34 protein-coding genes and 3 pseudogenes are annotated in these 41608 nt (G+C 41.8%); 23 read left to right on the top strand and 14 right to left on the bottom strand.

The genetic code is table 11. The features are described from left to right. Positions 1-3175 (bottom strand): tetratricopeptide repeat protein (locus CDC33_RS24460; RefSeq protein ID WP_146195888.1); only part of this gene is annotated, 3175 nt, incomplete at its 3' end. Positions 3176-3223: 48 nt separating this feature from the next. After that, entirely contained in the window at positions 3224-4525 is a 1302-nt protein-coding gene (locus CDC33_RS24455) for a P-loop NTPase fold protein (RefSeq protein WP_109011120.1), read from the bottom strand. 66 nt (positions 4526-4591) lie between these two features. On the opposite strand from CDC33_RS24455, the gene CDC33_RS40635 reads away from it, so the two are divergent. Beyond that, complete coding sequence (locus CDC33_RS40635; protein ID WP_244919339.1) at positions 4592-4708, top strand: hypothetical protein; 117 nt, start codon at positions 4592-4594, stop codon at positions 4706-4708. A gap of 51 nt (positions 4709-4759) precedes the next feature. Here CDC33_RS40635 and CDC33_RS24445 read toward each other — a convergent pair whose 3' ends face one another. After that, positions 4760-5569 carry a DUF3598 family protein gene (locus tag CDC33_RS24445; protein WP_109011119.1) on the bottom strand — a complete coding sequence of 270 codons (810 nt, stop codon included), beginning with the start codon at positions 5567-5569 and terminating at the stop codon, positions 4760-4762. 57 nt (positions 5570-5626) lie between these two features. Continuing rightward, on the bottom strand, positions 5627-6529 hold the full coding sequence (locus CDC33_RS24440) for a cell division protein FtsX (protein ID WP_109011118.1): 903 nt from the start codon (positions 6527-6529) through the stop codon (positions 5627-5629). Positions 6530-6910: 381 nt separating this feature from the next. On the opposite strand from CDC33_RS24440, the gene CDC33_RS24435 reads away from it, so the two are divergent. The 3 genes from CDC33_RS24435 (at position 6911) to CDC33_RS24420 (ending at position 8459) form a co-directional block, all read left to right on the top strand. After that, a complete protein-coding gene (locus CDC33_RS24435) occupies positions 6911-7198 on the top strand; it encodes a Mo-dependent nitrogenase C-terminal domain-containing protein (RefSeq protein WP_109011117.1) in 288 nt (95 codons plus the stop codon). A gap of 483 nt (positions 7199-7681) precedes the next feature. After that, positions 7682-8245: a peptide deformylase gene (def, locus tag CDC33_RS24425; RefSeq protein WP_109011115.1), complete on the top strand. Its 564-nt coding sequence runs from the start codon at positions 7682-7684 to the stop codon at positions 8243-8245. Positions 8246-8255: 10 nt separating this feature from the next. Further along, positions 8256-8459 carry a hypothetical protein gene (locus CDC33_RS24420; protein ID WP_109011114.1) on the top strand — a complete coding sequence of 68 codons (204 nt, stop codon included), beginning with the start codon at positions 8256-8258 and terminating at the stop codon, positions 8457-8459. A 63-nt stretch (positions 8460-8522) separates the two neighbouring features. Here CDC33_RS24420 and CDC33_RS24415 read toward each other — a convergent pair whose 3' ends face one another. Next, the gene (locus tag CDC33_RS24415; protein WP_109011113.1) at positions 8523-11966 is read right to left on the bottom strand and encodes a WD40 domain-containing protein; all 3444 of its coding nucleotides are present in this window, start codon (positions 11964-11966) and stop codon (positions 8523-8525) included. A 585-nt stretch (positions 11967-12551) separates the two neighbouring features. Between CDC33_RS24415 and CDC33_RS24410 the strand changes: the two genes are divergently transcribed. The 4 genes and pseudogenes from CDC33_RS24410 to CDC33_RS24395 form a co-directional block, all read left to right on the top strand. Then, a complete protein-coding gene (locus tag CDC33_RS24410; RefSeq protein WP_109011112.1) occupies positions 12552-12791 on the top strand; it encodes a hypothetical protein in 240 nt (79 codons plus the stop codon). 115 nt (positions 12792-12906) lie between these two features. After that, complete coding sequence (locus CDC33_RS24405; protein WP_109012693.1) at positions 12907-13131, top strand: hypothetical protein; 225 nt, start codon at positions 12907-12909, stop codon at positions 13129-13131. A gap of 337 nt (positions 13132-13468) precedes the next feature. Continuing rightward, complete coding sequence (locus CDC33_RS24400) at positions 13469-14299, top strand: PD-(D/E)XK nuclease family protein (RefSeq protein ID WP_109011111.1); 831 nt, start codon at positions 13469-13471, stop codon at positions 14297-14299. A gap of 347 nt (positions 14300-14646) precedes the next feature. Continuing rightward, positions 14647-14988, top strand: a pseudogene (locus CDC33_RS24395) (GNAT family N-acetyltransferase); the annotation flags it as partial. A gap of 82 nt (positions 14989-15070) precedes the next feature. Here CDC33_RS24395 and tnpA read toward each other — a convergent pair. Next, positions 15071-15496 carry an IS200/IS605 family transposase gene (gene tnpA, locus CDC33_RS24390; protein WP_109011110.1) on the bottom strand — a complete coding sequence of 142 codons (426 nt, stop codon included), beginning with the start codon at positions 15494-15496 and terminating at the stop codon, positions 15071-15073. 75 nt (positions 15497-15571) lie between these two features. On the opposite strand from tnpA, the gene CDC33_RS24385 reads away from it, so the two are divergent. The 5 genes and pseudogenes from CDC33_RS24385 to CDC33_RS24360 form a co-directional block, all read left to right on the top strand. Then, positions 15572-15754 (top strand): hypothetical protein, encoded by a 183-nt coding sequence (locus tag CDC33_RS24385; protein WP_109009857.1) that lies wholly within the window; start codon positions 15572-15574, stop codon positions 15752-15754. A 279-nt stretch (positions 15755-16033) separates the two neighbouring features. Next, the gene (locus CDC33_RS39905) at positions 16034-16633 is read left to right on the top strand and encodes an IS200/IS605 family accessory protein TnpB-related protein (RefSeq protein ID WP_244919338.1); all 600 of its coding nucleotides are present in this window, start codon (positions 16034-16036) and stop codon (positions 16631-16633) included. A 316-nt stretch (positions 16634-16949) separates the two neighbouring features. Further along, positions 16950-17234, top strand: a pseudogene (locus tag CDC33_RS24370) (GNAT family N-acetyltransferase); the annotation flags it as partial. A gap of 138 nt (positions 17235-17372) precedes the next feature. Continuing rightward, entirely contained in the window at positions 17373-19793 is a 2421-nt protein-coding gene (locus tag CDC33_RS24365; RefSeq protein ID WP_109011109.1) for a single-stranded-DNA-specific exonuclease RecJ, read from the top strand. 93 nt (positions 19794-19886) lie between these two features. Then, a pseudogene (locus tag CDC33_RS24360) lies at positions 19887-20333 on the top strand (DUF4351 domain-containing protein); the annotation flags it as partial. 139 nt (positions 20334-20472) lie between these two features. On the opposite strand, the gene CDC33_RS24355 reads toward CDC33_RS24360, so the two are convergent. Both CDC33_RS24355 and CDC33_RS24350 read right to left on the bottom strand, forming a co-directional pair. Then, positions 20473-21111 carry a pentapeptide repeat-containing protein gene (locus tag CDC33_RS24355; RefSeq protein ID WP_109011108.1) on the bottom strand — a complete coding sequence of 213 codons (639 nt, stop codon included), beginning with the start codon at positions 21109-21111 and terminating at the stop codon, positions 20473-20475. Between the two features lie 267 nt (positions 21112-21378). Further along, a complete protein-coding gene (locus CDC33_RS24350; protein ID WP_109011107.1) occupies positions 21379-22053 on the bottom strand; it encodes a cadmium resistance transporter in 675 nt (224 codons plus the stop codon). A 690-nt stretch (positions 22054-22743) separates the two neighbouring features. On the opposite strand from CDC33_RS24350, the gene CDC33_RS24345 reads away from it, so the two are divergent. From CDC33_RS24345 to CDC33_RS24335, 3 genes are all read left to right on the top strand, one after another. Next, a complete protein-coding gene (locus tag CDC33_RS24345) occupies positions 22744-23184 on the top strand; it encodes a Crp/Fnr family transcriptional regulator (RefSeq protein ID WP_109011106.1) in 441 nt (146 codons plus the stop codon). A 68-nt stretch (positions 23185-23252) separates the two neighbouring features. Beyond that, positions 23253-23771 carry a GNAT family N-acetyltransferase gene (locus CDC33_RS24340; RefSeq protein WP_109011105.1) on the top strand — a complete coding sequence of 173 codons (519 nt, stop codon included), beginning with the start codon at positions 23253-23255 and terminating at the stop codon, positions 23769-23771. Positions 23772-24021: 250 nt separating this feature from the next. After that, positions 24022-24933 carry an IS982 family transposase gene (locus tag CDC33_RS24335; protein ID WP_109011104.1) on the top strand — a complete coding sequence of 304 codons (912 nt, stop codon included), beginning with the start codon at positions 24022-24024 and terminating at the stop codon, positions 24931-24933. 28 nt (positions 24934-24961) lie between these two features. Here the strand turns inward: CDC33_RS24335 and CDC33_RS24330 are convergent, their stop codons facing one another. Then, positions 24962-26383 (bottom strand): cobyrinic acid a,c-diamide synthase CobB, encoded by a 1422-nt coding sequence (locus CDC33_RS24330; protein WP_109011103.1) that lies wholly within the window; start codon positions 26381-26383, stop codon positions 24962-24964. A gap of 141 nt (positions 26384-26524) precedes the next feature. Between CDC33_RS24330 and CDC33_RS24325 the strand changes: the two genes are divergently transcribed. Next, positions 26525-27157 (top strand): glutathione S-transferase family protein, encoded by a 633-nt coding sequence (locus CDC33_RS24325; RefSeq protein WP_109011102.1) that lies wholly within the window; start codon positions 26525-26527, stop codon positions 27155-27157. Between the two features lie 212 nt (positions 27158-27369). On the opposite strand, the gene opcA is transcribed toward CDC33_RS24325, so the two are convergent. From opcA to fbp, 4 genes are all read right to left on the bottom strand, one after another. Further along, positions 27370-28731: a glucose-6-phosphate dehydrogenase assembly protein OpcA gene (gene opcA / locus CDC33_RS24320; protein WP_109012692.1), complete on the bottom strand. Its 1362-nt coding sequence runs from the start codon at positions 28729-28731 to the stop codon at positions 27370-27372. A gap of 99 nt (positions 28732-28830) precedes the next feature. Beyond that, on the bottom strand, positions 28831-30360 hold the full coding sequence (gene zwf, locus CDC33_RS24315; RefSeq protein ID WP_109011101.1) for a glucose-6-phosphate dehydrogenase: 1530 nt from the start codon (positions 30358-30360) through the stop codon (positions 28831-28833). Positions 30361-30508: 148 nt separating this feature from the next. After that, positions 30509-31654, bottom strand: coding sequence for a transaldolase (tal, locus tag CDC33_RS24310; protein ID WP_109011100.1), 1146 nt, complete (start codon positions 31652-31654; stop codon positions 30509-30511). A 452-nt stretch (positions 31655-32106) separates the two neighbouring features. Then, positions 32107-33156 (bottom strand): class 1 fructose-bisphosphatase, encoded by a 1050-nt coding sequence (gene fbp / locus CDC33_RS24305; protein ID WP_109011099.1) that lies wholly within the window; start codon positions 33154-33156, stop codon positions 32107-32109. A gap of 240 nt (positions 33157-33396) precedes the next feature. Here fbp and CDC33_RS37940 point away from each other — a divergent pair, with 240 nt between their 5' ends. From CDC33_RS37940 to CDC33_RS24280, 4 genes are all read left to right on the top strand, one after another. Beyond that, positions 33397-33642, top strand: a complete 246-nt coding sequence (locus tag CDC33_RS37940; protein WP_146195859.1) for a hypothetical protein — start codon at positions 33397-33399, stop codon at positions 33640-33642. Positions 33643-34387: 745 nt separating this feature from the next. After that, complete coding sequence (locus tag CDC33_RS24290; RefSeq protein ID WP_109011097.1) at positions 34388-34822, top strand: hypothetical protein; 435 nt, start codon at positions 34388-34390, stop codon at positions 34820-34822. Between the two features lie 201 nt (positions 34823-35023). Next, positions 35024-37738, top strand: a complete 2715-nt coding sequence (locus tag CDC33_RS24285; RefSeq protein WP_109011096.1) for a two-partner secretion domain-containing protein — start codon at positions 35024-35026, stop codon at positions 37736-37738. 216 nt (positions 37739-37954) lie between these two features. After that, positions 37955-38485 (top strand): calcium-binding protein, encoded by a 531-nt coding sequence (locus tag CDC33_RS24280; RefSeq protein ID WP_219930064.1) that lies wholly within the window; start codon positions 37955-37957, stop codon positions 38483-38485. A 66-nt stretch (positions 38486-38551) separates the two neighbouring features. Here the strand turns inward: CDC33_RS24280 and CDC33_RS41385 are convergent, their stop codons facing one another. After that, a complete protein-coding gene (locus CDC33_RS41385; protein WP_280524433.1) occupies positions 38552-38674 on the bottom strand; it encodes a hypothetical protein in 123 nt (40 codons plus the stop codon). On the opposite strand from CDC33_RS41385, the gene CDC33_RS24275 reads away from it, so the two are divergent. Together CDC33_RS24275 and CDC33_RS24270 are read left to right on the top strand one after the other, a co-directional pair. After that, the gene (locus CDC33_RS24275) at positions 38673-39296 is read left to right on the top strand and encodes a calcium-binding protein (RefSeq protein ID WP_109011094.1); all 624 of its coding nucleotides are present in this window, start codon (positions 38673-38675) and stop codon (positions 39294-39296) included. The two genes, CDC33_RS41385 and CDC33_RS24275, sit on opposite strands and share 2 nt — an antisense overlap. 826 nt (positions 39297-40122) lie before the next feature. After that, on the top strand, positions 40123-41608 hold a 1486-nt coding region (locus CDC33_RS24270; RefSeq protein WP_181374121.1), incomplete at its 3' end, for a filamentous hemagglutinin N-terminal domain-containing protein.

Below are 41608 nucleotides of genomic sequence, written 5' to 3'. Positions count from 1 at the left end.
AAATCCCTAGCCAGTACCACTGATTAGCTACATTTTTATCTTTGCCTAATTCTTGATAAAGGTCGCGGCTTTGTTGATAATAATTGATGGATTGCTCATATTTACCCCATTCTTGATAAGTTCTACCTATGTGATATAAAGCTAATGATTCATTTTGAAGTTTATTAATTTCTTTGCTAATACTCAGCATTTGCTGAAAATAATTTAAAGCTTGCTCAAACTTGCCATGTAATCTATGACAAATACCTCGATTTTCCCAAAATCTTATAAACGCAGATGATCCAATATTATATTGGTCAAGCTTTTCAGAACATTCTTGATAATAAGAAAATGCTTGTTCAAATACTTTTTTTTCTTGATAACAGATAGCATAACACCAGGCAATATAAACACTTAAATTGCTATCTAATTTATCAGTTATCAATTCAAACATTTCTATTGCTTTATCATACTTATCTTTGCGAAGATAAGAGATAGCTATAAGAAAGTTTAATGCTGTTTGACAACTTTTATTATGAATATTTTCAAGAACAGGTGTCATTTCATCACCCAGTTCTTGAACCAAATCCCTCATCTCGCAAAACAATAAAGGCTCTAATTGGTTGGCAATTTCTGTTACGCAATCAACCAATCCTGTTGATTCGCCGCAAGCAACATAAAGAATAGCAGTTTTTGCTTTAATCCGAATTTCTTCAGACAACGTTAAGTCATTAGCTGCTTCTTTCAATAAATTTATGACTTCACCTTTTTGATAAAATATTTCAATTTTGCGTAGCAGCCTCAGTAGTTGCTTAGTAATATCATCCTCATAATCCCTATCTATGCCAAGATAGGTAATAACTAACTTTGAAATTGGTTTTTTGCGAATAACGATATTATTAATTTCAATTTCAGCAATTACCTGTCCTGCAAACAGCAAATCTCTAAGCTTAAATTCTAATTTATTTAAATTATTTCCTGATTCATCCTCCTTTGAATAAATAATAGTTGTATCATTATTAGATGCAGTAATTTTTATTTCCCCATGTTGCAGCACAGGTTGATATTTGTCTAAATTAATAAACAATTTCTCGGCTAACTTCTTAAATTGCGTTGAAAAATGACTCCCGTAATACCCCAAAGCCAGTAAAAGCGGTTCATTCCAACGCGGCTCGTTCAAATGTTTTTGAATTAGTTCCAGAATTTCACTTTGTTCTTTATCCGCAATATAACGCGCGGCAAAATACTCTTCAAAGGTCAGGTGCATAAAGCCATAAAAACCAGGTATTCGTTCCACAAATAAACCTGTTGTTTCCCGCACCTTCCGCAAAAACTCCCCTACGGCTTGACGCACGGAGTCTGATTCCGGTTCGGTATCGTTGAATTCCGCCAGCTTTTCTGCTAATTTTTCCTCCACTTCCCTTTGCGTTACCAAACCGGAAGGCTTCTCCTCGTGCATCCAGTACGCCAGGGGTGCTAAAAGTTCCACTACCTCAGTTTCTTTTAAAACTACCCTTGGTGCATCAGGCAACTTCTTACTTAGTTGCCAATCTTCTGTCAAAGTTTGCACCGCCAACTCATACAGCTTGACTCGTCGGTTAGGTAGCTGATCGCCATTGCGGTGAATTAATGCCAAGATAGTTAACAACAAGGGATTTGCTGTCAATCGCTCTACACCTGGATTACCTTGAATAGCCAGTAAAATGTCCTGTGCTTGTTCCGTACCTTTTTTTAGCCATTGCTCCTCGCTAGCATCTGGCTGCTGTGCTTTTTCAACTGTTCGACACCAGCGATACAAGAACCGCTCTACCTGTATGCTGTCCATATCTTCGATAGTAAACTCTGCAAACCGACTGCTGAGTTGCACATCACGGTAGCCAGCAATACGGCTGGTAATCACAAATTTGTTGCTAGGGAACTCATCAACAAATTTGTTAATACGTTCTACAATCTGTTTGCGGCTTTCTTGGTCAAATACCTCATCTAAGCCATCGAGTAGCATCAAGCACTTTCCTTGACGCATAGCATCCAACAGCAACCCCGCCACCTCGGTTTCTATTTCTCCCTCTGCTTGAAAATGAACTTCCCACTGGCGGTAAAACTGACGCAGATATTCAAGTAAAGTTAACTCAGGTTGTTGTTTTAATTTTTCTGCGTAATCAGCAATCCGAAAGAAAATAGGTAACACAGTTTTACCTAACTCTTTCTTCTGATTATCCTCAACTGCATCATTATCAACAATGACTGTTTCTAAATTATCTCTTTTTGCGATCGCAAAATGTAGTGCTAAATAACGCAGCAGGGTAGTTTTACCCGCACCAGGAGCGCCTAAAATGACACTATATAAGTTATCCCGCACAGCATCAGCTAAATCTACCTTTTGTGTAACCGTTTTAGTGCTGGAAACTGATGCTGATATTAGTTCTTTTGGTAGCGGTTCGTAATCGTAAGGTTCATCCCAATCATCACTACCAAAACCCATCTCTTTCAATCTACTACTACTTTGAACTTGCCGTACAGTCAGCATCTCAAGTTCGCGTTGACTGCGTTCAGAAGTATCTGTTACTTGTTGTCGCCATTGTGCTTGTAGAGAAACATAAATTTGGTCGAGAAAAATATCAACTTGGCGATTTACCTGCATCACGCCGCTCATTTTTAGATAAGAATTTTCCGCAATCAGCCACTCTAAATAGGGATAAAGTAAAGGATTTCGCGTTTCAAATTCCACTATTTTTTCTCGCCAATCCCAAAAATCTGGCGCACGATGACGAAACTCATCTAAAAAACCTGCATTATTTAGCCACAAAATCAGGATTAAATTTCTACCAAATAGCTCTTCTCTTCCTAAATTTAACTGCTTCATTTCTTTCACCAAGCGCGGTGTCGGTAATTGGTCAATTCCAAATGCCATTACCAACCTGCGTCCGGCTTCTAAATTGCGCTGCTGATGATCATCTAGGCTATACAGAAAATTATGGAAGGAATTTTGACTATAAAAAAACTTATCAAATGTAAATTTTTCATCGCTGGTTGCTAAAGATTCTTGTAGCTGTCTCACAACTGGATGCTGAGGACTACTCTCTGGTGCAATAGCAAAGATAATTGTCGTATTACTAGAAATTTCTAATACGCTGACTAATTTATTTAATTCTGCTTTGTCAGCTTCACTGAGAGAGTAGCTATCTTGGAAAAGCATACACAACACCAGCGTATAATTAGTAATCTATTGTGAAAATTCACATACTTAAATATGATTATTAGCAGTTTGCCAACGTTCTAAATCTTCTATTAAAATAGGATTAATATCAAACCAAGACTCTTGCATTGAGTTATAATAACCTAAAACTAATTTATTTTGTAAAAGTTCGTCACAAATAATAAATTCACCCTTACTTGGCAAGCTATGTGCCTTGGTTGTTAATTTTCCAGTCCGATGAATTAAATCAAGCTCAGGGTAGTGGTAATCATTTAAGTTATATTCCTTACGCACTTCTCGTACTGCCTCTTCTGCTGTTTTTAAAGTTATAAGAGTCAATTTATTCCGCAATCCAATTTCACAGGTAGTGCGTGCTAATCGGACTAAATCTCGCATCACTCCGCCACTTTTTTTGCAAATTAATTCCAGCGCATCAGGATTAAATAAACCTTTGTGGCTATCGCCTAAACTGATAATCCGTTTGTTAATGACATTAATTAGAATTTCACGACCTTTGTGATTAGGGTTATGAGTTGGACGTAAGTTATCATCACAATCAAAAACAGGAGGATTATTTAAATCCAAACATTTTTGAAAGGTTTCCATTGGCTGACGGAAACTGGGAGAGTATCGCAGCGAAATGGGAATAGAATAGATAATATGACAGTTTAATTCTATTAACAAAGAGCTAGAAAACATTTCCAAAGCTGTTATTTGGTCATGTCTATCTAAGCCATCAACAATAATTAATAATTTTTGCTTTTGTTCTTTTTCCGCAGCTTCGATAATATTATTGACTATGGTGATAATTTCACTCAGCAAAGGACGGACATTGAGAGTTTTTGTGACTTCTGTGGTTAAACCACGTTTGAGAATTATTCCTGCCTTTTCTATAAATTCTGGCATTCCCAAACTTTCGGTTTGACTTCCTTTTTCTAGATAAACCACGCTTTTTAAGCTCTCCAAGAGAGCTTGTAATAATTTATCCTTTTTAAAAAGCCAATTAGATTGAATAACTTGACGTGCAATTTGTAAGCCAATTAAAACTACAACTTCCGCATGACCTATATTATATCTGTCTAAAGATGTTTGTGTATCAATCCAAACTACTGCGTACTTATCAGCTAATTTTTGTTCTAATCGTCGCAGTTCAGTAGTTTTACCCCCACCTCGATGACCAGCTAGTAAAAATTTGGCTGGGTCATCTTCCATTTCTAGCAAGCTAATAAGCTTATCCACCGGACTGTTATCTCTCTGGACGTAAAAACTTTTCAAGCCTTCAGGTGTCGCTAAAGGTTCCTCTGGTTTAAATAACTGGTAAGCAGTTCGCCAAAAATTGTTATTGCTCATACTGTTTACAAATTAGGAAGGCTAAGTTTTCGATTTTGTAAGATTGTAGAGCAAAAAGGTTGGGTTTTGCGAAGAATTACTGACAGTCATCATATCTTTCAAAACTTTGAATTAGATAAAATTCTGTCAATTCCTATTCATCGCAATCAAGATTTTAAGGTTAGAACTAGCCCAGTTATCTAAAGAAGATTTACTCTAAATTACCGGAAATAAGCGATCGCACTCTCAAATCCCTTACACTTTTTCTTCAGTAACTAATGTCAAACTAGCCCATTCGCCTTTATCGTTATAGCTGCGAATCATCCTCTGGCGCAGGTTTGACTGAATTAACCAACCCGCTTCCAAGAATAATGGTTGACGTAATTGCACCTTTAAAGGAGAAGTTGCAGAAGCGCCATCAGGTAACAATAATACTTGTACTTGCTTTTGGGGATCTTGGTCAAAAAGAACGATGGAACCTTTGATAGTAGCAGTTGAGGTAATTGTACGTTCCCCAAAAGAGGTACTTTGAATTAATCGCCCAGTATCATCAAGTTGTATTTTCAAAGTTGTAGAGTAAATATCAGGCGATCGCAAATCTCGATATATTGTTACTGCTTGTCCTTGCCATTCTCCCAACAAGTCATTTATCTGCAAAGGTGGACGTTCTGTTGCTGGGGTTCCAGCCAGATGCTCTCGAATTAGAACTAGTCTAGTTAGATTACCAGTCTGAGCAAACAGTTGCACTAGGCGTAAGCGGCGATTTTCATGAACAAAAGCGAGTTCTGCACCGAATTCTGAAAATGGCCCTAGTTGAATTAAACCTTCAGAAAATGAACCATTTTCAAAAAACAGTAGACCCCCTCCCACTGAACTATATTCTTTGACTAAATCATCTCGCCCCGAACGGCACAAAGTTAAGCGCACTGTCTGGTTATTGTTTAAACCTTCTAGAGAAAGATGGCTAGGAGTATCGTTCAGAAGTGTACCTTCGGGAGAAAAGTTAGTAAATGAACCTTCCCATACACCGAGATTTTGCAGAAAACATTCCCATTGTGATTTCATAAGTTTTTGTCATTAGTCATTAGTCATTTGTCCTTTGCAATGTCCAATGATTAATGATTAACCTTTGGCAAAACGTCGGACAGCGAATAAGCTTCCCATTAATCCTACAGCTGCACCGAAACTTAAGAGAATTAGAGGTAATAGTAAAATTTGGGCTGGAGTGAGTTGCACCCCGTTGGTGATAGCTTGAATAAATTCAGGTTGATTGGCTAGCAACTTACCGAGAAACTGTTGAATCACAGAAATGAAACTCCAAGCGATCGCACCACCAACCAAACCGAAGGTAATCCCTTGTAAAATAAATGGGAGGTAAATCCAAGCTCTGGTTGCTCCCACTAGTTGCATAATTTCAATTTCCTGGCGTCGCGCCATGACAATCAGCCGAATTGTCGTAGTATTTACTGCGATCGCAGTTAAAGTCAGAATAATCGTAATTGTTAAAGTAATCCAGTTCAGACCTTGATGCAATTGGGCAATGCGTTTAACTGCTTCATCCACATACTGCACCGTATCAACTCCCGGCAATTTAGCCAATTGCGTTGCTAAAGTTGGTACAACTTGAGAATTACGCGCTTTTACCTTCATCTCATCAACTAAAGGATTGTCACCTAGCTGCTGCGTAGCTCCCTCAATATCAGAAATTCTCATTTCCTTAACTAACTTAGTCCAAGCCTGCTCTTTGGTAATACTTTGTATCGCCGCCACCTCTGGCATTGTTGCGATTAGTGCCTCAATGGTTTCGACTTGCGTATCCGGTTCGAGATAAACTGAAACTTCTAGTTGACTACCAAACTGATAGAGGAGTTTTTCAACTTGCCAAGAGGTTTGCAAACTCAAGCCGAATAAAAAGAGTAAAACCGTAACAGTACTTACAGCTGCCCAATTCATCCAACCTCCCCGCAGTAAACCGAGAAAAGTTTCTTTGAGCAGATAGTCAAGTTTCGTAAGAGATTTAAACACACATCACCTCAAAATTTGAATGAACTTAGCGTCAACACGCTAAGTTAAGCTTTTACGTATTTGTGTCAATAACATCACTATTTATAATCAATAGTGCAAAGTTTGCCAATACATCAGCTTTTATACATTTCTACCTCTTTGCTCCTGCTGTCTCGCCGATTTACCTTGCCCTTGTGCCATTCCCTATAGATAGACTCACTGTCGCTCCCACAGTTATTGATAACAATTGGCTACCTGTTTTCCTTTCTAAGCAATTTTACTGTTTTTATAACCGACTTTAAAAAAGGGAGAAAATAATTTGGTAATTTTACGATGTTTACTATCTGAGGGGAGGTGTAACTTTAAAGGAACAAACAAGATTGATTGAAGGAATTTTAAATTATGAACTTCTTAACTAAAGCCAATTTGGATAATAACTTATTAAGTCAGATCCGATATCAACTTGAGTCTATAGAAATACGTGATTATCATCTAGCCAAACTATTGTGCAAAGTAATTCCCTCAAATTGCCCTTTTGAAAGAACTGTTACAGTTTTCGGTCGGATTCTATTCCAAATTCCACCTTTGTGTAAAATTAACCCCCTCTATGAACAAATAGTTGGTCTTCGTTTTAAGTCTTTATTATATTTAGTCAATGAATGTGGTGAGGATGCAAGAAAATATTGCTAAACATGGGTTTTCATCAATAAAAAATAGATTGAAGAAGTTTTTTTACTAAGAAAAATTTTGTATAGGAATCCTAGTTGCAATCAACTTTTGGCTTCCTCACCCGCCTGGAACTAAAGTTCTTTGGCTTTCAGCTAAAGTCTACTAAAGTAGACTAAAGATTTTTGGCTATATTTTTTATTTAGTCATTTTCTCTAAAAGACACACTCGCGTTTGCTTAGAGCAAGTCAGACGCTACGCACAGTCGCTCTAAGCGTTGGCGCAGCCTCTCGTAGAGAAGCTTTGCCGTACCACTTAAGAGCGGAACGCTACGCGAACGTGGAAGCAAGCTACGCGCAGCGTCTCCAAGAGTTGGCTTTGCGCTACCCTATCGAGCGTCGGGAACCTCCGCAAAAAACTGGCTCCCCTACATGTATTTCAAAAATCAAATATGAGTCTTATAGAATTGAAGTAGTAGGAATTTTCACCATCTAGCCATAAAGACTCATGCCTTCTGAAATTGCTGTAGAGAAAAAAAAGTTAAAAAATCCACCTTTGGAGCTTCATTATTTAGGCGATCGCGTCCTACGTCAAGCTGCAAAGCGAGTTGCAAAAATAGATGACGAACTCCGCCAAGTAGTGCGCGAAATGTTGCAAACTATGTATAGCAAAGATGGCATTGGTTTGGCTGCACCCCAAGTGGGAATTCACAAACAACTAATTGTCATCGACCTGGAACCAGAGAATGCAGCTAATCAGCCCTTGGTGCTAATTAACCCCACCATTAAACAAGTAAGCCGCGACATCTCCGTAGCCCAAGAAGGATGCTTGAGTATCCCCAACGTATATCTAGACGTAAAGCGCCCCGAAGTCGTAGAAATTGCCTATAAAGACGAATACGGTCGTCCCCGGACATTAAAGGCTAACGACCTACTAGGACGCTGCATTCAGCACGAGATGGATCACCTTAACGGCGTGGTATTTGTAGACCGTGTGGAAAACTCCTTGACTTTAGCCCAGGAGCTATCTAAGAATGGCTTCTCGTATCAAGCGGTGAAACCAATAAAATAGGGGGCTAGTTGTGTATTTAACTCCAAAAAGCGGTTTATTTCTGGGTGGTTCTTGTGTAAGTGCGATCGCGGCTGTCGGTTCGATTTTTGAACTCAGTTACGGACGACCAGATTTTGGTTTCACAGCCACGGCGATTATCCTGGCATTGAGCATTCCACTCACAGGATTATTTTTTTTCGCCGCAGTGAAGGACGCAAGGGCTAACATGAAATAAGCATCAGGTACATAAAAAAGGTAAAAGGATGAAGTAAAAAGGCAAAATTCATTCTTTTACCTTTTATTTTTGCTCTCCATCTTCCACCGCGCCTAAAGCTTTTAGCGTCATTAACTGCGCTGCGGTTAACCCTGTAACTCCTGTGATATTCATTCCTTCGTAGGGTCTTGGCGATCGCAGTGTTTTTAGGCACTCACCCGTCAATACATCCCAAAGCCTAATCGTTTCATCTTGGCTACCACTAGCCAGAGTTTGACCATTAGGACTAAAAGCAACTGACCATACCCAATGAGTATGCCCTTGTAAGGTTTTAAGGCACTTTCCATCACGGACATCCCATAACTTCACCGTTTGGTCTTCACTGGCGCTAGCCAGAATTTGACCATCAGGACTAAAAGCAACTGACCGTACCCGATTGGTATATCCTTGCAAAGTTTGCAGGCATTTCCCATTACGAACATCCCATAATTTCACTGTTTGGTCTTCACTGGCGCTAGCTAAAGTGTGGCCGTCAGGACTGAAAGCAACTGACCATACCCAATTAGTATGCCCTTGCAAAATTTGAAGGCACTTCCCATTAGAGACATCCCATAACTTCACCGTTTGATCTTCACTGCCACTAGCTAAAGTTTGACCATCGGGACTAAAAGCAACTGACCATACTCGACTGGTATGCCCTAACAAAGTTTGGAGGCATTTCCCATTAGAGACATTCCATAATTTCACTATTTGGTCGTCACTGCCACTAGCTAAAGTTTGACCATCGGGACTGAAAGCAACTGACCATACTCGACTGGTGTGCCCTGACAAAGTTTGGAAGCACTTCCCATTACGAACATCCCATAACTTCACCGTTTTATCTTCACTGCCACTAGCCAGAGTTTGACCATCGGCACTAAAAGCAACTGACCGAACCCAATTGGTATGCCCTTGCAAAGTTTGGAGGCACTTCCCATTACGGATGTCCCATAATTTCACCGTTTGGTCGTCACTGCCACTGGCCAAGATGTGTCCCTCAAGGCTAAAAGCGACTGACCATACCCGATTAGTATTCCCCTGCAAAGTTTTGAGACACTTAGCGTTACGGACATCCCATTCCCATAACTTCACCGTTTGGTCGTCACTGCCGCTAGCCAGAGTTTGACCATCGGGACTAAAAGCAACTGACCATACTCGGCTGCTATGCCCTTGCAAAGTTTGCAGGCACTTCTGGTTACGGATATCCCATAACTTCACCGTTTGGTCGTCACTGCCGCTAGCCAGAGTTTGACCATCGGGACTAAAGGCAACCGATCGCACCCAATTAGTATGACCCTGTAAGGTTTGGAGGCATTTCCCATTACGAACATCCCATAATTTCACCGTTTGGTCGTCACTGCTGCTAGCCAGAGTTTGACCATCGGGACTAAAAGCAACTGACCATACCCAATTGGTATGCCCTTGCAAGGTTTGGAGGCACTTCCCATTACGAACATCCCATAATTTTACCGTTTGATCTTCACTGCCACTAGCCAAAGTTTGACCATCGGGACTGAAGGCAACTGACCGTACCCGATCGCTATGCTCTTGCAAGGTTTGGAGGCATTTTCCATCATGGATGTCCCATAATTTCACCGTTTGGTCGTCACTGCCACTAGCCATTTGACCATCGGGACTAAAAGCAACTGACCATACTGGGCTGATATGTCCTGTCAAGGTCAAAAGTGATTTACCATCTCCATCTACAACTTGCCATAAGTAAGTTTTACCATCAACACTTGCTATAGCCAGAAGTTTTCCATCAGGGCTAAATGCCACCGACGAAATACTACCCAAGGTTTCAGCAAAAACAGATTTAGCTAAGTCGGAGCCAGCAAAATTTACATGATGCAAATTTACATCTTGTAAGTAAGCTTGCCAAACAGTCAGATGAGAAAAGTCATAGTTGCTCAAATCAATTTGTAGTTGACAAAGTAGATTCAAAACGTTTCCAACTGCATATCCTGCTTCCGGCAGAAGTTTTTTTGGTAGTTTCAATAAAAATTCTTTTAGCTTGTACTCAATATTTGCAGGAATTCTAAAACTACTTTTCAACCTATCTAAAACTGGCTTAAGTATAAAGTTGATTTGAGTATTTCTAATATAATCTTTCGCAGTGGCTTCAATTAGAGCATGACTCATGAATAGTGCAGTTTCACCCGTTGTAATTTCTTGACTAACCTTTTCAATCAATACCTCAGTCATGTACTCCATAACTACAGGTTGAAGTGTGAATAGTGCAGTACTGTTCTCTATTAGCGATCGCCGTCTTAGCGATTCTAAAGCCTCCAGTAACCGCCTTTTTGGCATTGGTCGCACAATATCATTTAACAACTCCTCTAGGGAAACAAACTCACGCTTAATGGCCAGCCAGTACATAACTTCTTTCTCTAGCTCTGACAAACGCTCAAACTGCTGATCTAATAAATTACGGGTGTCACCAAAAATTATCTCACCTTCATTTAAAAAGGCAGCGATATCACCGCCAAATAACTCACGAATCGGCTCAGAAACTAGTTTTAATGCCAAGGGGTTGCCTGAATAATGCCTTACTAGCTTTGCCCATTCTTGATCTGATCCAAACAAGCCTTTATCTTTGAGAACTTCTCGTCCTTCTATTTTTCCCAAGCCAGGTAATGATAGCGTTCTGACTGGTGATGCTTCTCCTTCTAGAGGTGCAAATTCTTTTGGTTTTTCTCGAGAAGTTAACACTAAGCAACTAATATGAGGTTCTTCTCCCACCCGTCTGAGCAACTCGCCATAACCCTCATATCCTTCTCTATAATGCCCCACCGCTAAGGCGAAATCCTTGCCGCAAGCATCCCCTCCTTGCATAATCGTCTCGGCATTATCCAGTACCAAAAGACTTCGACGCTCTCTTAAATAATTAATTAGCAGTGTAACTCGACCGTCTACAGTTTTTGGTAAATCGGTTTCCTTCTTATCAGATACAAATAGAATCAGGTTCGCTAACATCTCTTGGATGGGTGGAGCATTGCGGAGACTTCGCCAAATAAAGTACTCAAAATTATCCTGAACCTCGTCTGATAGCTTCACAGACAAAGTGGTTTTGCCAATTCCTCCCATGCCTAATAGTGCTACTAATCGGCAGCTATCATCAACAATCCACTTCTTGAGCTTAGACAGTTCTGCTTCCCTTCCATAGAAGACATCACGAATACTAGGTGCTTCGCCCCAATCTTGGTGATTGTTGACAATGGGTTTCATCGTAACTGAAGATGCACGATACTCACTTTCAATAACTTGCTGTAACTTGGTGAGCTTCCCAGGGCCACTGCCACTAACTTGGAATTTCTTATAAACCTCGCTCAATCTTTTGCGTACTGCCTCGGCGCTGATACCCAATTCTTTGGCGATCGCATTTGGCGATTTGTCTTGAACGGCATATAACAACACCTCTAGCTCACTGCTAGACACACTCCGTTCTTGGGCTAAAGCCAAAAGAAAGTCTTCGGAAATCTCACTCATACTCACATCAAGACAAACTACACTCCAATACTACCTCACTAGGTGAGGAGTTAATGTGTCCAGAGTGACGCTTGAACTATTTTCTGGTGATAAAAATGCGTTGTTAAGTCAGTACTTCAATTTTCTCAGTTTTACTTGACAAGTAACTAAGTTACCTTTATAGTGAGTTTTACGCAGGTAACTCAAATAATTTAGTAAGTTTACGGTTGAATTACTCAAACTTAGTGAGGTAAAGGCAAAGGCAAAGGCTGGAATCTTAATCGATTTTGAAAAAGACAAGCATTCAAAGTCTGTAGGAATTGCATTTTAGGGGTTGATGCGCGTAGTGCGAGTTCAGCATCATCACGAGCATTAAGCACCTAACTTTAATTTCATTCAAAATTAGCTTTGCAATTCACTAAAAATTTACTTTCACCATTTGTAAATACCAAAGCCACTGTTATTGGTATTCAAACTTGATTCAGGTTTGGTAGGACTACTACGTGCGTTGACTAGCTCAAAGCAACGCAATTATTGACTCCTTTTTTAGGACAGTCGAGGTAGCCCTAACTGCTGCTTAGATTCAATCAAAACAGGACAAAAAGTATGAAAATCAATCACAAAAATGATGAAAATCTACTATTCAAGTGGTTTTGTCAGGGACTCAAGTATTTTCTGCTGACGCTGCTTGGTTTGGCGATCGCTCTTGTATTGTCTCACGTTTTTGGCGCTGCCTCAATAGCTGGGATGCTGTTATCCACAAGTTTATGGATACTCTTTGTGAGGATAGCAGTATCTCTGTTTTGTCTATTTGCGATCGCCATGATTGTCGAGTCTTGGAGTTGATTCCTCATCCAATCATCAGTACCAAGATTGCAATTTTAGGTTCGTAGTGAAGTTTAATCAACTTTCTTGGGTTAAGTGCAAATTAGCCCAAGACTTATCACTAGGAGATTATATCATGTCAAACAACAGTAACTCCTCTGGGGGAGAAGCACTTTCGCCGCTTTTAGTGATCTTAGTGGCAGGGTCAATCTCTTTGGCGATCGTTAACAAAGCTAATCACCCAGCATATTTTGACATAGTTAAAATAGCTATGGCCTACAGCTTTGGCTCAATCAAGTCCCAAGGAAAAACTAAATATTCCAATAACCAGGATGATGTAGATAAGGATGAGTTGAAATAGCAGACACGAGAACTATCTGTGAAGACAGTAAAAAATAACTGTTTTTTACAGATAGCCTGCCAAAGGTGAGTTGCAGATTAGAATTTGCTTGTGAACTACCTACACTGACTCAACGAGAGTCAGTATAGGCTTCCTGTCCAACAGAAAGCGCAGTAGTGGATTTCTTGCGTCCTCCCTTACTCCGACTTACATCTGGGTCACAGAACTGTCGTCAACTCACGCGCAATTCATGAGGCAGTGCGTTGGGCGGCTCTGCCGACTTAAAGCAACTGCCGTCTCAACACTTCCGCTTCGCGGTAAGTGTGAGGCTTCTTGCTGTTCAAGCTAAAATAGAAGAATGCTGTCAACTCCCATTCAACTACTGCGACTGTCTCAAGGACAACTTAACTTACTAGAAACTTGTCCGCGTAAATTCCAACACACTTACCTAGAACAACTCAATTCGCCCTCAAATCCAGAACAAGAAGAACGCCAAACTTTGGGTAGTCGCTTTCACTTGTTAATGCAGCAGCGAGAAATGGGTCTGCCAATTGATAGTTTCCTGCAAGCAGATGCTAAACTGCAAAGCTGGATGCTAGCTTTTGCTGATGCAGCCCCAGAAATTTTAACGCCTGCATCTGATAATCAAACTTTCCGTGAGAGTGAACACTACCGAACTCTGCAAGTTCAGGATTATTTGCTGACGGTTGTCTATGATTTATTAATTGCAGATAACCAACAAGCGCAAATTCTCGACTGGAAAACTTATCCTAAACCACCCAATAAACGCAAGTTAGAATCCAACTGGCAAACACGGCTTTATCTATATGTATTGGCAGAAACTAGCGACTATTTGCCAGAAAATATTTCGATGACTTACTGGTTTGTCCAATCTGAAGGAAAACCACAAAATATTAAATTTAATTACAATACTGTTCAACATACACAAATAGCAAAGAAACTTAATCAACTATTAAGCCAGTTAACTATTTGGCTGGAAAATTACCAAAATAACCAGCAGTTTCCTCAAGTTGTCGAGGGTAGCAAAACCTGTGATTATTGTCAGTTTGCTAAAAGGTGCGATGCCTACGGCGGTAAACCACGCACACAAGTTACTGAAGAACCAGTGAAAGATTCGTTAACACATTTTGATAGCATTCAAGAAGTCTCACTAAACCCTATACTTTAGAGCAATACGCTTGGGTTAAGGCTAAAAAATAAAACTGGTGTAGCGACTGTTTTAATAGTCAAGCGTAGGCGTAGCCCGCACCTGTGCTGTGTACTTGATCGCAGTGCGACAAAGTTTGAAGTACCTCAAAACAACTTTGGAGTACCTCAAAACAACTTTGAAGTACCTCAACACGACTTTGAAGTACCTCAACACGACTTTGGAGTACCTCAACACGACTTTGGAGTACCTCAACACGACTTTGAAGTACCTCAACACGACTTTGAAGTACCTCAACACGACTTGATAGATTAGAGGATGTTTGTAAAATCCAATAAGGGTATAAAGAAATTACAACTTCTAAATTTATGTCAAGCTTTGACGAAACTGAAGCGATTTATGTCCGCGAATTAGGAATTGATGACATTGCTCCCATTTACCACTTGGGAGAAGGGTTATTTACCAGCGATTTATATCCTTATTTATACCGCACCTGGGACGAATGGGAGGTGATTGGACTTTACAACACCGATCCCGAATACTGTCTTGTGGCCGAAACAGATGGAGAATTAGCAGGATTCATTTTGGGAACCATCATTACCAAAGCATCCTGGACTTACGGTTACATTTTATGGTTGGGAGTCAGTCCGAGGTTCCAGCGTCGGGGAGTAGCAGACTTAGTTGATAAAGTCGTTGCCCGGATGATTGAACAAAAATGTTGAGCGCAGTCCCTACCTAAACTTCGTTTTAGGTAGGGTTAGGGAAACCAGTATAAAATGCTCCCGCAACGATTCATTCTGGTTTCTCTTGGTTGTGCACATATTCTATAAGTTTATCCAGTGGTGCTTGTGCGCCAACACTAATTAACGCATAAGAACCAGACCAAAACTGAGGTTTTTCTGCCCAATAAAACTTTTTTAGATGTTGAGAAAATTCAGAGCGTAACTTCCGAGAAGTTACAGTTTTTATATTATTTACTAATTTAGATAAGTCAACACTGGGATGAGTCTCAATCAACAGATGCAGATGATCTGCTTCTCCACCAAACTCAATTAACTCACATTCCCATTTAAACAGTAATTCATTGATGATTGATTTCATCCTGGTGAGTATTTCCGCCGTTAAAGATTTGCGACGGAATTTAGTTACCAGAACTAAATGATAGATGAGTCTAAAAGCACTGTTAGAACGGGTTTTTAGCTTGATATCATTATCCATAACTAATTCAATAACTATATTGACAATTAAACAGGAGCTTGGTAGTATATCTTTGTCAAGGTCGAGACAAAGCCAATGAGTAAAGCAAGAACTAAAAAGAAACCCATACAGGAAGTTAGAACCGATGTTTGGGAGTTAGTAGCGGATAAAGAGCAAAAACGCCAAATGGTTTTAACAGTAGAGGTATATCAATACGGTTCGGATAAGCATTTTTCACTTTCCTTGTGGTCTGGGGAAAGGGTAAGGGGTAAAGGGTAAAGGATGTATTGAAAACCAATACCTTTTCCCTTTGCCCTTTAACCGAACCGTATTGGACTAACTGCAACGTGCAAAACTTATCCTGCTTTATATAAAGGTCAGCAGGTAAAGTATGGTTTAAATTATCAAACTGTTGATATGAAAGTGTGGAGTGGAACTGATTGGGTATGGCTTAACAATATTCAAGTCAAAAGGCATGGTTGATCTCGTCATCTAATTGATGGTAATCAGATACAATCACCTGCTCTAGTTGTTAGCAAAAACAAAAGTCAACTTTCTATGCCCGTTCAAATTAAGAAGGTTGATACAGAAGACTCTGATTTTGTATGCAGTGTTGATATGGGCATTAACAATGCTGCTACAGTCTCAATTGTTGGTAAAAACGGTACTGTAAAGGCAAGGAAGTTCATTAACCCTGCCAGAGACATAGACCGCAGAAATCAACGTAGAATGATGATTAGGAAGAAATCATCACAAACAGCTAATCTAACAAAACGAAAACTACCTACTGGTTTTTGCAAAGGACTTTACCGCAAGTCAGCCAACATCAATTTAGAAATATCTCGTAAGGTTATGAGAGACATTGTGGAGTTTGCGAAAACTCACAATGTTAAAGTAATTGTGTTTGAGAATTTATCTGGATGGAAAGCTAAGGCAGGTAGAAAGGGTTCTCTGCAAAAGCAAAAATTCCATCTTTGGTGTCACTGTAAAATAGTTGAGTTGACACAACAAAGATGGAATGAATTGGGAGGTAAAATAATTTTTATTAACCCTAAATACACCAGTGCTTACGCTTTTGATGGAAGTGGTAAGGTTAGAAGGAGTAAGATTAAAACAATTCGCAATTCGCAATTCGCAATTCGCAATTACGTTTTGTAACGGGGATTTAGACCCCGCCACAAAACTTGCGGCTTGTTAGAAGCCGGGGACTTCAACCCGCCGAAGTTTGTTAATTACTCTTTGGCTGTATTTAAAAATGATAAGCAGTACAACGCTGATCTCTCTGCTTCTTACAATATTGGTGCTAGATACTGGTACTCGTTAATTGTAGGAGATAAGCACTTTTCTAGAGTGTTCGTAGGCAAAAGTTCCAACGACACACTGAGAACGCCAGTAACTCTGGATACGCTGAGAAATCTTAGGGTTTCCTAGCGAAAGAATCCCCAACTATATTGCAAGCAATTAGTTGGGGTGCGTTCAAGATGGGGCACGGTTTATGCTGGTAGACACTGATCCTACCAATACTTCAGCATTAAAGTTTTTTAACCACAAAGGTTTTGGTAATATCCGCCAGCATATTTTCTTGTCGATGAATTTAAGCAAGCATGAATATTATGGCAGATTGATTGATTACGAACACCAAAAAGCTGAAAGAGCCGGTTACAAGCGATGTCTACGACGGGCTACGCCTACGCGTCCAGCAATTCGCGCCCGTAAACCTGATAGCGTCGCCAATGAAGTAGTTCTCAATCCCCTATAGGACTTACGCAAAAAGCGCTAAAAAGCTTAATTTCTCGAACCGCCAAGACGCCAAGAACGCCAAGAATCGTAGAGTTTGCGTAAGTCCTACCCTAGCAGGTGAATCTCAAACAACTGAGGATCAATCTCCGATTTAACTATGCCAGAACAACAACAGTGGATTATAGCAGCAACCGAACAACCCCCAGAGTGGTTTATCCAAGCGGTGAAACAGTATACACCCGCATCAAGTGGAATATATGCAGCACAATTGTTGTGGCAACGGGGAATTAAAGATCATCAACAATTAACAGCTTTTATCAACCACAAAGCTTATCAACCAGCGAGTCCCTTTGAGTTTGGGCAAGAAATGCACTTAGCGATCGCCCGGTTGCAACAAGCATATAACATCAAAGAAAAAATTGCCATTTGGGGAGACTTTGATGCTGATGGGATTACCGCTACATCTCTACTTTGGGATGGATTAGGGCAATTTTTTACACAAAATACTCAGTTAATTTACTATATTCCCAATCGCCTGAAAGAATCTCACGGACTCAATAATCAAGGGATTGATAACCTCGCAAAACAAGGTTGCAAATTAATTGTGACTTGCGACACAGGCAGCACAAACATTGAGGAAATTATCTATGCCAAACAACTAGGTATAGATGTAATCGTTACAGACCATCACACCTTACCTGCCGAACGTCCACCCGTCGCAGCAATTATTAATCCTCGTTATTTGCCCAGAGAACATCACCTGTTCAATCTTTCTGGGGTAGCGGTAGCTTATAAGTTAGTGGAAGGATTATATCAAAGTCTGCCTAATATTGCAAAACATCCGTTAGAGGATTTATTAGATTTAGTAGCAGTAGGATTAATTGCCGACTTAGTGCAGTTAAGTGGAGATTGTCGCTATTTAGCACAGATGGGAATTCAACGACTGCAAGCAGATTTTCAACAGCCAGCAGCAGCGCGTCGCCGTCCGGGGGTGGGGCGATTATTAGAATTGTGTCAGAAAAGTGGCGATCGCCCCACAGATATTTCCTTTGGTTTGGGGCCAAGAATTAACGCCGTCAGCCGCATCCAAGGCGATGCCAGTTTTTGCGTTGAATTATTAACTAGTCGAGATGCCAAGCGTTGTAACGAACTAGCCGAAGTTACAGAACTCGCAAACACCCGTCGCAAATCTTTGCAAAAAGATGTGCAAGCGCAAGTAGCACAAAAACTTACTCAATTAGACTTATCAACCACTAGCGTCATCGTCCTAGAAGATGCCCAATGGCCTGCGGGTGTCTTAGGCTTAGTCGCTGGACAAGTAGCACAAGAAACAGGTCGCCCGACTATTTTGTTAAGTACAGAGGGACTGGGAACTGGGGATTGGGAACTGGGGACTGGACAGGAATTTTCCCAATCCCCAATCCCTAATCCCCAATCTCTAGCCCGTGGTTCCGCCCGTTCCGTGAATTCAGTTGATTTATACCAACTGGTAAAAGACCAAGCACATTTGTTACATCGTTTTGGCGGACATCCCTTTGCAGCAGGTTTGAGTTTGTTGGTGGAGAATATTCCTTTATTTACAGCAGCGATTAATCAGCAGTTGCGGCAATCTTTAGGTAGTACAACCTTAACGCCTACCGTGCAAGCAGACTTGACGGTAACAGTCGCAGACTTGGGGAAAGAGTTATTTTTGGAGATGAAATTGCTAGAACCATGTGGAATGGGTAATCCTGTTCCGAAATTGCTAATTCAAAACTGCTGGTTTGAAAATTCTTGGCATCGCAATCAGCAGGATTGGCAAGGGAAAAAGGTACAGTACATTAAAACCGAGTTTGATATTCGGGATGATTCCAGCAGAAGTGCTTTTCCTGGTATATGGTGGGGGCACTACAAAGATGAATTGCCCATAGGAAGGTGTGATTGCATAGCAGAATTAGACTATAACACCTTCAAAAAACGTTATGAAATCAGATTAATTGCCGTGCGTCCCAGTGTTAATTCAGCACACAGGACTCAGAATGGACTAAACGCCCCGCGATCGCTAACACCACTCATCTTGGATTTGCGAAATCAAGAACACTCAGCACTTGGCACTCAGCACTCAGCACTGATTATCGAAGATTGTCCTACAAACTGGGATGATTTACGCGCGTGGTTGCGGCGATGTCTAACGATAAGTAGTTCACAACAATTAGCGATCGCTTGGTCTAAACCCAACCTCCAACCACCCAATCAAATTTGGCTGACTCTTGTAGGAATTGCCAAATATCTTAGTCGCACAAATCAACTAGTTACGCGCGTCCAACTTTTAGAGAAAATCGGCATTACCGACCAAACCTTACTTGTAGGCATCAAAGCTTTAAAATATTTAGGGTTTACAGTCAAACGACAAGACCGTTATTTGCAAATCACCTGGCATCCCAGCGATAATGCAGAAAACTTGGCTGAAGCAGCAGTGGAACGATTTTTAGATGCTATCAGAGAAGAACAGTTTCAGCGAGAGTATTTTGCTGAAGTTCCTTTATCTACTATTGTGGCGATCGCAAGTTCCGACAATTACATGGGTACAAACTTTTAAAAACCTGAGTTCGACTGCTATTTTCGGGCAAATCCCTTCTATATTGATGAAAATCGCCAGCCTCAGATCCCCGACTTCTCCAAGAAGTCGGGAGTAATGGCGCATTTGAAGACACAGCAAACAAATAAAAAGCTAGGAGAACGTAAAGCTTGGAAATTTAGCTTGATTCGCCGATTGTATGAATTAGGATTGCAAGAAAAAGATATTCGTAACCTTTACCGATTTATTGATTGGGTTATGATTTTACCAAAAGCCTTAGAAGCAGAATTTTGGCAAGAGTTTAAAGAATTTGAGCAGGAGCGGACTATGAGCTACATTACTACAGGCGAACGCATTGGTTACGAGCGGGGAAAACAGGAGCAAGGACAAACACTTGTGCTACGGCAACTACAAAAACGGGTAGGAGAGTTACCACAAGAGGTTCGGGGGCGCGTTGAAACTCTTTCCCTAGAGCAATTAGAAGCACTTGGCGAGGCTTTATTGGATTTTACAACCCTTGAGGATTTACTTAACTGGTTGGAAGCAAATCAAACAACCTAGAAAATTAGGGTTTAACAAGTAATCAAGCGGACACGATCTGACCCGTGGAACTCACATTTTAAAAAATAAAGCCTGTATTCATTACTGAATCAGGCAATTGAAATTTTTTATTAAATTTGCACGGAGAACTTCAGCTTAATCACTGAACAGTGAATCCTTCTGGTCTGATTGCATCTTCTAAATCAACCCCCATCAGGTTAACCCCTTGGATATTTGCATTTGTAAGATTTGTCTTTTCCAAGTCTGCGCCCTGTAGGTTAGCGGTTTGCAAATTTGCTCCCAACAGGTTAGCTTTCTCTAGGTCTGCATCAAATAGGTTTGCTCCCACAAGGTTTGCTCCTAAAAGGTTTACCTTACCTAAATCTGCTCCCTGAAAGTTTGCCCCTTGTAAATTTGTTTGCTGTAAGTTAGCCCTTTCTAAATCTGCATTTTGTAAGTTAGCACCCTCCAAGTTTGCCGCTTGCAGATTTGCGTCCTTTAGCATTGCTCCAGTCAGATTACATCCAACACATTCATTGGTTTGTAATAAACGTCTAACGTTTTCTGCAACAGACACTATTGGGGATGTAACTGGAGATATTACTGGAGCAGTAACAGACTCCGTTGGCGATGTAACCGGAGATATTACTGGAGCTAGCTCAGATTCTGTAGGTACAGATGGTGTTAGTGTTTGAGCTTTAACTGCTTGCTGGTCAAGGAGCGAAAATCCTATTACAAGTACCAGAAATACTGCTGTTACGATCCACTGAGTTAATTTTTTTGGATTTGGTTTATTCATTAGTTGCTTCCTTTGATGATTCGTAGTGGTGGGCTTACTTTTATAACAGCCATCAATAATGTGCTTTATTCTCACTTTAGATAACTTGATTGATAACATCAAATATTATTGTGATTCCAATTGATAAATTCAAGTGATTAAAAATATTTTTGGATGGGAAGCGATCGCTGATTTTTTTGGTTACATCATCGAGATAGCACCCATCAATAATTTCGAGTTTTCAGATCGGGTGCCGCAGCTACGCCCCTCGTAGACATCGCCTCATACCTAATTAGAAAGCATTGCCAGACTAGGTAAAAGCCGATATGTTTCACTTTTAATTAAGATAGAGAGTCCCAAGTAAATTAAGACAAAGGGGAAAATTTTGCGACCGAAGCGAGTTAAAACGGGAGCCATGAGAGGATTACGAGTCAGGTTGTAAGACAGTAAACACCACACCCCAACAGTAAAGTAGCAAACGCACAGAATTACACCTAAACTTGGAAGATTGGTACTGGCAAATAATGGTACATAAATCCCAATGTTGTTTCCTCCATTGGCAATGGTGACAGCAGAAACGCGGTAGGTTTGCGGATCGCGGATGGTTGCTAATAATGATTTCTTCTGGCGTCCAGATTTAACAGGAGAGGTTAAGTCAACTGACACAGCTTGCACTGTCTCTCCTTCCTCTTCTCGACTGATGAGATTACTGATACCAATGGCGATGGGAAGCAAACCTAGTAATCCAATCCAGGTGCTGGGAATAAGCAGACCGCCGAAGAAACCAGGGAGACTAGCGCATACTAAAGCAGTGAAACCCAGAAATTCACCAATAATAATATGCTTAGGACGAAAGCTGCGATTGACTTTTCCGAAGAAAGCTGTCAAATATAAATTGTCGTCAAAGGTGGTTGCAAAAGCGACAGAGATTCCAATAATTAATGTACTAATTAGCCAACTCATAATTGCTGCTCACGATAATTCAATGCTGTTTGTCCTAGTCCTTCTCTGTTCCTTGATGTCAGGGCAGTTCAGGAGATTTTATGACTGTTTTACCTAACGACCACCGATCGCTAGTTCCCCAGTTTTCAGAAGCTATCGCCTCTAATCAGATTGGTGATTTTTTCTCAGCAAGGTACCTTGGGAGCTCATGAAGTTAATATTATGGCTTTCACCCAAATAAGAGCAAATACTCTTGTTTTTTAAAACGATAAATAAAAGTGATTCATAACTTAACGATTATGTTTGCCTCGTTTCCTCGTTCCTGGAATGCATTCATTGAGACTCTGACTCAATGTTTGACCCGAAGCAGCAGCCCTAATCAGTCACAGAGCATGGGAACGAGAGAAAACTAATACTGAGTTTGAGGAGTTTCTCTGCGTAGTTTACCGCCGTAGGCATTCAATACTAGGACTTACGCAAAAATTGCTAAAAAGCTTAATTTCTCGAACCGCCAAGACGCCAAGAGCGCCGAGAATTCGTAGAGTGTGCGTAAGTCCTAAATACTTTTCGGATAAACCCAATAATCTCTCTTTTGGTCTGGGGAAAGTTTAAGATATTCTTGACCGCTAGCGTTCAACATCGGTTAATATGACTAATCGCGTGGCTTCAGTTTTAAAATTTACAGTAATGTTTGATATTTAACTTGTAATTATGCTAACCAGTGTTGACCGTTTATTATTTGTCCGGCGAGTCCCAATTTTTAAGGAATTGCGGGATGATTTTATTGTGCGGCTCACTTCAGTAATGAACGAATTGTCATTTCCAGCTAATTACACGATTTTTCGCCAGGGAGAAGAAGGGCGATCGCTCTATATTGTCGTTTCAGGCCGAGTTAAAGTTCACATTGGCAATAAACAGTTGGCAGAGGTGGAACAGGGAAAATACTTTGGTGAGATGGCAGTATTTGATACTCAACCTCGTTCTGCCAGTGCAACGACTTTAGAACCTTGTGAATTTTTAGAACTGACGCAAGAGCAGTTGTATGATGCGATCGAAGAAACCCCTGAAATTGCAGTGAATATCATTCGTGAGTTATCCCGTCTGATTCGTAAGTTGAATGACGATCTGAATGTAACCTCTTTACGCAGTTAATAATCAAGTCAATCTTGAACAGTCGAAAGTAAATCTAACGAAACTAATAGAAGAGAATCAGAAAAATCATGGCAGCAGACGCGGTAATCTTGCGCCTAGAAAAGGTTACGGAACAGCACGCCGATATCCTCTACTCCTGTATAAGCAACCCACATCTGTACGAATATCTTGAGGATCAAATTCCGACTTTCATGGAGGTTAAACAAAAATTCAAGTTTGCCGCGCTAGAAAAATCACCCGATAACGAGACTATGATCTGGCTGAAATGGGTTGCGATAACTCCCCAAAACCAACACGTTGGTGTTGTCGAGATAGGTATTTTTGATGATCAATATGCGGAAATCGGCTTTATGACATTTGTTGGTTTCCAGAACCGGGGATACGCTAACATCTACAATTCTCTAGCCATCGCCGAAACCCAACGACGCTTTAGCTTATCCACACTACACGCGTCGGTAAACCAGTACAATATTGCCTCCCGTAAAGTGGTCGAGAGGCTTGGGTTCCAATTGCACAAAATCAATCGAAACGCAGAGTTTGTTAAAGACAAACCTTCTGATGAATTCATTTACCGCTTGACCTTCTGAGGTTTTTTTTGAAGCGTAGGTTTCCATAATAAAAACATTCTCTGATACTTTTAAATTCATTCAACTGGGTTTTGCGCTTGCTTAAATCCACGTGAGTTCGACGGATAGAAAAGCCCAAAAAGCTTGCTAGATATGAATTTGCTTAACTGGACAGGCGAAGTGCGATCGCTAAGATTGATTGAGAATGAGCAAAAAAGGCACAAAAAAACGCCGAGACTAAAAATATCTAAGAAAAATGAGGGTCTCGGCTATGTCTACCATTGTATCTCACCTCGATATCGTACAAATCTTCTGTGACGTAGATGATTTTTGCAATCAGTGGGAGAACTTGTGGCAACAAGTGCCACAGTTACCATCCACAAAGGGAGAGCGCCGCAGCAAATCAAAAATGCATTTATCAGAGGTGATGACAATTGCGATCGCATTTCACGGTAGTGGTTATAAGACTTTCAAGGAGTTCTACACCTTGCACGTGCTACAAAGTTGGCGTGGAGCGTTTCCCAACTTGGTGAGCTACACCAGGTTTGTGGAACTAATGCCTTGGTGTTTAATGTTATTGTGTTGTTTTTTACATACACGCACGGGAGAGGTTACAGGGATTAGTTTTATTGATTCTACCCCGATAGACGTTTGTCACAATTGTCGCGCACACGCCCATAAAGTTTTTAAGGGGTTAGTGAAATGGGGTAAAAATTCTGTGGGCTGGCATTTTGGATTTAAACTTCATTTGATTATTAACGATTGTGGAGAATTACTGGCATTCAAGCTAACTCCAGCTAATGTAGATGACCGTAAGCCAGTACCTGATATGACCAAAGACTTAATTGGTAAACTGTTTGGAGACCGAGGATATATCTCACAAAAATTATTTGAGGAGTTATATCAGCGAGGTTTAGAGTTAGTTACGAAATCTAAAAAGAAGATGAAAAACCGTTTGGTAAAACTGATTGATAAAATTCTTTTACGCAAACGGGCGGTAATTGAGTCTGTCAATGACCATCTCAAAAATATGTGTCAAATAGAACACTCTCGACATCGTAGTGTCTTTAACTTTTTGGTCAATCTGATGGCTGGACTGGCTGCTTACACCTATTTGCCCAAAAAACCGTCGATTGATATTTACCCAAAAGATTTACCTGCACTACCTCCTGCCGTTTTTTAGCTCCGTCGAACTCACGTTAAATCCACGTTCATGAAGGTGCTACTTTCAGACATTCTTTAAGAAACTGCTGGGGAATTTCTTCACTTTCCCCCCAGTGCAGATGAATATAAGAAGCGTGAATATTTGCAGGTAAACCCCATCCCTCGCATCCCATATTTTCGTCACAATCGTAGCGAGAAGTTTCAAATAGGGGCTGAGTGGGAGGTAAGGTTAAATGGGAACGATGAAACTCATGTCCGTAAACAGTTGTATTTGCCTTCACTAACAGATTATCTTGCAAAGCTATTGCACGACGATAGCCTAAAGTTAAACGCCCACCCATTACAGCAGATGTGGGTAAAACTCCCGTCATTGACCAAGATTTTCCCTCAAAATCGATAATTTGCTCACATAAATACATTAATCCTCCGCATTCGGCAACTGTCGGCATTCCTTGAAGAATTGCTGTTTTCACTGCATCACGAACGCTAGTATTTTCTGCTAATTGCTGGGCAAAAACTTCTGGGAAACCTCCCCCAAAATACATTCCCTGCACATCTTTTGGTATTGCAGCATCTTCTAGGGGACTCCAAAAAACCAGTTCTGCACCAAGCTGTTGCAGCAAATCAAGATTGTCTTGGTAGTAGAAATTAAAAGCGCGATCGCGGGCTACTGCAATCCTGACTGAGAATGACGGGAGATCAAGGGGATAGAAGGGATAAGGGAGAGGCTTTGATTTTAACAGGGGTAATAAGTGTTGCCAATCGAAGCAGGTATCTCCTAAATCGGCGAGGCGATTAATTAAAGCGTTGAGTTCGGGAAGTTCTGCTGTGGGGACTAAACCCAAATGGCGATCGGGAATTGTGATGTTATCTTGACGGCGCAGTACGCCGAGAATCGGTAATTGTAGGGGTTCTAGAGAATCTTTGAGTAGAGAAAGATGGCGATCGCTCCCTACGCGATTTAATACTACCCCAGCTATTTTAATTCGAGGATCAAAAGACTGGTAGCCATGAGCGATCGCAGCTACAGAACCAGATAAACGGCTGCAATCAATTACCAACACCACAGGTAAATCTAAAAGCCGCGCGATATGTGCTGTACTTGCAAAATCAGTAATTTGTCCTTTGTCATTAGTCATTAGTCCTTGGTCACTTGCAAATGACAAAGGATTAATGACTAATGACGAAATTCCATCAAATAATCCCATCACCCCTTCGACTAGGGCATATTCACTCAGTTGGCTGTGACGGGCAAAACATTGTTGAACGTAGCCTTCAGAAGTCAACACTGGGTCTAAATTCCGACAAGGAAGACCAGTTACATGTTGATGAAACATCGGATCAATGTAGTCTGGGCCTACCTTGAAAGATTGCACTAGGCGATCGCGACGGCGTAAAGATGCTAAAAGAGTGAGCGTGACTGTTGTCTTACCCACCCCACTACGTTCCCCAGCAATGATTAAAGCCATAAATGAAACAAATGAGATTTTTATACCAGTTAGAAACAAGAAAACCAGCCAATTAGGGGAGTTATGCTGAAAAAGATTGATAATATAGCTAGAGATTAGCCGACATCTGATAGTAATGAGCCATCAAAAGAGGAACGTTTTATGATCGTTGTTCATCATCTTAACAACTCGCGATCGCAGCGTGTGCTGTGGTTGCTTGAGGAATTAGGTATCGAATATGAGATCAAATTCTATGAACGCGATGCAAAAACGATGCTAGCACCAGAGTCGCTGCGCCAAGTCCATCCGCTTGGTAAGTCACCAGTGATTACAGATGCAGACCTCACCATCGCTGAGTCAGGCGCTATCATCGAATACCTCGTTAATCGCTACGGCAATGGTCGGCTAGTCCCAGCATCCGATACACCGGAGCATCTGCGCTATACATATTGGCTGCATTACGCTGAAGGCTCTGCAATGCCACCTCTGGTAATGCGGGTAGTATTGAACAATTTTGGGGCAGGGAACAGCAGCGTTGTTAGTGGATTTGTCGCACCTCAGATCAAACTTCACTTTGACTACATAGAAGATGAACTACGTAAAAGTACGTGGTTTGTCGGTGAGGAATTCACCGCCGCCGATATCCAAATGAGCTTTCCTCTTGAACTAGTCGCTATGCTCCCCGAAGAGGTGGAGAGCCGACCAAAGATCAAAGAATTTATTGATCGCATTCATGGGCGACCTGCTTACAAACAGGCACTTGAGCGTGGAGGCGAATACGACGTATCTTTTTAATAAATTTGGGAAAAGTAACAACAAAATATCTAATGACCACCGTAGTAGGTAAAATATGTTCAAAGGTTCTCTGCTAATTTGATTACGCGATCGCCCAACGCATCTTCAAACCGTTATCAACTCGCAAAGCTTTCCTTGTCATTCACTTTAAATAATTATAAAAATTCCCCCCTTCCTGGGTCGGGAAGGGAGGTAGGGGGGTTAGACCTGAATTAATGAGCCAATTTGAAAATATTTGCTGTCACTCCCAGACTTTCTTCAAAAAGTGACTCGCGGCCCCAGCGTTGCACCTGCTGACTCAGCAAAGCTTCCGCCTTTTGTTCCGAAAGTGAAGTCACCTGTTGAAACAGACCGGCAGACTGAGCGCCACCGTGGGTTTCCATCCGCATACAACCACCAGTTTCTGAGCAGATAACTGTACCACAATCTGCCTGGGGATTTGTCGAACTAAGGCGCAGGGCAATCAAATCGCCGATAATATCGCCCACATTAGCAACCGGAACTCCTGCTAACTCTGCTTCTACTTGTCGCTGCTCTTGAGCAATAAAACGGATGCGAGTGATGTCGTAATCACCGCTTTCTTTTTCATAAGAAACTGGCTGCCATTGCAACCGACTTGCCAGCCAACCCAAAAACAGCAAAGCTTGGCCAGGATTGCCTTTTTCGTAATCAATCGTAACGCGGTCAATTTCTTTGAGAGCGGCGCGACGGTTAGGTGAGTCGTAAGCCTCAGCTGTCAATTCCTGCCATGATGCGAGGCGACGCCAGTTTAAATCAGCTAAAGGTACACCCGTTTCTACCAACTCTTGTAGGTGGAGTAAATCACTTTCTGGGTTGTTAAAGTTGCAAGAATCTACAATCACATTATTGCAGACTGCTGCTAGGCGCTTAAATAGACCGTTGTTAGGGTCTGGTGTTGCCTTCCACCAGAGAAACTTTGGCAAGCCGCCAATCAACAAGGCCGGAATCATACCACCGATGCGTTCTAAAGCAGCAGCAGTTCCACTGAGAGTGATGTATTCGCAGCAGATGAGTGTGCTTGACGATTGCTTTTGGATGGGGCAATAAGCAGAAACTTGAGCCTTAACCCCTTCATCTTCGCCAGCAATGGGAAATAGCGCAATGATGCGGCAGGGGTTGCGAAGAGCGATTTCATCGGCAATTCTGGGGCTACCGCTACTTAACCCAGCAGCAGGATATTCACTTCCAGATCCACCTCGCTGACCTTTAGCGAATTCTTCTCGTAATACAGTCAGAGTTTCTGGTGTTGCTGTTCCAGTTTCTGGTAGATTGTGTTTCTTTTGGACTTCTCGCAATGCTGCCACCATCTGTGGCCCTAAAATCCCATCAATTGGGCCGTTGTAAAATCCCAAAGCAGCCAACAAATACTGAGTTTCTTCTGGTTCGTAAACCACTAAAGTAAATGTAGTTGCCCTAGTAGCACTGGGAAGTCCACCGTCTTCGCCAGTAATACCGTAACTTTGCCAAATTTGATTGAGTTCGGCATCTATTTCGTTAAGCGAAATATCTTTCGGTGCCTGGAGTGAGAAAATTGTAGAAGTTTGGGTAGGCATAGTAGTTTTAGATTTGTCATTTGTCATTTGTCATTTGTCATTTGTCATTTGTCATTTGTTTTTACTAGTGACTAATGACTAATGACTAATGACTAATATTTAGAGTCTGCGCCAGCGACGGCCATCCTGATTAATTAAGAGTTCTGCTTCTGCTGGTTCCCAAGTACCGGCTTCGTACTGGGGAATAGTATTTGGATCGGTGGGTGCATCCCAAACGGAAAGGGCTGGTGTTACTACCTGCCAAGCTGCTTCTACTTCATCCGCCCGTGTGAACAATGTTTGATCGCCCATCATACAATCAAGGAATAGGCGATCGTAGGCATCGGATGTTGCTTGGATGCCAAAGGAACCATAACTAAAGTCCATGTCAACGGAACGGGTGCGGAATTCTGCCCCCGGCATTTTCACATCAAAACGCAGGGAAATACCTTCATTTGGCTGAATCCGCATCGTCAAAATGTTGGCGTTTGTTTGTTGGGCAGCAGATTGGAACATCCGAGACGGAACTTCGCGGAAGTGAATGGCAATCTCACTCACTTTTTTCGGCATCCGCTTTCCGGTTCGCAAGTAGAAAGGAACACCTTTCCAGCGCCAGTTATCCACCACAAACTTCATCGCTACATAAGTGGGTGTGGTGGAGTTGGGGTCAACGCCTGGTTCTGTGCGATACCCTGGCACTGCTTGACCTTTCATCCAGCCAGCACTGTATTGCCCACGGACTGCTGACCGCGACAGATTGTGAACATCAGCTAAACGAGTAGCTTGGAGTACCTTCACTTTTTCTGTACGGATGCTATCGGCATCCATTGCGTTGGGTGCTTCCATCGCCGTTAAGCAGTAAAGTTGCATGAGGTGATTTTGCAACATATCCCGCAGTGCGCCAGCGCTTTCATAGTAACCAGCCCGGTCTTCCACTCCTACAGTTTCTGCCACGGTAATTTGTACGTGGTCAACAAATTGACGATTCCACAGGGGCTCAAAAATCGCATTGGCAAAGCGAAACACCAGCAAATTCTGGACTGTTTCTTTACCTAAGTAGTGGTCAATGCGGTATACTTGGTTTTCTTTGCAATATTTCTGTACCACTTGGTTAAGACTTTGGGCAGAAGCCAAGTCCCGACCAAAGGGTTTTTCAACTACTAGACGATGTTTGTAGGGATCTTCTAGCATCCCACCGCTTCCTAGCTGCTTAATCGCTTCAGGAAAGAATGAAGGGGCAACGGAGAGGTAGAACATGCGATTACCTCGCGTGCCCCGTTTTTCGTCTAATTCACTCAATAAGGTTTTTAGTTTCTTGTAGCTTTCGGGGTTGTCTATATCCCCAGGACTGTAGAACAGACCTTGAGAGAAGTCTTGCCAAAGTTCCCCTAAATCGACATCAGGATGTGCCTCTTCCATGCCCTTCTGCATTTGTTCACGGAAGTATTCATGGCTCCACTCTCGACGCGCTACGCCGATAATAGTAGTTTCTGGCGGTATGCGCCGTTCTCGCCGCAATTTGTAAAGTGCAGGCACTAGTTTGCGCCAGGTGAGATCACCAGAAGCGCCAAAGATAACTATAATCTGGGGTTCGGGCATCCCTTGTTGTTGCAGACCAACGCGCAAGGGATTTTCTAGCAGACTAACCATAGGAATTTTGGATTTTGGATTAGGGATTTTGAGATTGGGGACTGGGTATTAGGGACTGGGTATTGGGTATTGGGTATTGGGGGTTTAGTATTAGGAAAATTGTTTACCAGTCCCCAGTTCCCAGTCACCAGTCCCTAGTCCCTAGTCCCTACACTGGTGACAATACCTTGATCTTGTCTTCTAAAGAGTTCATCAAGGACTGGAAGGGCTGAATGAATTTGTCAATACCTTCAACTAACAGTTCATCCATTACGGCATCAAGATCGATGTTGATGTCGGGATCTTTGAGGTTTTTGATCAGGGTGTAGGCATTATCTACATCTGTTTCTAAGCGATCGCCTACGTTACAATGATCGGCACAAGCTTTAATCGTCGCTGGTGGTACGGTGTTAACGGTATCTCGCCCAATCAACTCTTCGATATACATTACGTCGTTGTAATGGGGGTCTTTGGTGCTGGTACTAGCCCAAAGTAGCCGTTGTACTGTGGCCCCTTTTGCTGCTAAGGCTTTCCAACGATCGCTCTGGATAATTTTCTTGTATTCCTGGTAAGCAATCTTGGCGTTAGCGATCGCTACTTTCCCTTTAACATCTCTTAGCTTTGCTTCCACAGAAATATCATCAACGCCTTTTTTCAACTTAGCATCAATTTTGGCGTCAATATTGCTATCAATCCGGCTGAGGAAGAAACTGGCGACTGAAGCAATTCTACTGATGTCCTTGCCCTCAGCCAACCGTTTTTCTAAGCCACGAATATAAGCCCAAGCTGTGTTTACGTAGCTTTCTACAGAAAACAGCAACGTAATATTAACATTCATCCCTTCGGCTATTACCTGCTCTACTGCTGGCAAACCAGGTTCTGTACCGGGAATTTTAATCATCAGATTTTCCCGACCAATTTCTTGGAAATACCGCCGGGCTTCGGTTATTGTTGCTTCAGTATCATGGGCGATAGTTGGTGGAACTTCAATACTCACATAACCATCTAGTCTATTCGAGGCTTCATAAACAGGGCGTAAAATATCACATGCATAACGAATATCTGCAAAAACTAGGGATTCGTAAATTTTGTCTGTGGGTAAGTTAGCGCGAACTGCGGCTTCTATATCAGCATCATAAATGACGTTACCTGCGATCGCTTTCTCAAAAATAGCTGGGTTAGAGGTAATCCCAGAGATCCCTTGATTTTCAACCAGGTCTTTGAGTTCGCCTGATTGAATAATGTCACGGCTCAAATTATCCATCCAGATACTTTGACCGTATTGCTTAATTTCTAGTAGATGATTGGTAGACATAGCTCTAATTTGTTTCACTCCTGTATAGTGATATTTCTAAGTAAGTTGGCAAAACCCATCAAAATTTGATGCTTACTTTTGAATTGTGGCGTTGCCAATCACTTATCGCATCGGCCAGCTGAGATAATCTTTAATACATCTTTAAGAAGTGCTATTCTGCATCGCCAATCTTAAATCACCATGATTAACTTTTAATTCATGCCAGATGCTAGACGCATCCTTGATCCTTTTATTACCGTCTTCTAGTGCAGCATGGCAAAAATAACTATCCAGTTGAAAAAATTTAAAAAGCTTTATTTACAAGCTTTATTTGCTCCTAAATTGTGCCTTTTTACACTGATTAAGGTCGGCAGAAATAAACTTACTATTTCAGTACAGCCAAAAAGCCGAAAATTAAAGCATGAGTGACTTTTGACTTTTGATTTTTGATTTTTGACTTCCGCCTTGCTGTGCTAGTGTCCGTTTTGAATAAAAGACTCCACCTTTGCTACATCCTCTTTGCTACCAATAATTAAAGGTGTGCGTTGATGCAATTTTTTCGGTACTACATCCAAGATATCCATCAGTCCTGTAGTGGCGCGACCACCTGCTTGTTCAATCAAATAGGCTAAAGGAGCAGTTTCATAAAGCAAGCGCAATTTCCCTTCTGGGTTTTGAATTGTGCCTGGGTAGAGAAACACGCCGCCTTGAACCAAAATTCTATGGATGTCGCTCACCATTGCGCCGCTATAACGAGCGCTGTAGCCTTCTGTGCGATGAACATAGCGGATGTATTCTCGAATTGATTCTTCCCACTGCCAGAAGTTACCCTCATTCACGCTGTAAACAGAACCGTGGTTAGGAATCCGAATGTTTTCTTCTGTGAGAATAAATTCTCCTAAGCTGGGATCAAGGACAAAGGAATGAACGCCCTTACCTATAGTATAAACCAGCATTGTGCTGGGGCCATATAGAATGTATCCGGCAGCGAGTTGCTTACGTCCGTTGGTGAGGAGGTCAGTTGCTTTGTGATCGCTATCAGTTCCTTCTTGTTGGCGAATGGCGAAAATGGAACCTAAGCTGAGATTATTATCAGTGTTGGATGAGCCATCAATTGGATCATACAGCAGGGTATAGCGACCAATCGGGCAATTTTCCGGGATATAGTAGGGTTTTTCCATTTCCTCAGAAGCTAGGCGACAGACTAAGCCGCTTTGCTTAAAAACTGAGATAAATACATCATTGGCATAAACATCCATCTTTTTGACGGATTCTCCTTGGACATTAACTTCCCCAGTAAATCCGAGAACGCCTTCCATTAAACCAGCGCGGCTCATGCGGCGAGCAACCAGTTTGCCGGCCAGGGCGATGCGATTCATCAGCGCACTTAAATCCTGTGCATCTGGTGAAAAACTTTGAAGTTGCTGTAAGACGTGACGCGATAAGGTTGTACAATCACGATCTAAGGATTTGTCTGTAATTTCATTGATAGACGATTCTATTGAATCTGGCGCTTTAGCCATTTTTATGTTCTCCGCAGCCACTAGCTGTTAATTTGGGTTTTAGTCGTGTATGGCAACTTATGGTTGCTGCTTCTATCTTAGAAAGGTAATTTGATAACTTAGATGCGACTTTAGATAAACTAAAGAAATGAATTTTTAGTGGCTCTTGCACTTATAGCCTAGATACGTAGTAATTTGTCTAAGAGGTTGCTTGAAAAGTCCTCTTATTGGTAGCAAAACGTTCTAGATCATCAAGCGAACATGATATCAGTCGTGACGGGAGTCACTTCAGAGCTAACGGGAGTCACTTCAGAGTTAACGGGAGTCACTTCAGAGTTAACGGGAGTCACTTCAGAGTTAACGGGAGTCACTTCAGAGTTAACGGGAGTCACTTCAGAGTTAACGGGAGTCACTTCAGAGTTAACGGGAGTCACTTCAGAGCTAACGGGAGTCACTTCAGAGTTAACGGGAGTCACTTCAGAGTTAACGGGAGTCACTCAGTCGTGATGTTGCCAGGACAGTTTCTGCATTTAGGGTGAGTTATATCTTGCACCTGCCTATCCCGCTTGAGAAGAAATTCTCTTTTCTTATAGCCCAAGTCCACTAAGGGTGGACTACAACCCTTACTTAGTCTTTAATAGATAGACTTTAGCTATAAACCTGGTAAATTCATTCTGGGTCATTTGCAAAACTTCTCTCTAAATCTCTCTCTTTTTAGGAAAGAGACTTTGAATTTCCTCCCCTTCCCGCGACGAGTTGGGGGTTAGGGGGTTAGGTTTTTGGTGGATTTTTCCACATAACGTGAAAAGTCAGGTACAACGGGTTCTGCTAAAAAGCGGCCTTAAAAGTCACCTATATTAAAGACGGCAAAATTAAGGGATTACGTTGCCTATGCTGTTAATTATATTTGGCATGATGCTGTCACTAGTTTAGCTGATATGCGCCGCACTAATTCAGGCGATCGCACCTGAACCGATGATTAAATTAATTTGTTAAAAGCTGTTGGTTTATCAGAATTTCCCTGTGCGCCTTTGTTTTGCGTTATGTGGAAAAATAATTGCGATACAGCTAAAGCGGTGGATAAACAGAGGATAACTCAATATTGACACTGTTTATGCTGGAGCTTGGTGTTAGAAAATTTGTGAATGGTCGCGAGAACACCTTGTTTTATTTGTTAATTAATCTCATTGGTGGTGGTAATTGCTAGGTAAGATAAACAGTGGAAACACTCATTTATCCGGGAGTAATAAACATGGCAACTACCCACGGCCCCTCTGAAAACAACTATCTAGCTGCGACTCCAGAAAACGATCAAATATACGGCTATAAAAGTAATGACACTGGAGAATTAAACGCTAGCCCAACGGAGAAAGTATTAATTTTACAATCTCTTGTGTGCAACAGCACTGCTGCTGGCGGAGATAATCCCGACCAAATATCGCTGATAATCCAAGGCAACGATGAAAATAGTTTGAACTTTCTTATGTTCCCTAAACAGCATGTCCCACTCGCACCTTGGAGCCAGAATTTTCATAGCACAGCTGACATAGAACTATTTGCTGGGTCTAAGAGGCTTGGTCGTGAAACTGTCAGTAATTCTGGAGACAGTCCGCTCTCATTCACCAAGCGTAAAGCTAGCTACACGCTGACATTTCTGGTAAATCCTACAAATAGCTCTGCCATATAGCGGATTCATAAATAGAGCAGTACTAGAAAACAGCATCACAGTGGGACGAAATGTCAACAATTAAAATGCCTACTAACCTATCCAAGGTTTAGGCAAAGTTGAGGCAATTGTGTTGGTTTAAAAAGAGCCATTTGCTTGTTAGTAGTGCGCTCTAAACAAACGGCAGGTACTAGGCTAATTCTTAATTATTACCAGTTATAAATGAAACAGCACACTCAAACATTCTGGCTTACAGGCGGGATTTTTCTTTTATGTCTAGCCGAGTTCAGCTCTACCCAAGCACAAAACGTCCCGGTTGCAGATACGACCTTGCCTGTTAATTCCGTGGTTAACCCCCCCAAAGACAATATTAGCGCTATCACTGGGGGAACCGTGGCGGGTCAAAACCTATTCCACAGCTTTCAGCAATTCAATATTGGCGAAGGACAAACAGCCGATTTCGTTAGTCCTAGCGCGGCTATCGCAAATATTTTAATTCGAGTGACGGGTGGTAGCCGTTCGCAGATTATGGGAACTCTCAGTACCTCTGGTCTTTCTAATCCCAACTTATTTTTAATAAACCCTAAAGGGATTGTTTTTGGTGAGAATGCCCAACTGGACATTCGTGGTTCGTTTGTAGCGACGACAGCCAATGCTATCGAGTTTAGGAATCAAGGCTTTTTCAGTGCTTCTGTTCCTAATAATCCTGAATTACTGACGGTGAATCCTTCTGCTTTTCTATTCAATCAAATTGCCAATCAACCGATAGATTCTATTCAAGTAAATAGGGCATCTCTATCGGTTGATAACGGTCAGAATTTGTTGTTGGTGGGCGGCAATGTCACCTTAGATAAAGCAACTTTGGATGCACCAGATGGCCGAATTGAGTTGGGAGGAGTCGCAGGATCTACAACAATAGGGCTAAATGTTGAGGGTAATACTCTACGTTCAAATTACCCTACACAAGTGCAACGAGCAGATGTATTACTTACGAATGGATCTCAAATTAATGTAACTGACAAAGGAGGAGGTAGTATTGCAATCAACGCACAAAATTTAGATGTTTTGGAACGAAGTACTCTTGAGGCTGGGATAGGAAGAGATTTAAAGTCAGACGGCACTCCAGCAGGAGATATTACGCTCGATGCTACAGAAGAAATGAAAATTTCCGGCAAAAGCTTTATTAGGAATGACGTGGATTTTGAAGCCGTAGGTAATTCTGGCAGTATCTTCATTAAGGCAGGGTCGCTCTCCTTAACCGATGGGGCTAAACTCGAAAACAGGCTCTTGGGCGAGGGAGAGACTAAAGGTATATTTGTGCAAGCTAATAAGTTTGTATCTATTGCAAATAGTTCTCTTACTACGAGTCAAAATGAAGAGACAGGCGTTGGCAATTCTGGTAATATCAATATTCAAACTGGGTCTTTATACTTGACCAACGTTTCTAAATTGGATACCACTACTGCTAGAGAAGGGCGTGCTGGGGACGTGATTATTGATGCTCAAAATATCGTCTCAGTTGAGAATAGCCTTATATCCAGCGATACTTTTGGGTTGGGAGATGGTGGCAGTATCAAGATCACGGCTGGGGAACTTACCTTAACTAAGGGTGGTGTAATATTGTCCAGAACCACTGGAAAAGGAAATGCAGGCACTATTACTATCAATCCTGTCAATGCTTTTAGCTCTGTCAACATTTCTGGGGTTAATCCAATTCCAGATAATGCATTCTCTAGCGGCTTGGTAACTTCTACTGAGAAAGAAGGCGCTGGTCAGGGTGGCAATATTAGTGTGACGACTGGAGAATTGCGCGTATCAGACGGAGGAGTTTTGATTGCGCGAACTAGAAATGCCTCCCCAGGCGGTAATATCACTGTTAACGTCAACACTTTTGAGGCTACTAGTGGCGGACAAGTCATCACCAGTACCTTCGGCACCGGACGTGCAGGTGATATCACGGTGACAGCCAATGACAGAGTAAAAATTTCTGGGAGCGATCCGACTTACTTTGATCGGTTTCAGCAGCAATTGAATCCGACTATAGTTGATAATGATGGTTCTGCCAGTGGTTTGCTTGCTCGCGTAGCAGGTCAGGAAACTGCTAATGCAGGTAACATTCTAGTAAAAGCTCGCTCTATCAGCTTAGACAACCAAGCAATGATTTCAGCTACAACCACATTAGGCGAGGGTGGTAATATTGAGTTGCAACCGCAGGACTTTTTGCTAATGGGCGGTGGCAGTCAGATATCCACCACCGCAGGTACTCAAGGGGCTGGTGGAAACGGCGGCAATATCACCATCGATGCCCCTAATGGCTTCATCGTCGCCAAACCTAATGAAAACAGCGACATTACCGCCAATGCATTTAGTGGTAGTGGTGGAAGAGTCAAAATCAACGCTACTAAGATTTTTGGAATTGCACCACTAACTACCGAAGACCTTAAAAGATTGCGCCCTACGGATTTAGACCCGCGTGAACTTCATACGAATGATATTACGGCAATTTCCCAAACAAGACCTGATTTAAGCGGCATTGTAGATATCAATACTCTCAATGTTGACCCCTATCGAGGATTAATTAACTTACCAGCCGTACCAGTTGATACTCAAGTGTCTCAAATTTGTGAAGTGCGTCCTGGTGAAAATGAAAGCAGTTTTACGATCACCGGACGCGGCGGTTTACCACCCAACCCCACCAAAGACATTCTCATTCTTGATGTAGTTAAAGTAGATTGGGTAAGTCTCAAGCCAAAGGGTGAAAACCACTCTAGTACAACTGTTTCAACTCAAGCAAATAATTCTAGTCCAGCGCCGATTGTGGAAGCGCAAGGGTGGATGATAAATGCTAAAGGTGAAGTGGTACTCACGGCTAATGCGCCCACAAACACACTTCATAGTTCGTGGCAGAACCTAGCTAATTGCCGTAGCAATTTTTAGATTTGAGATTGCCAACTGGGTAATTGCTTTGAAATCATCAATTATAAATTACCCTCAATACAGAAGCGATCGCAACTAAGGTTGCAACTTTTGTGGCTAACATTCCGGCTTTTGTTAACTGATCGCCTTGTTTTATTTCTTAACCAATCTCATCTTTAATGCGAATTGCTAGGTAAAATTAACAGTAGAAATACCATTTATCCCGGAGTAACAAACGTGGCAACTATTTACGGCACCTCTGGAAACAACAGTCTAACTGGGACTCAAGGAAACGATCAAATATACGGCTATGGAGGCGCTGACACTTTAAGAGGTGGGCTAGGTAATGATTACTTAGAGGGAGGAGGTGATAATGACTATCTCACTGGTGGTAGTGGTAGAGATACCTTCGTCCTGAATTACTCAGGTGGCGGTATTGATACAATTCCAGACTTCTCAGTTAACGAGGATATTCTGAAAATTACTTCAACTACTATTGGCTACTCTCAGTCTGTTATAGGTACACCATCATCTCTGAGCAATTATAAAGATGGTGCTATTGACTCTACTAAGGTTACAACTAGTTCACAAACGCTCGGAACGAGTACCGCTACCCAATCTGCTGATATTTTTACATATAACCCAAGTACTGGTGCTCTATTTTATTCAAGTTCCCAGATAGCCTGGCTACCTCGTTACCTTGACTGGAGTTCAACTAATGTAGTAACTTCGACAGCTAATAATAATATTAATGCATCAGAAATCTAACTCCCCAGCGAAGTTTTCTACTAAATTTAGGAGAGCCAAACTCCCCTCATAGGGTTCGCGCTTTGATCACGGAATTGGTGTTCTAGCTGCGATCGCGTTGTTTTGTTTTTTGACCAATGTCATCTGTAATGCTAATTGCCAGTTAAAATCAGCAGTAGAAACACTAATTTCTTCGGGAGTAAGGAACATGGCAACTATTCACGGCACATCTGGAAACGACTATTTAACTGGAACTTCAGTAAACGATCAAATATACGGCTATGCAGGCAATGATACTTTAATAGGTGGGGCAGGTAATGACTACTTAGAGGGAGGAAGTGGTAATGACAGACTCACTGGTGGTAGTGGTAAAGATACCTTTGTCTTATATTACTCAGGTGGCGGTATAGATACAATTACAGACTTCTCAGTTAACGACGATATTCTGAAAATTAATACCCCTACTATTAGCGGTACTAACACCATCTCTAAAAGTTCTACAGGCAATGACACTTTAATAGGTAAATCCAGTAAAGACTCCTTAGCAGGAGGAGTTGATAATGACATTCTCACTGGTGGCAAGAATAGTAACACCTTGCCTGCTATTCAATCGACTAACTCTACAACTGATGTTTTAGGATCAACAAAAGTTCCGAGTGAAGACATAAGATTTCCTACTCCTATAGATCAATCTCCACAAATAACAGTAATTGGTGGAGGTGTGGGATTGCCTAGTTATTGTAGCTATAACGCAAATACTGGTGCTCTATTCTATGTTGATCAGCAGTTAGCTTGGCTACCTTGTAATCTTCAATTTGCTAACAATGTATGACTTACGCAGTCACAGAAAAACGAAAATAGCAGGTATAGTTTTCAAGGCTTCTAATTAGATTTTTCAATTACCTTTTTGCGATGCCTGTATTGAAAAGTGAAGCTCGTTCCTCTCTACGAGACGCTACCGCTAACAATTCGCCTTTGGCGTTACCGCAAGCAGACGCTTGCAGACTTGCTCTGAGCATATTTTTTTAAAGAAGCAAGCTACGCATAGGGTGTCGTAGACAAGCCTGTTGTAGAGAAGGCTTTGGGCTACGCTATCGAGGGAGAACCGCCGCTCCGACACCAGTTGCTTCTCCTGTTCAGAGACTCTACGCGAGCAAGCTTTAAGAGTAGGGAAGTCGGGAAACCATCTGTTAGCGCCTAGCTCGACTTTTTACTGTGATTTGAGCTAGCCTACGCAAGCAATAAAGGGTGATTTGCAAAGGCTAAAAAACTTATTTCGGTTGATAAGCAGGATGATTATTTGGTAAAGTGCGTAAGTCTTAACGTGAATTCTACGCCTTATTATAGTGTCTGCTTAATTAGCTTAATCAAAAAGACCTGTTCCTGATTTTACTATGCAAAATCGTCCCTCTCCCCTATCGGAGAGGGACTGCTTTGAACTTTAGTTCAAGGCAAAGAGAGGTTTGTCGAACTCACCTTAAGTCTTAAAATTCATACAGTCATTACAGTGACAACAGCAGAATTAGTAATCAAAAACCTAACCTTCCAGCAGAGTTACCTGGAGAGAGGCACGGGCAAAGAAAGGTTCGCACAAGCATTACTAAAGTGGTGTTCTATCTTGTAATGAAATAACTATCAAGGGTTAGGAGATAAGTTCTGTGAGTTTAAGAAGTTGGTTTGGTCACGGTTGTCACTTAGGGTTGCCCTGCTTGGTGATTCTAGTGGGTGCGATTGGAATACAAGGAGGCTTACGCACATCCGCTCAGGTCACTGCTGATCCTTCTGTGGGAACTCAAGTGCAGCGAATCGACAACACTACCTTGGATATTACAGGGGGTACAACCGTTGGCAATACAAATTTATTCCATAGTTTTAGCAACTTTAGTATTCCAAGTGAGCAGGTAGTCAATTTTCAAAATGCCCCTACCATCAACAATATTTTGGTGCGAGTTACAGGGAGAAATCCCTCTGATATCCAGGGAACACTTCAAACTCAAGGTAATGCTAATTTCTTTTTAATGAATCCCAACGGCATCATATTTGGACAAAGTGCCTCATTAAATGTTAATGGTTCATTTATTGGCACAACAGCTAATGCGATCCAGTTTCCGGGTGGTGGAGAATTTTCCATGACTTCACCCGTCAATCCGCTTAACCCCTTGCTGAGAGTGAATCCTTCTGCATTTCTATTCAATCAAATTTCATCCCAGCCTGTTGCGCCGATTCAAGTCAATGAAGCAGTTCTATTCGTTCCTGAGAATCAGAATTTAGTGCTATTGGGAGGCGATGTGAATTTAGAAGGAGCGTTCGTGGTGGCTCCAGATGGTCGAATCGAATTAGGAGGATTGGCAGCAGGGGGAACGGTAGGGTTGAATATTGATAACAACAATTTCCGCTTAAGTTTTCCTGAGAGTGTAGCGCGAGCAGATGTATCTCTTACCAATTTCACTACAGTAACTGCTAGTGGTGAAGGCGGCGGTGGTATCCAAATACAAGGCAGGCGCATTACATTCGATAGTTCTGATATTGCGGTTAATGCCCTAGTCTCAAAATCGGGAGGAACATTAGGGGTGAACGCATCGGAGTCAGTAGAACTCTTACGAGGAAGCCGTCTTTTGGCTGAGACAACAAGGTCTGGAACTGCTGGAGACTTAAGGATTGAAACTGGGCAATTAATTGTTCGAGATGGTTCACAGATTTCAGCTTCCACTTCTCTACAATCTACAGGAGGGGGAGGAACTTTATTTGTCAACGCCAGGGACTCTATCCAACTCATTGGAACCTCCCTAATTATTGAAGGTGAAAAACCCACGCCTAGTGGACTGTTTACCATAACACAAGGTGCTGGAAATGCCGGAGAATTAAGAATTGAAACTGGGCAATTAATTGTTCGAGATGGAGCGCAGGTTGCAGCTTCCACTTCTAAAGAATCGACTGGAGAGGGAGGAACTTTATTTGTCAACGCCAGGGACTCTATCCAACTTATTGGAACAAATGGTGAGAGTAGAAGCGGCTTATTTGTTGGGACTCAAGCTACTGGAAATGCTGGAGAATTGAAGATTGAAACTGGGCAATTGACTATTCAAAATGGAGCAAGAATTTCAGCTTCCACTTCTAAAGAATCAACTGGAGAGGGAGGAACTG

This window comes from Nostoc commune NIES-4072 (assembly GCF_003113895.1).
Lineage (GTDB): Bacteria > Cyanobacteriota > Cyanobacteriia > Cyanobacteriales > Nostocaceae > Nostoc > Nostoc commune.
The sequence above is the reverse complement of the archived record's forward strand: the minus strand, read 5'-3'. Positions and strand labels throughout refer to the sequence as shown.

Coding starts and splice junctions, on each gene's coding strand:
- CDC33_RS24455 (WP_109011120.1), bottom strand. CDS start 4,525: ATGAGCAATAACAATTTTTGGCGAACTGCTTACCAGTTATTTAAACCA.
- CDC33_RS24445 (WP_109011119.1), bottom strand. CDS start 5,569: ATGAAATCACAATGGGAATGTTTTCTGCAAAATCTCGGTGTATGGGAA.
- CDC33_RS24435 (WP_109011117.1), top strand. CDS start 6,911: ATGAACTTCTTAACTAAAGCCAATTTGGATAATAACTTATTAAGTCAG.
- def (WP_109011115.1), top strand. CDS start 7,682: ATGCCTTCTGAAATTGCTGTAGAGAAAAAAAAGTTAAAAAATCCACCT.
- CDC33_RS24415 (WP_109011113.1), bottom strand. CDS start 11,966: ATGAGTGAGATTTCCGAAGACTTTCTTTTGGCTTTAGCCCAAGAACGG.
- CDC33_RS24410 (WP_109011112.1), top strand. CDS start 12,552: ATGAAAATCAATCACAAAAATGATGAAAATCTACTATTCAAGTGGTTT.
- CDC33_RS24405 (WP_109012693.1), top strand. CDS start 12,907: ATGTCAAACAACAGTAACTCCTCTGGGGGAGAAGCACTTTCGCCGCTT.
- CDC33_RS24400 (WP_109011111.1), top strand. CDS start 13,469: ATGCTGTCAACTCCCATTCAACTACTGCGACTGTCTCAAGGACAACTT.
- tnpA (WP_109011110.1), bottom strand. CDS start 15,496: ATGGATAATGATATCAAGCTAAAAACCCGTTCTAACAGTGCTTTTAGA.
- CDC33_RS24385 (WP_109009857.1), top strand. CDS start 15,572: ATGAGTAAAGCAAGAACTAAAAAGAAACCCATACAGGAAGTTAGAACC.
- CDC33_RS39905 (WP_244919338.1), top strand. CDS start 16,034: ATGCCCGTTCAAATTAAGAAGGTTGATACAGAAGACTCTGATTTTGTA.
- CDC33_RS24365 (WP_109011109.1), top strand. CDS start 17,373: ATGCCAGAACAACAACAGTGGATTATAGCAGCAACCGAACAACCCCCA.
- CDC33_RS24355 (WP_109011108.1), bottom strand. CDS start 21,111: ATGAATAAACCAAATCCAAAAAAATTAACTCAGTGGATCGTAACAGCA.
- CDC33_RS24350 (WP_109011107.1), bottom strand. CDS start 22,053: ATGAGTTGGCTAATTAGTACATTAATTATTGGAATCTCTGTCGCTTTT.
- CDC33_RS24345 (WP_109011106.1), top strand. CDS start 22,744: ATGCTAACCAGTGTTGACCGTTTATTATTTGTCCGGCGAGTCCCAATT.
- CDC33_RS24340 (WP_109011105.1), top strand. CDS start 23,253: ATGGCAGCAGACGCGGTAATCTTGCGCCTAGAAAAGGTTACGGAACAG.
- CDC33_RS24335 (WP_109011104.1), top strand. CDS start 24,022: ATGTCTACCATTGTATCTCACCTCGATATCGTACAAATCTTCTGTGAC.
- CDC33_RS24330 (WP_109011103.1), bottom strand. CDS start 26,383: ATGGCTTTAATCATTGCTGGGGAACGTAGTGGGGTGGGTAAGACAACA.
- CDC33_RS24325 (WP_109011102.1), top strand. CDS start 26,525: ATGATCGTTGTTCATCATCTTAACAACTCGCGATCGCAGCGTGTGCTG.
- opcA (WP_109012692.1), bottom strand. CDS start 28,731: ATGCCTACCCAAACTTCTACAATTTTCTCACTCCAGGCACCGAAAGAT.
- zwf (WP_109011101.1), bottom strand. CDS start 30,360: ATGGTTAGTCTGCTAGAAAATCCCTTGCGCGTTGGTCTGCAACAACAA.
- tal (WP_109011100.1), bottom strand. CDS start 31,654: ATGTCTACCAATCATCTACTAGAAATTAAGCAATACGGTCAAAGTATC.
- fbp (WP_109011099.1), bottom strand. CDS start 33,156: ATGGCTAAAGCGCCAGATTCAATAGAATCGTCTATCAATGAAATTACA.
- CDC33_RS37940 (WP_146195859.1), top strand. CDS start 33,397: ATGATATCAGTCGTGACGGGAGTCACTTCAGAGCTAACGGGAGTCACT.
- CDC33_RS24290 (WP_109011097.1), top strand. CDS start 34,388: ATGGCAACTACCCACGGCCCCTCTGAAAACAACTATCTAGCTGCGACT.
- CDC33_RS24285 (WP_109011096.1), top strand. CDS start 35,024: ATGAAACAGCACACTCAAACATTCTGGCTTACAGGCGGGATTTTTCTT.
- CDC33_RS24275 (WP_109011094.1), top strand. CDS start 38,673: ATGGCAACTATTCACGGCACATCTGGAAACGACTATTTAACTGGAACT.
- CDC33_RS41385 (WP_280524433.1), bottom strand. CDS start 38,674: ATGTTCCTTACTCCCGAAGAAATTAGTGTTTCTACTGCTGATTTTAAC.